The 53,596-nt window shown below is 72.5% G+C and carries 50 protein-coding genes and 1 pseudogene; 28 read left to right on the top strand and 23 right to left on the bottom strand.

Translation table 11 applies throughout. The annotated features are described in order from the left end of the window. Both V2S66_RS30710 and V2S66_RS30715 read left to right on the top strand, forming a co-directional pair. On the top strand, positions 1-361 hold a 361-nt coding region (locus V2S66_RS30710; RefSeq protein ID WP_330800022.1), incomplete at its 5' end, for a hypothetical protein. Positions 362-501: 140 nt separating this feature from the next. After that, entirely contained in the window at positions 502-1,386 is an 885-nt protein-coding gene (locus V2S66_RS30715) for an RNA polymerase sigma factor SigF (protein WP_330800023.1), read from the top strand. Positions 1,387-1,474: 88 nt separating this feature from the next. On the opposite strand, the gene V2S66_RS30720 is transcribed toward V2S66_RS30715, so the two are convergent. Both V2S66_RS30720 and V2S66_RS30725 read right to left on the bottom strand, forming a co-directional pair. Next, complete coding sequence (locus V2S66_RS30720) at positions 1,475-1,837, bottom strand: chaplin (protein WP_330800024.1); 363 nt, start codon at positions 1,835-1,837, stop codon at positions 1,475-1,477. Positions 1,838-2,039: 202 nt separating this feature from the next. Next, positions 2,040-2,822: a response regulator gene (locus V2S66_RS30725; RefSeq protein ID WP_330800025.1), complete on the bottom strand. Its 783-nt coding sequence runs from the start codon at positions 2,820-2,822 to the stop codon at positions 2,040-2,042. Between the two features lie 256 nt (positions 2,823-3,078). On the opposite strand from V2S66_RS30725, the gene V2S66_RS30730 reads away from it, so the two are divergent. Beyond that, positions 3,079-4,620: a sensor histidine kinase gene (locus tag V2S66_RS30730; RefSeq protein ID WP_330800026.1), complete on the top strand. Its 1,542-nt coding sequence runs from the start codon at positions 3,079-3,081 to the stop codon at positions 4,618-4,620. Between the two features lie 573 nt (positions 4,621-5,193). Here the strand turns inward: V2S66_RS30730 and V2S66_RS30735 are convergent. Genes V2S66_RS30735 through V2S66_RS30745 form a run of 3 tightly spaced genes read right to left on the bottom strand, consistent with a single transcriptional unit; the run spans position 5,194 to position 6,802 of the window. Next, positions 5,194-5,556: an Asp23/Gls24 family envelope stress response protein gene (locus V2S66_RS30735; RefSeq protein ID WP_330800027.1), complete on the bottom strand. Its 363-nt coding sequence runs from the start codon at positions 5,554-5,556 to the stop codon at positions 5,194-5,196. After that, the gene (locus V2S66_RS30740; protein WP_330800028.1) at positions 5,553-6,239 is read right to left on the bottom strand and encodes a hypothetical protein; all 687 of its coding nucleotides are present in this window, start codon (positions 6,237-6,239) and stop codon (positions 5,553-5,555) included. Before V2S66_RS30740 ends, V2S66_RS30735 begins: the two co-directional genes overlap by 4 nt. Beyond that, a complete protein-coding gene (locus V2S66_RS30745) occupies positions 6,230-6,802 on the bottom strand; it encodes an RNA polymerase sigma factor (RefSeq protein WP_330800029.1) in 573 nt (190 codons plus the stop codon). The genes V2S66_RS30740 and V2S66_RS30745 overlap by 10 nt, the downstream gene beginning before the upstream one ends. Positions 6,803-7,046: 244 nt before the next feature. Between V2S66_RS30745 and V2S66_RS30750 the strand changes: the two genes are divergently transcribed. From V2S66_RS30750 to V2S66_RS30805, 12 genes are all read left to right on the top strand, one after another. After that, positions 7,047-7,532 carry an Asp23/Gls24 family envelope stress response protein gene (locus V2S66_RS30750; protein WP_330800030.1) on the top strand — a complete coding sequence of 162 codons (486 nt, stop codon included), beginning with the start codon at positions 7,047-7,049 and terminating at the stop codon, positions 7,530-7,532. Between the two features lie 100 nt (positions 7,533-7,632). Further along, positions 7,633-8,010: a hypothetical protein gene (locus tag V2S66_RS30755; protein ID WP_330800031.1), complete on the top strand. Its 378-nt coding sequence runs from the start codon at positions 7,633-7,635 to the stop codon at positions 8,008-8,010. Continuing rightward, complete coding sequence (locus V2S66_RS30760; protein ID WP_330800032.1) at positions 8,007-8,420, top strand: Asp23/Gls24 family envelope stress response protein; 414 nt, start codon at positions 8,007-8,009, stop codon at positions 8,418-8,420. The genes V2S66_RS30755 and V2S66_RS30760 overlap by 4 nt, the downstream gene beginning before the upstream one ends. Before the next feature lie 268 nt (positions 8,421-8,688). Continuing rightward, positions 8,689-9,195 carry a DUF6286 domain-containing protein gene (locus V2S66_RS30765; RefSeq protein WP_330800033.1) on the top strand — a complete coding sequence of 169 codons (507 nt, stop codon included), beginning with the start codon at positions 8,689-8,691 and terminating at the stop codon, positions 9,193-9,195. A 65-nt stretch (positions 9,196-9,260) separates the two neighbouring features. Then, positions 9,261-9,860, top strand: a complete 600-nt coding sequence (locus tag V2S66_RS30770; RefSeq protein WP_330800034.1) for an alkaline shock response membrane anchor protein AmaP — start codon at positions 9,261-9,263, stop codon at positions 9,858-9,860. A gap of 279 nt (positions 9,861-10,139) precedes the next feature. Then, positions 10,140-10,640 (top strand): SRPBCC family protein, encoded by a 501-nt coding sequence (locus V2S66_RS30775; protein ID WP_330800035.1) that lies wholly within the window; start codon positions 10,140-10,142, stop codon positions 10,638-10,640. A gap of 656 nt (positions 10,641-11,296) precedes the next feature. Next, complete coding sequence (locus V2S66_RS30780) at positions 11,297-11,668, top strand: hypothetical protein (RefSeq protein ID WP_330800069.1); 372 nt, start codon at positions 11,297-11,299, stop codon at positions 11,666-11,668. 9 nt (positions 11,669-11,677) lie between these two features. Beyond that, positions 11,678-12,682: an MDR family NADP-dependent oxidoreductase gene (locus V2S66_RS30785; protein WP_330800036.1), complete on the top strand. Its 1,005-nt coding sequence runs from the start codon at positions 11,678-11,680 to the stop codon at positions 12,680-12,682. A gap of 17 nt (positions 12,683-12,699) precedes the next feature. Further along, positions 12,700-13,131, top strand: coding sequence for a MerR family transcriptional regulator (locus tag V2S66_RS30790; protein ID WP_330800037.1), 432 nt, complete (start codon positions 12,700-12,702; stop codon positions 13,129-13,131). 239 nt (positions 13,132-13,370) lie between these two features. Then, the gene (locus V2S66_RS30795; protein WP_330800038.1) at positions 13,371-14,366 is read left to right on the top strand and encodes an aldo/keto reductase; all 996 of its coding nucleotides are present in this window, start codon (positions 13,371-13,373) and stop codon (positions 14,364-14,366) included. Positions 14,367-14,559: 193 nt separating this feature from the next. Beyond that, complete coding sequence (locus V2S66_RS30800) at positions 14,560-15,528, top strand: sigma-70 family RNA polymerase sigma factor (RefSeq protein ID WP_330800039.1); 969 nt, start codon at positions 14,560-14,562, stop codon at positions 15,526-15,528. Positions 15,529-15,621: 93 nt separating this feature from the next. Beyond that, positions 15,622-16,032, top strand: a complete 411-nt coding sequence (locus V2S66_RS30805) for an SgcJ/EcaC family oxidoreductase (RefSeq protein WP_330800040.1) — start codon at positions 15,622-15,624, stop codon at positions 16,030-16,032. Between the two features lie 100 nt (positions 16,033-16,132). Here V2S66_RS30805 and V2S66_RS30810 read toward each other — a convergent pair whose 3' ends face one another. From V2S66_RS30810 to V2S66_RS30845, 8 genes are all read right to left on the bottom strand, one after another. Continuing rightward, on the bottom strand, positions 16,133-18,247 hold the full coding sequence (locus tag V2S66_RS30810) for a xanthine dehydrogenase family protein molybdopterin-binding subunit (protein WP_330800041.1): 2,115 nt from the start codon (positions 18,245-18,247) through the stop codon (positions 16,133-16,135). Beyond that, positions 18,244-19,248, bottom strand: a complete 1,005-nt coding sequence (locus V2S66_RS30815; RefSeq protein ID WP_330800042.1) for an FAD binding domain-containing protein — start codon at positions 19,246-19,248, stop codon at positions 18,244-18,246. Before V2S66_RS30815 ends, V2S66_RS30810 begins: the two co-directional genes overlap by 4 nt. Next, entirely contained in the window at positions 19,245-19,829 is a 585-nt protein-coding gene (locus V2S66_RS30820; RefSeq protein WP_330800043.1) for a (2Fe-2S)-binding protein, read from the bottom strand. The genes V2S66_RS30815 and V2S66_RS30820 overlap by 4 nt, the downstream gene beginning before the upstream one ends. A gap of 184 nt (positions 19,830-20,013) precedes the next feature. Beyond that, positions 20,014-21,609, bottom strand: a complete 1,596-nt coding sequence (locus tag V2S66_RS30825; protein WP_330800044.1) for a phospholipase D family protein — start codon at positions 21,607-21,609, stop codon at positions 20,014-20,016. Between the two features lie 214 nt (positions 21,610-21,823). Beyond that, positions 21,824-22,201: a fic family toxin-antitoxin system, toxin component gene (locus V2S66_RS30830; protein ID WP_330800070.1), complete on the bottom strand. Its 378-nt coding sequence runs from the start codon at positions 22,199-22,201 to the stop codon at positions 21,824-21,826. Then, complete coding sequence (locus V2S66_RS30835) at positions 22,201-22,440, bottom strand: hypothetical protein (RefSeq protein WP_330800045.1); 240 nt, start codon at positions 22,438-22,440, stop codon at positions 22,201-22,203. Before V2S66_RS30835 ends, V2S66_RS30830 begins: the two co-directional genes overlap by 1 nt. A 193-nt stretch (positions 22,441-22,633) precedes the next feature. Continuing rightward, a complete protein-coding gene (locus V2S66_RS30840; RefSeq protein WP_330800046.1) occupies positions 22,634-24,910 on the bottom strand; it encodes a tetratricopeptide repeat protein in 2,277 nt (758 codons plus the stop codon). Then, a complete protein-coding gene (locus tag V2S66_RS30845) occupies positions 24,907-25,365 on the bottom strand; it encodes a hypothetical protein (protein ID WP_330800047.1) in 459 nt (152 codons plus the stop codon). Before V2S66_RS30845 ends, V2S66_RS30840 begins: the two co-directional genes overlap by 4 nt. 376 nt (positions 25,366-25,741) lie before the next feature. On the opposite strand from V2S66_RS30845, the gene V2S66_RS30850 reads away from it, so the two are divergent. Next, on the top strand, positions 25,742-26,317 hold the full coding sequence (locus V2S66_RS30850) for a hypothetical protein (RefSeq protein WP_330800048.1): 576 nt from the start codon (positions 25,742-25,744) through the stop codon (positions 26,315-26,317). Between the two features lie 481 nt (positions 26,318-26,798). Here V2S66_RS30850 and fxsT read toward each other — a convergent pair whose 3' ends face one another. Beyond that, positions 26,799-29,399, bottom strand: a complete 2,601-nt coding sequence (gene fxsT / locus V2S66_RS30855) for an FxSxx-COOH system tetratricopeptide repeat protein (RefSeq protein ID WP_330800049.1) — start codon at positions 29,397-29,399, stop codon at positions 26,799-26,801. Positions 29,400-29,537: 138 nt separating this feature from the next. On the opposite strand from fxsT, the gene V2S66_RS30860 reads away from it, so the two are divergent. Continuing rightward, entirely contained in the window at positions 29,538-29,705 is a 168-nt protein-coding gene (locus V2S66_RS30860; RefSeq protein ID WP_330800050.1) for a hypothetical protein, read from the top strand. A gap of 240 nt (positions 29,706-29,945) precedes the next feature. Here V2S66_RS30860 and V2S66_RS30865 read toward each other — a convergent pair whose 3' ends face one another. From V2S66_RS30865 to V2S66_RS30875, 3 genes and pseudogenes are all read right to left on the bottom strand, one after another. After that, a complete protein-coding gene (locus V2S66_RS30865) occupies positions 29,946-32,231 on the bottom strand; it encodes an RICIN domain-containing protein (RefSeq protein ID WP_330800051.1) in 2,286 nt (761 codons plus the stop codon). A 335-nt stretch (positions 32,232-32,566) separates the two neighbouring features. After that, positions 32,567-33,261, bottom strand: a pseudogene (locus V2S66_RS34670) (substrate-binding domain-containing protein). Then, a complete protein-coding gene (locus V2S66_RS30875) occupies positions 33,258-33,467 on the bottom strand; it encodes a LacI family DNA-binding transcriptional regulator (protein ID WP_330800072.1) in 210 nt (69 codons plus the stop codon). Before V2S66_RS30875 ends, V2S66_RS34670 begins: the two are co-directional and overlap by 4 nt. A gap of 237 nt (positions 33,468-33,704) precedes the next feature. Between V2S66_RS30875 and V2S66_RS30880 the strand changes: the two genes are divergently transcribed. After that, positions 33,705-35,654: a discoidin domain-containing protein gene (locus V2S66_RS30880; RefSeq protein WP_330800052.1), complete on the top strand. Its 1,950-nt coding sequence runs from the start codon at positions 33,705-33,707 to the stop codon at positions 35,652-35,654. 105 nt (positions 35,655-35,759) lie between these two features. Here V2S66_RS30880 and V2S66_RS30885 read toward each other — a convergent pair whose 3' ends face one another. Both V2S66_RS30885 and V2S66_RS30890 read right to left on the bottom strand, forming a co-directional pair. Then, positions 35,760-36,260 (bottom strand): hypothetical protein, encoded by a 501-nt coding sequence (locus tag V2S66_RS30885; protein ID WP_330800053.1) that lies wholly within the window; start codon positions 36,258-36,260, stop codon positions 35,760-35,762. Between the two features lie 110 nt (positions 36,261-36,370). Further along, positions 36,371-36,700, bottom strand: a complete 330-nt coding sequence (locus tag V2S66_RS30890) for a PadR family transcriptional regulator (protein ID WP_330800054.1) — start codon at positions 36,698-36,700, stop codon at positions 36,371-36,373. A 361-nt stretch (positions 36,701-37,061) separates the two neighbouring features. On the opposite strand from V2S66_RS30890, the gene V2S66_RS30895 reads away from it, so the two are divergent. The 6 genes from V2S66_RS30895 to V2S66_RS30920 all read left to right on the top strand — a co-directional run bounded on the left by V2S66_RS30895 (position 37,062) and on the right by V2S66_RS30920 (position 43,690). After that, a complete protein-coding gene (locus V2S66_RS30895) occupies positions 37,062-37,277 on the top strand; it encodes a hypothetical protein (RefSeq protein WP_330800055.1) in 216 nt (71 codons plus the stop codon). Between the two features lie 165 nt (positions 37,278-37,442). Next, a complete protein-coding gene (locus tag V2S66_RS30900; RefSeq protein WP_330800056.1) occupies positions 37,443-38,360 on the top strand; it encodes a TIGR03619 family F420-dependent LLM class oxidoreductase in 918 nt (305 codons plus the stop codon). A 458-nt stretch (positions 38,361-38,818) separates the two neighbouring features. After that, complete coding sequence (locus tag V2S66_RS30905) at positions 38,819-40,402, top strand: FMN-binding glutamate synthase family protein (protein ID WP_330800057.1); 1,584 nt, start codon at positions 38,819-38,821, stop codon at positions 40,400-40,402. A gap of 76 nt (positions 40,403-40,478) precedes the next feature. Further along, positions 40,479-42,236 (top strand): thiamine pyrophosphate-dependent enzyme, encoded by a 1,758-nt coding sequence (locus V2S66_RS30910; RefSeq protein ID WP_330800058.1) that lies wholly within the window; start codon positions 40,479-40,481, stop codon positions 42,234-42,236. 138 nt (positions 42,237-42,374) lie between these two features. Continuing rightward, positions 42,375-43,136, top strand: a complete 762-nt coding sequence (locus V2S66_RS30915; RefSeq protein WP_330800059.1) for a YqjF family protein — start codon at positions 42,375-42,377, stop codon at positions 43,134-43,136. Positions 43,137-43,300: 164 nt separating this feature from the next. Then, entirely contained in the window at positions 43,301-43,690 is a 390-nt protein-coding gene (locus tag V2S66_RS30920) for a PPOX class F420-dependent oxidoreductase (RefSeq protein ID WP_330800060.1), read from the top strand. Positions 43,691-43,863: 173 nt separating this feature from the next. On the opposite strand, the gene V2S66_RS30925 is transcribed toward V2S66_RS30920, so the two are convergent. Then, the gene (locus tag V2S66_RS30925) at positions 43,864-44,490 is read right to left on the bottom strand and encodes a hypothetical protein (protein WP_330800061.1); all 627 of its coding nucleotides are present in this window, start codon (positions 44,488-44,490) and stop codon (positions 43,864-43,866) included. 121 nt (positions 44,491-44,611) lie between these two features. On the opposite strand from V2S66_RS30925, the gene V2S66_RS30930 reads away from it, so the two are divergent. From V2S66_RS30930 to V2S66_RS30940, 3 genes are all read left to right on the top strand, one after another. Beyond that, positions 44,612-44,893 (top strand): hypothetical protein, encoded by a 282-nt coding sequence (locus V2S66_RS30930; protein ID WP_330800062.1) that lies wholly within the window; start codon positions 44,612-44,614, stop codon positions 44,891-44,893. Between the two features lie 248 nt (positions 44,894-45,141). After that, positions 45,142-47,259 (top strand): MFS transporter, encoded by a 2,118-nt coding sequence (locus tag V2S66_RS30935; protein WP_330800063.1) that lies wholly within the window; start codon positions 45,142-45,144, stop codon positions 47,257-47,259. Between the two features lie 88 nt (positions 47,260-47,347). After that, the gene (locus V2S66_RS30940; protein ID WP_330800064.1) at positions 47,348-47,953 is read left to right on the top strand and encodes a carboxymuconolactone decarboxylase family protein; all 606 of its coding nucleotides are present in this window, start codon (positions 47,348-47,350) and stop codon (positions 47,951-47,953) included. A gap of 292 nt (positions 47,954-48,245) precedes the next feature. On the opposite strand, the gene V2S66_RS30945 is transcribed toward V2S66_RS30940, so the two are convergent. The 3 genes from V2S66_RS30945 to V2S66_RS30955 are packed head-to-tail and all read right to left on the bottom strand — an operon-like array spanning position 48,246 to position 52,591. Continuing rightward, positions 48,246-49,415 carry a zinc-binding dehydrogenase gene (locus V2S66_RS30945; protein ID WP_330800065.1) on the bottom strand — a complete coding sequence of 390 codons (1,170 nt, stop codon included), beginning with the start codon at positions 49,413-49,415 and terminating at the stop codon, positions 48,246-48,248. Further along, the gene (locus V2S66_RS30950) at positions 49,412-50,917 is read right to left on the bottom strand and encodes a flavin-containing monooxygenase (RefSeq protein ID WP_330800066.1); all 1,506 of its coding nucleotides are present in this window, start codon (positions 50,915-50,917) and stop codon (positions 49,412-49,414) included. Before V2S66_RS30950 ends, V2S66_RS30945 begins: the two co-directional genes overlap by 4 nt. Before the next feature lie 3 nt (positions 50,918-50,920). Beyond that, the gene (locus V2S66_RS30955; protein WP_330800067.1) at positions 50,921-52,591 is read right to left on the bottom strand and encodes an MFS transporter; all 1,671 of its coding nucleotides are present in this window, start codon (positions 52,589-52,591) and stop codon (positions 50,921-50,923) included. A 303-nt stretch (positions 52,592-52,894) separates the two neighbouring features. Between V2S66_RS30955 and V2S66_RS30960 the strand changes: the two genes are divergently transcribed. After that, positions 52,895-53,530 carry a TetR/AcrR family transcriptional regulator gene (locus V2S66_RS30960; RefSeq protein ID WP_330800068.1) on the top strand — a complete coding sequence of 212 codons (636 nt, stop codon included), beginning with the start codon at positions 52,895-52,897 and terminating at the stop codon, positions 53,528-53,530. Positions 53,531-53,596 lie beyond the last annotated feature (66 nt).

Genomic DNA, 53,596 nt, shown 5'->3' on the forward strand with positions numbered 1-53,596 from the left:
CCCCGCGGCCCCCGACGCCCCCGTCCCGACCAGCCCCGAGGAGGGCTCCATGCCTTCGCCGACTCGCCTGGCCCGCACCGTGATCCTGACTCTCGCCGTGGCCGCCCTCACCGGCTGCGGCGCCCCCCGCACCGGCGCGCTCGACCGCGGCTCCCCTGACACCCACCCCACCTGCCGGGTGCACCAGCACGCCATGCCGGGACCCGCCTACGCCGGCGGCAAGGACAGCGCCCCCCTGGCCGTGCTCGACATGCTCCGCTACTACACGTCCCAGCGCGCGCTGCCCTTCTGCGACCACAAGCCGCCCACCGCCCAGGACACCGCCTGGACCACGCTCTACACCCGCCTCACACGACGCTGACCCCGGATCAGCCGTTGCGGCGGGAGTCCTCGCAGGAGGGGGCTGAGCGGCCGTTGCGAGAATGCCGCAGGCTTTCGGGTGTGCGCCGGGAGATGGCGGGTACACGACCATCGACTCACCCGGCAACGTTGGGCACTCACATGACGGTCAGCACGCACGGTACGGGAACCAGCACGAGGCTGACGCGGGCCGGTGAGGGTGTTCCCACGGTGGGTGGTCTGCCCTTCATCGAGGATCCGGGGAAGACGGCCCCCAAGGACGCCCGGCAGCTGACGCGGCTGTTCGTCGAGCGACTGCAGGAGCTGGAGGAGGGCACGCCCGAGTACAGCTACGCGCGCAGCACGCTGATCGAGATGAACATGTCCCTCGTGCAGTTCTGTGCGCGCCGGTTCCGCGGGCGCGGTCCCCAGGAGATGGAGGACATCCTCCAGGTCGGCACGATCGGGCTGATCAAGGCGATCGACCGGTTCGACCTGTCCCGTGAGACGGAGTTCACCACCTTCGCCGTCCCGTACATCGTCGGCGAGATGAAGCGGTTCTTCCGGGACACGTCGTGGGCGGTGCACGTGCCGCGCCGGCTGCAGGAGCTGCGGGTGGAACTGGCCAAGGCCCGCGACCACCTCACCACCGTGCTGGACGCGCCGCCGACCGTGGCGGAGCTGGCCGCCTGCCTGGAGATCACCGAGGACGAGGTCGTCGAGGGCATGGTGGCCGCCAACGGCTACACCGCGGGCTCGATCGACCTGCCCGTCGGCGGCGATGACGGCAGCGAGGCGGGCCGCACCTACGCCGACACCGTCGGCGGCATCGACCCGGCGCTGGAGCTCTTCGAGGACTTCCACGTACTGGCCCCGCTCCTGGGCAAGCTGGACGAACGCGAACGCCTGCTCATGCAGCTGCGGTTCGGCCAGGAGCTGACCCAGGCGGAGATCGGCGCGAAGCTCGGCTACTCCCAGATGCACGTCTCCCGGCTGCTGTCGCGGACCCTGGCCAAGCTGCGCACCGGGATGCTCGCCGAGTCGTAGGAGGGATCCTCCCCCCTGTCGCCGGCCCGCCGGGGCCGGGTGCGGGTGCGGCCGGCGGGTCCACGGGGGCCCCGCCGGCCGCGCCGGCTCACGGGCAGTCGTCGCCCTTGGCGCCGTGCTCCTCGTGGTCGCGGCCGTTCCGGGGGCCGTCCCCTCGGTGCTCGGAGTGCTTGGCACCGGCGCCGGCCGCCGTGCCGCCCTGGTGGCCGCCGCTCGCGTTGACGCAGGTGTTGCCGAACGCGGGGTTGAGGATGCCCAGGATGTTCACCGAGTTGCCGCAGAGGTTGACGGGGACGTCGATGGGGATCTGGACGACGTTGCCCGACAGGACGCCGGGGGACCCGATCGCCGCACCGTTGGCGTCCGAGTCCGCGAAGGCCGCTCCGCTGCCTCCGAGTACGAGTCCTCCGGCCAACGCGGCGAGCACCGCCGCCGTACGCATCGACTTCATGACTGCTCCTTACTCTCACTCTCATGGACGCGGTGATCAGCCGGGAGCCGTGCACCGCTCGGTCGGTACACATTCGGTTCCCGTCGGCCCGGGTATGGGTCGCCACGCCGGACATCACCCGTACAGCGGCAGGGTGGAATCGTGAGAGGAGCCTCCGCACGCCGCGGGCGGCCCACCGGGGTCGCGGCCGCGGCCCGCGGGGTCAGGCGTTGCCGGGGTGGACCACCGTGTCGAGGAAGAAGTCGTCGATCCCCTGGACCGCGCGGTTGAAGTCGTCGAGGTTGACGGGCTTGGTGACGTAGGCGTTGGCGTGCTCGCGGTAGGCGCCGCTGATGTCGTCGGGCGCCGACGAGGTGGTGAGCACCACCACCGGGACGCTGACGAGCAGCGGATCGCTCTTGAGCACGGCCAGCAGTTCGCGTCCGTTCATCCGCGGCATGTTCAGGTCCAGCACGAGCAGGTCGGGACGGGGATTGGACGGGTCGCGCAGGTGGGCGAGCGCGGTGATCCCGTCGGTCGCGCGGTGCACGGCGCGTGCCATCCCGCGTTCGAGCAGCGCCTCCTCGATCAGCAGTGCGTCGGCGTCGTCGTCCTCCACCAGCAGCACGGTGTAGGAGCGGGTGGCGGCGTTGGCAGACATGGGGCGTCCTCGCGTCGGGTGGTGCACAGGGGCACGGGAGAAGACTAGGCCCGGCCAGCGTTTGCGCGCGCCCTGCCGGGTGATGTTCCACGCGGCGCCGAGCTGGGCGTAGTTGGCGCCGAGAGCGGCCGCGTCCCTGGCGGCCTGCAGCACCTGCAGTTGCAGCGCCTCGTGCAGGACGGCGAGCGCGGCCAGCCGCTCCAGGGCGGGTGCCGACGCGCCGGCAGGCACCTGGCCGCCGAGATGGTCGGCCTCCCGCGCCAGTTCGTCGGCCAGACCTTCCAAGGCCTCGCGCGCCCGTAGCAGCGAGTCCTCGCGCGTCCGGTCTCGCTCTTCGATGGCCATGGTGCCCACTCTACGCACCAGCCGGGCCTCCGATGACAACTAGGGTTGTCGCGGGGGGTAGGCTTTCGCCGCCGTGCACCGGATGCGGCATCTACCGCTCGGTAATCGGCCACGGAAGCCCGCCGCTTCCCACGACTTGGAGGCAGTGGTGTCCGCTCAGCCGTACGTGAAGGCCGAAGCTCCCGCAGCGGCACGGGAGCGCGGGCCCCTTGGCCCCGGCGACCGGAGACGTCCTGACGGGCCGGCCCCGAGGACCGTGGGCGGACGGTGGACCACGGCGCGCTGGCTGACGGTCGGCGTGTCGGGCGCCCTGGCGGTGCTGTTCGTCCTCGCGGCGCTGACCACGGTGTTCTTCCGGCACTCGGCCGCGGTGACCGACCGGCTGGTCTACCAGAGCAGTCCGGCGCTGACCGAGGCGGTGCGCCTGGAGGCGGCCCTCGTCGACCAGGAGACCGGCACCCGCGGCTACGCCCTCTCCGGGCAGGCGCAGTTCCTCCAGCCCTACACCCAGGGGCTGGCGCAACAGCAGGACGCGGTGACCCAGCTCAGGAACCTCACCGCGGGTGACCGCGCCCTGACAGCCGATCTGGACCTGGTGCTCAGCCGGGCCGCACGCTGGCGGGCCGACGTCGGCGCTCCCATCGCGGCCGCCCCACCGGGGCGGCCCGCCCCGGTCTCGGCGTCGCGCACGAACCAGGGGAAGGCGGAGTTCGACTCCCTGCGCGCGGCCCTGCGGAAACAGCAGGCGCACCTGGAGGAGCGCCGTGACGCGGCCCGCGCGGAGCTCCAGCACACCCGCCGGGTGCGCAACGGGATCTTCTCCTCCGTCGGCCTGGTCGTGGTGATCCTGGCCCTGCTGGCCTTCGCCGCGCTCCGCCGCGGGGTCAACGCGCCCCTCGGCCGCCTGGCGCGGCAGGCGAGATCCGTGGCGGAGGGCGACTTCGAGCAGCCCATCGAGACCGGCGGCCCGGCCGACATCCGTGCGCTGGCCCGCGACGTGGAGGCCATGCGCGGACGGCTGGCCAGAGAACTGGCCGCCAGCCGGGCGGCCCGCGAGACGATCGACGCCCACGCCGCCGACCTCGCCCGCTCCAACGCCGAGTTGGAGCAGTTCGCCTACGTCGCCTCGCACGACCTCCAGGAACCGCTCCGCAAGGTCGCCAGCTTCTGCCAGCTCCTCCAGCGCCGCTACGCCGACAAGCTCGACGAACGCGCCGGCCAGTACATCGAGTACGCGGTCGACGGGTCGCTGCGCATGCAGACGCTCATCAGCGACCTCCTGGCCTTCTCCCGGGTGGGCCGCATACACGCGGACTACGCACCCGTCGACCTGGGCCACATATGGGACGCGACCACATCCGCGCTGAGCGTCTCCCTCAGTGAGACGGGCGCGGTCCTCACCCACGACCCGCTCCCCACGGTGGTCGGCGACGCGACCCAACTCGGCATGCTCCTGCAGAACCTGATCACCAACGCCGTCAAGTTCCGCTCCGACGAACGCACCGCGCACATCACCCTGTCCTGCGAGCGCCACGACGACCTGTGGCACTTCGCCTTCACGGACAACGGCATCGGCATCGAGCCGGAGTTCGCCGAGCGCGTCTTCGTGATCTTCCAGCGCCTGCACGCCCGCGACGCCTACCCCGGCAACGGCATCGGGCTGGCGATGTGCAAGAAGGTGATCGAGTTCCACGGCGGCACCATCGCCGTCGACCCCGGCTACAGCGGCGGCACCCGGATCGTCTTCACGCTCCCCGTCGATGCCGCCCCCGTTCCTCCCGACGGCCGGCCCGCCTGACCTGTGGCGCCGGACGGCGCATCCGCCCCGGCGCCCCCGCCGGCTTTCTCCGGCTGAATGAATCGCATATGCGTGCGGAGCCGTTCACGGGGCAGGAAGTCGGCACTGGAGCAGGAGTTCCACGGTCCACCGGGTCACGATGCGGAGGATCTCGTTTCATCGGGAGGAAACACCATTTACATCGGCCTCGGAACCGTCGTAGTCATTGTCGTCATCGTTCTCGTGGTCATGATGCTCCGGCGTCGCTGATCACTTCTCCGGCATCGCCCGCGCCATGCTGATGTGCCGTCCACGGACATGCGCCGGCCTTGCCGAGATTCCGCTTGAACCTCTTTCATCAGGGCCGCGAAAGCAGGTCCCCCGAAAGACGGGATTCACAGTCCCCTCAGTGGGCGTACACCGTCCTCGCGGGTCGTGACGCCCTGCCCGCCGAGTTGTCCGCAACCGTGCGCGGCAGGGCACCACCCCACCGGGACGGCTATCGGCATGTTCGCCCGCGAGCAGAGACGGGATGTCCCGCGGGGCGTCCTCCTCGGGCACTTCCCACGTGCCGGACACGCGCGCACCACACGGCTAGCGTCCGGTGATCCGGGTGACCGTGACCAGGACGGTGACCGGACCGGCCGCGCCGTGGCGGGCCGTGTGCGAGACGACCGCCGAGCGGACGCTCTCCCTTACGCGGCGTGCGGTGTCCAGGGCGCGATGCTCCCCGTCGAGTACGCAGCGCACTTCCACCCGCCAGGCGCCGCTTCCCGGCGTGCGTTCGGCGTGGACACCTTTCGCGGGCGCGGCCGGGCGGGAGCCGCGGGAGTGCCCGACCCGGCCGGCGGCGGCGGCCAGGGACTGGCCGAGGCTCGGCTGCAGGCCGACCACCCCGGGGACGGCCAGGGTCGCGGAGGCCGCGGCCCGCGCGACGCCGGCGGCGTCGGCGGTCACGGCCGGCCACCTCCGCCCGGCGTGATCTCGGGGACGGCCGGGGACCTGATCCCCTCCAGCACGGAGACCACGGTCAGATCGATGCGGATCACGGCCAACCCCAGTTCCTGCCAAGCGGCGTAGGCCACGGCGCGGCGGACCCGTACGGCCCGCGGCGGCAGCGGCTCGTCGACGGTGGCGGCGAGGGTCATCGCCAAGGTCACATGCGTACTGCCGTCGTCGAGGCAGGTCAGACGGCAACTGGCGGCGCGCACCCCGGGAACGCGGTCGGCGGCCCGCCGCAGCACCTTCGCCGCGGAGGTCTCCGAGATCCGCAGATCGCCGCCGGGATCGTCCAGCGGCACGAGACGGCCGAGGCGGGTTTCGGCGCGTACGGCGTCGATCACCCGGTCGGCGACCGTGCGGGCGCTGGGCTCGTCCCTGCGCAGGGTGTGCGTGGCGATGTCAAGGACCGCCAGCCCCGCCACGGCCTGCCGGCAGTACGGGCAGCCGGCCGCGTGCGAGGCGTCCGCGGCGAGGAGCCCGCGGGCCTGGTCCCAGACGCCGCTCACCAGCCGCCCGCAGGGGAGCCGTTCGTCGCCGACGAGGCGTGCCGCGTCCGGCGCAGGAGCGGAGGCGGCCGGCTGGCCGGAGGCGGCCGCCTCCGGGCGCCCGGACACCGCGGTGGTGCCGTCTACCGCCATGAGGCCATCTCCTTCATCAGGGTGCGCCGGGCTCTGAACAGGTCTCCCCGCACGGTCTGTTCGCTCATCCCCGCCACGTGGGCGATCTCCTGGTACGACAGCCCGTGCAGCTCCCGCAGGATCCAGCAGGCACGCTGCGCCGGCGGCAGGTCACGCAGCGCCTCGTCCAGCGCCCGCGTGGCGGCCGCGCTCTCGGCGGCGCGGGCCGGCTGGCCGCGCGGGCCGGAAGAGGTCGGCTCCACCACCGCGTCCAGCGGCACGACCGGCCTGCGGCCCCGCAGCACGTCCAGGCAGCGGTTGGTGACGATGCGGTACATCCACGTGCGGAACGCCGCGTCCTGCCGGAACTCTGGAAGCCGCCGCCACGCGCTGGTGAACGCCTCCTGGACGATCTCCTCGGCGTCCTGAAGCACGCCGAGCATCCGGTACGCCAGCGCGAGCAGCGGCCCGCTGTGGCGCTGGACGAGCACGGCGAAGGCGTCGTCGTCGCCCTCGGCCGCCCTGGTCACCAGCAGGTCGTCGCTCAGGTGACCCGGTACGCCCCGGCCTCTCTCGTCGTTCATCCGGTCCGCGGGCGGCCGCTGCGAAGCGGGGCAGCGGAGGCGCCGCGAGGTGGCCGATCTCCATGCGTCCGCATGCGCTGCCCGCTTCCGGCTCTGACGGAACCCGGAGTGTCCAGCTCCCGTGGTCCGGATTCCAGCCTAAGCGATCCCGAGGGCGGATCAGCATGACGAATTCGTCTTTTATGCGTCTAAAGGAGTGACGGGCGCTGATCCGACGCCCGCACGACCGTCTGAGGAGTACGACATGACCGCCACCGCCACCCGCGCGGACACCGACCAGCACACGGCCGGCGCCCAGCGGACAGCCGAGCACGACCGGAAAAGCAGCCTGCCCTCGCCCGAGGACCGCGGGCGCACCACGATCGCGGACAGCGTCGTGGAGAAGATGGCCGGCATCGCCACCCGCGAGGTCCCGGGCATCCACAACATCGGCACCGGCATGGCGCGGACCATCGGCGGCGTACGCGAGCGGATGCCCGGAGGGCAGCCCAGCGTCACCCGCGGGGTGAGCGTCGAGGTGGGCGAGCACCAGGCGGCCGTGGACCTCGACGTCGTCATCGACTACGGCTACCCCATCGCCGACGTCGCCGCCGACGTGCGCGTCAGCGTCATCTCGGCCCTGGAGCGGATGACCGGCCTCGACGTCGTCGAGGTGAACGTCGCCGTCGACGACATCGACGTACCCGGCGAGGACGACGCCCAGGACGACGGCGAGCAGCGGGTGGACTAGGGCTGGTGCCCGGCCCGCGAGCGGCCCGGGCTGGTGCCCGGCCCGCGAGCGGCCCTGGGGCCGCGCGGCAGGGGAAGACGACATGAGAGCGGTGAAGGACATGAACACAACCGTGGCAGGACTCCTGACCGGACTGGCACTGGGGTTCGCCGGGTACTTCGGCGGCTTCGGGGCGCTCCTGGTGGTCGCGGTGGTGGGGCTCGCGGGCCTGATCGTGGGCTACCTGGCCCGCGGCGACGTGCACCCCCTCGACTACCTCCGCAGCCGGGAGGACGACTGGCGCCGGGGCGCCTCCGAGCGGCCCGGCCGGCGGTCCGCCGAAGGCGACCGGCACCGGGACAGCGCCATCGTGCGGCGGAGCGGCACGGTGCGGGGGAGCAGCGCGGTGCGGGGGAGCAGCGCCGGGTCCGCGCCCCGCACCACCGGCGCGGCGCGCGTCCAGCGACCGCGCACCGACGGCAGGGCGCGAGTGCAGTGAGCGCCTCTCTTGCGGCACGCCCCGAGCAGAGCACCCGGGAAGGCGGCGCGGTCGCCGGCGGACGGCGACCGCCGCCCGAGGAGCGCGGCGCGACGCTGATCCCCGCGAGCGTGGTGGCCCGCCTCACCGCCCAGGCCGCGCGGGAGGCCCTCCGCGAACAGACGGACGCCTCCTCCGCCCGCCCCGGCCTGGGCGTCTCGCGCCCGGAGGCCACCGTGCACCAGGGCTCTGCCCGCATCGCCGTCAGCCTGGACCTGCCCTACCCCGTCGACATCGCCCGTGCATGCGACGAGATCGAGCACTACATCACCGAGCGCGTCTCCCACCTGACCGGACTGCGCGTCGGCGACACCACGGTGTCCGTCCAACGGCTCGTCCCCGACCGGAGCGGTCAGGGACGAGTCAGCTGACGCGGGCGGCACCCCACCCCACCCCACCCCACCCCACCACGACAGGACGACCATGAAAACGCGAAACGCCAGCGCCCCGGGCGGCCCCGTCGGTGAGCCCGCACACGAGAAGCAGGACGCCACGGCGCCGACACCCGGCAGGCCGCTTCCCGCGCCCGGCAGGCCGCCGCCGGCATCGGGCGCCTCCCGCGCCGAACCGCCGCCGCAGGATCCTCCCGCGCCGAAGCCGGCGCGACGACCCTGGAGTGCGCGGCGGGTCGCGGCGGCGGTGACCGCCTCACTGATCCTGCTCGCGGCCGGCGTCCTGCTCTTCGAAGCCGTCTGGACGCAGACGGGACACCCCGCGAACAGCTGGTGGAAGACGCTGAGCGGTGAACTCGCCTCTCGCCCCGTCGACGACGTGTGGGTGCTCACCGGCGCCGCCGTCGCGGCCGCCCTGGGCCTGCTGCTGATCGTCCTGGCGCTCACTCCGGGGCTGCGGCGAGTGCTGCCCCTGCGGGTCCCCGCCGACAGCGGCGGACCGATCGACGCCGAACTGGACCGCAAGGGCGCCGCGCTGCTCCTGCGCGACGCGGCGATGCGCGTGCCGGGTGTCAGCGCCGCACGGGTGACGTTGCGCAGACGCCGCGTCAAGGTCCGCGCCGATGTGCGCTTCCGCGACACGTCCGACGTCAAGGCCGACCTCACGGAGGCCGTCGACCGCGAAGCGCACGACAGCCTCGGCCTGGCCCGCCCGCCGAAGCCGGTGATCCGCGTCCACCGCACACCTGCCTGACGACCCGGCGTGGCGACGGCGTCGGCACAGCCGCCACGCGACCGCGACCACCATCGGAGAAGACCATGAGGGAACACCGCAGGACCAACCGCACGCTGCTGGCGCTCGTCGGACTGACACTGCTGGGCGGCGGGCTGCTGGTGCTCGCCGGAGGCGCCGACATCTACCGCCGCTGGAACCTCTCACCACCCGGCGGCTGGCCCCTGACCACCCGCCACGACGTCCTGGTCCCCGGCGCCGACCAGACCCGGTGGGTCGCTCAGGACTGGTGGTGGCCCGCCACCTTCGCCTCCCTGGCCGCGCTCATGGTGCTCGCCCTGGTGTGGCTGCTGGCCCAGTCCCGACGCCGACGCCCGCGCCGGCTGCCGGTCGCGGAGAACACCCGGCACCACGTGACGATCAGCGACGGCGTACTGGGCGAGGCGCTCACCGACGACCTCGACACCGTGACGGGCGTGCGACGCGCACGAGCCCGCCTGCGCGGACCGCGCAGCCACCCGCAGGCACAGATCGACCTCACGCTCGACCCCGCGGGCGTTCCCGTGCGCGTCCTGGAAGGCGTGCCCTCCGCCACCGAACGCGCCCGCCGCTCCGTCCGATGGGACGAACTCCCCGCGCACGTCCACCTGGCGGTCGCACGACACGGCTCCCACAGGGTCGAATGACCAGGACGGATGACCAGGCCGAATGCCCGGGCCGGATGACCGCGAACGGCCGCGCCGGACGAAAGCACCGGGCGGGGTCGCCGGGCGGGACCGATCGTGACGACGAAGCGTGTCAGGTCCCGCGTCAGCGGGGGAAGGCTGACGGCATGGCACGCTGTGTGCTGCCGGACGGCGATCGGCGGCGCCCACCGCAGGGCGCCCGCATCACCGTCGGCCGAACGAACCCACCGACTGTCACGCCCTCGGGCAGTGGTGGCGGACAACTGCTGGGAGAAGACCTTGGTCCATGTGAGCCGCTCCTTCACCGTCAACCGTCCCCTTCCCGATGTCGTCGCGTACCTGGCGGACTTCGGCCATGCCGTCGACTGGGACCCCGGAACCCAGGAATGCGTGCGCACCGCGGGTCAGGGGGCGCCGGTCGAGGGCGCCCGGTGGCGGAACGTCTCGGTGTTCCGGGGCCGCCGCACCGAACTCGACTACACCCTGGACCGCCGCGAGGAACGCCGGGTGACGTTCACCGGCGTCAACAAGACCGCGCACTCCACCGACGACTTCGTCTTCGAGACGTCCGGCGGGGGAACACGCGTCACCTACTCGGCGACCGTGCGCTTCCAGGGACTGGCCCGGCTGGCCGATCCGTTCCTGCGCAAGGAGTTCGAACGCCTCGGCGACGAGGTCACCCGCACCCTCCCGCAAGCCGCCCACACGGCGATCCCCGCCGGGCAAGGAGACGGTGTCGGCGAGAGCGGGCAGGGCGGCGCGGCCCCGTTCGACGCGTAGGCGCACGGCGGACGGGAGAGCGCTCTCTCGGGAAGTTAGCGAGCGCAGGGGAACGCCGTCAATGGTCTGGACTTATGGTCGGACCACTTGTCGTCCTCGCCCGCTGCCGGTGCCGACGGCCGGAGCGGGTGACATGCCTGGGGCGAGGCGAGTGGCCGCGGCGCGCCGGTCCGCGCTGCCGCCACCCCTCCTCGGCGTTCGTTCGCTGGTGGGGGCAAGCGCGGCCGGACCGCGGCGGGCTCGCCCGAGGTGCGAGTCGGCGGACGGCCGCGTCCGTTGGCGCCGTCCGTTGCCGCCGACGGGTCGCCGGGGTGTCTCAACTGCGCTGCTCCGATATCTGTTTGCCTCTGTTCGCAACTTTGGTCGGTTGCGTTGACAGATGTTGGAGTGCTGCCCTTTGCTAGGCGTCACTTGACCCCCCCCCCCCCCCACCGGTCCAGTGGCAGTGCCGGCGACCCACATCTGGAGCCGCAAACGATGAAACGATGGCGTATTCCTCTGGCGACCTGCCTGTTGGTGTTGGGCTTGGCGGTGCCCGGCACGGTGGCGGGTGCCGCTTCGCCGGCGGCGGTGTCCGATCCGGCGTCCTTGGTCAATCCGTTGCTGGGCACGTCCAACGGGGGAACACCTTCCCGGGTGCGGACACGCCGTTCGGGATGGTGTCGTGGAGTCCTGACACGCCGTCCAGGCCGCCCGGTGGTGACTACGCCTACTCCGACAACGTTGTCACAGGGTTCAGTCTCAACCACATCTCCGGGCCCGGCTGCGGTGCGATGGGCGACATCCCGGTCCTGCCGACCACCGGCGGCATCGACGGCAACGCGACCGTGGGCTTCAGCCATGCCAACGAGACCGCGAGCGCCGGCGCGTACAGCGTGCCACCCCGGTCCGATGAGAATCGCGGGCCCCGCCGATGCCACGGCGGGGCCCGCAGTCGTCGATCCGCACTCCGGGAGGCCCCGGGGTGGCGCTCCTCGTCCCCTGGCCGGACGTCAACGCTTGCCCCTGCCCCACGGGTCAAGGCTTAGCGTCCGGCCATGAACCCGACCACGCATCGTCTCGTACGCCTGACCCGTCGCCCCGCCGGCTTGCCGACCCCGGACGACTTCACGCTGGCACAGGCCCCCTTCCCGCGTCCCGAACGCGGCCAGGTGCTCGTCCGCAACACCCATTTCCTCGTGTTCCCGGGCCTGCGCACCCTCATCGGCGGCGAGACCCGCGACGTCCCGCTGCCGCCGCTGCACCCCGGCGACGCCTTGTTCGGCCCCGCGATCGGCGAGGTGGTCGACGGGCCGCTGGAGAAGGGGCGCCTGGTGCTGCACCTCCAGGGCTGGCGGGACTACGCGGCGCCCGCCGTCGCCGAGTGCAGGCTGCTGGACGGCGCCCTGCCCGCCCCGGTGGCGCACCTCGCCCAGGGGGCGGCGGCGTACGGCGCGCTGACCCGGCTGGCCGAGGTCCGGCAGGGCGACACCGTGTTCGTGACCGGCGCCGCCGGAGCCGTGGGCACCATGGCGGGACAGATCGCCCGGCTGCTGGGCGCGGCGCGGGTGGTCGGCAGCACAGGGTCACCGGACAAGGCCAGGCGGCTGGAGCGCGAACTGGGCTACGACGCCACCGTGCTGCGCGCAGCGGCGTCGTTCGAGGAGCGGCTCGCCCGGGTTGCGCCCGACGGCATCGACGTGGTCCTGGACACCGTGGGCGGCGAGCAACTGACGGCCGCCGTCCACACCGCCAACCGAGGGGCCCGGATCGCCCTGGTGGGCGCGTTGGACGGTCAGCTGTCCCCGGAACGAGCGGGCGGGAGCGCGCCGGCCGTGCTCGACACGTACCGGCTGCTGACCAGGGGCATCACGATCGCCGGCTACAGCGGTGCGGACCACCCGGACGTCGAGGCGGAGTGGGAGGTCCGCTTCGGGGCCTGGCTGCGGGCGGGCGCCATCCGTTTCCCGTACACGCCGGTCCGCGGAATGGAGCGTGCCCCGGAGGCGTTGCCCGAGCTGATCGCCGGCCGCTCCTTCGGGGCGGCGATCGTGGAGCTGTAGGACGGAGGGGAGCACGGATGCGGATCGGCGAGGCCGCGGCGGCGGCCGGCACCACACCGCGCGCCCTGCGCCTGTACGAGGCGCGCGGGCTGCTTCCGCCCTCACCGCGTACCCCGTCCGGCCAACGGGAGTACAGCGCTGCCGCGGTGGCCCGCGTCCGCGTCATCCGCGACCTGCTGGCTCTGGGCCTCACCCTGGAGGACATCCGCCGCCGCGCCCACCGCCTGGACCTCCTCGTCCAGGACCCGCCGGCAGCCTGTGGCCGCCGCCCCGGCGGGTTCAGCGACGTGGTGGCCGATCGCCTGGCGACTCTGGACGCGGAGATCGCCCGCCTCACACGCCTGCGGCAGAGCCTTGCCGCCGCCGCTGAGACCCCGGACTCGCCGGCCGCCCGCAGGCGCGGCGCACCCGAACCGGCACCTGAGCGCGCGCCCGCGCCCGAGAGCTGATCTCCGACCTGCGGCGGGACCGGCCCTGCTGCTCAGCCGAACGCGCAGCCCTTCACGGGCCTGCGGGCCTACCCACGGCCGGGGCGCCGTACCGCCGCACCCCCGGCCGCCCCACCTCTCCGCTCCCGCGCGGCGTGCGAGCCATCCAGGGAGCGCCGCTCCCTGGATCGGCGCTCCGCTCCCGCTCCTCGCCGATCCGGGGCAGGGTGGGTGGTGGATCGACGACGAAGGAGAGCACGATGCAGATGCGAACCCTGGGCAGCACCGGCCCGGCCGTCTCCGCCCTGGGCCTGGGTGCGATGAGCATGTCGGGCGTGTACGGGCCGGCCGACCGCGCGGAGAGCGTGTCCACCGTGCACGCGGCGCTGGACGCCGGCGTCACCCTGATCGACACCGGCGACTTCTACGCCATGGGCCACAACGAACTGCTGCTCGCCGAGGCGCTGCGCGGCCGGGATCGGGACAGCTACCGGCTGAGCGTGAAGTTCGGCATGCTGCGCGGTCCGGGCCCCGGCCCCAGCGGGGTCGACGGTCGTCCCGAGGCGGTCAGGAACTTCCTCGCGTACTCGCTGACCCGGCTGGGCACCGACCACATCGACGTCTACCGCCCGGCCCGGCTGGACCCGGCGGTGCCGATCGAGGAGACGGTGGGTGCGATCAAGGAGATGATCGACGCCGGATACGTGCGGCACCTCGGGCTCTCGGAGGTCGACGCGGCGACGGTCCGCCGGGCGCACGCCGTGCATCCGGTCGCCGACCTGCAGATCGAGTACTCGCTGATCTCCCGCGCGGTGGAGCGGGACGTGCTGCCCGCGCTCCGCGAGCTGGGCATCGGGCTGACCGCGTACGGCGTCCTCGGCCGCGGCCTGATCTCCGGGCACTGGACCGCGGGGCGGGCCGCGGACACCGGCGACTTCCGCAACCACAATCCCCGGTTCTCCCGCGGGAACGTCGAACACAACCTCGCCCTCGTGGAGGCCCTGCGCCGGGTCGCGGAGGCGAAGGGGTGCACCGTCGCCCAACTGGCCATCGCGTGGGTCGCCGCCCAGGGCGAGGACATCGTGCCGCTGGTCGGCGCGCGCACCCGCGAACGGCTGGCCGAGGCGCTGCCCGCCGCGGAACTCGTCCTCACCGCGGACGACCTCGCCGAGATCGAGAGGGCGGTGCCGCCGGGCTCGGCACGCGGCGACCGCTACCCGTCCGCGTTCATGCCGGGCCTCGGCGTGGGGAACTGACCCGCGCCACCACGGGGTGGTGGCGCGGACCACGGATGGAGGGTGAGATGTTGCCGCCCGAAACCCCCCGCGGCGACGCTGAGCCCCCGACGACCTGAAGAAGGGCTTCGCCTCCCTCCACTAGGGTGGAGCCGTCGGGCCGTCGCCACCCGATACGACGAACGAGCGGCGACGCAGGAGCAGGAGCGTGGGCGTGACGGCAGGGGAGGACGGCTTCGACCGCCGGCTCGAACCGTTCCGTACGGAACTGCTGGCCTACTGCTACCGGATGCTCGGCTCCGCCCACGACGCCGAGGACCTGGTCCAGGACACGTACCTCAGGGCGTGGCGGGCACGGGAGCGGTACGACGACACCCGAAGCTCGCTGCGCACCTGGCTCTACCGGATCGCGACGAACGTCTGCCTGACCGCCCTGGAGGCCCGCGGCCGGCGCCCCCTGCCCTCCGGGCTGGTGGCCGCGTCGGACCCGCTCGGGCCACTCGTCCTGGGGGAGACCCCCTGGCTCCAGCCCCTGCCGGACCCGATGCCGGCGGCCGGCGATCCGGCCGGCGCCGCGATCGACCGCAGCAGCCTGCGGCTGGCCTTCGCCGCCGCCCTTCAGCACCTGTCGGCACGTCAGCGCGGCGCCCTGGTCCTGCGTGACGTCCTCGGATTCTCCGCGTCCGAGGCGGCGGAGATCCTCGGCACCACCGCCGTGTCGGTGAACAGCTCGCTGCAACGGGCACGCGCCCGCCTCAAGGAGGCCGGCGTCGGGCAGGAACGTCTCAGCGAGCCGACCGCGGCCGAGCAGCGCGCCTGGGTCGAGCGCTATATGAAGGCGTTCGAGCAGGCCGACGTCGAAGGGCTCAAGCGGCTGCTCACCGAGGACGTGCTCATGGAGATGCCGCCGATGCTCAACTGGTTCACCGGCCGCGGCAACTACGGGCTGTTCATGGAGTGGGTCTTCGCGGCGGCCGGAACGGACTGGCGGCTGCGGGCGGTCACGGCCAACGGCGGCCAGCCCGGGTTCGCCGCCTACCAACGAGTCGGCGACGGCTACCGGTTGCACACCCTCCAGGTCTTCACCGTCACCGACGAGGGCATCAGCCGGAACTCGGTCTTCCAGGACCCCGAGGTCTTCGCGGCCTTCGGCCTGCCGGACGGACTCGACGACATCTCCTGACCGCGGGCGCGATGAGTTTCGGCCCCGGCGCCGGTATGTACGGACGGCTTCACCCGGAACACCCCGGGCGAACCGTTCACCGAGGAGAATCCGATGTCAGAAAGTCGTGCGGAAGACGTGGCCGCGATCAAGGCCGTGCTGGTCGCCTCCTACCGGGCGTGGGACGACGGCGACGCCGACGGCATGGTCGCCGACTACACCGCGGACGCCACCGCTGTCATGACCGGCTCACTGCGCGACAGCCGTGACGTGATCCGGCAGAACATGGCGCTGGGCTTCGACGGGCCGCTCAAGGGCACTTCGACCTACAACAAGCAGCTCAGCCTCCGCTTCCTCGGCAACGACGGCGCGATCGTCGTCAGCGAGTCCGGCATCCTGTTCCCCGGCGAGACCGAGGTCCCGGACCCGCGCAAGGTCAACGCGACCTGGGTGCTGGAGAAGCGGGACGGGCGGTGGCTGATCGCCGCCTACCACAACAGTCCGGTGCTGGCACCGGCGAACTGACCCCTCCGGTCTGTCCGGCGGAGCCTCGCGGAGGCACGCGCGCGGTGATCCACGAGGATCGGCCGGACAGACCCTGGTGACCTGACCCCGAGACCGCGGATCACAGGGCGGACTGTTCCTCCAGCGCGTGCAGCACCTTGTCCAGCGTGATCGGCAGGTCGCGGACGCGTGCGCCGCAGGCGTGCCACACCGCGTTCGACACGGCGGCGGCCGTGCCGACGATGCCGATCTCCCCGATGCCCTTCGACCCCATGGCGTTGACGTACGGATCGTGCTCGGGCAGCCAGTGCGCCTCGATCTCGCCGACGTCCGCGTTGGCCGTGATGTGGTACTCGGCGAAGTCGTGGTTGACGACATGTCCGGTCCTGGGGTCGAGGACGCTGTTCTCGTGCAGCGCCATGGACAGCCCCATCGTCATCCCGCCGATGAACTGCGACCTGGCCGTACGCGGGTTGATGATGCGGCCGGCGGCGAACACGCCGAGCAGGCGCGGCACCCGCACCTCGCCCGTGTCGGCGTTGACGTGCGCCTCGGCGAACTGCGCGCCGAAGGCGTGCATCGCGTAACGGCCGTCGGGCTCGCCGACGGAACCGGACGCCTCGGCCCCGTCCGGCGGCTCGCTCCCGTACCTGTCGCGGAAGGCGAGCGCGGCCTCGATCACGGCCGATCCCCACGTCGTCATGCCCGAGGAGCCCCCGGCCACCGACGCCACCGGGTAGTCGGTGTCGCCGATCCGCACGTCCACCCGGTCCACCGGCACACCGAGCGCGTCCGCGGCGATCTGCGGCAGCGTCGTCCAGGTCCCGGTGCCCAGGTCGGCGGCGCCGATCTCGGCGACGTAGCGGTCCCTCTCCCGCCGGATCGTCGCCGTCGACTGCGGCATCCGGTTGACCGGGTAGGTGGAGGCCGCGACTCCCGTGCCGACCAGCCAGTCCCCGCGGCGCCGGAGGCCGGGCCGCGGGTCGCGCTCAGCCCAGCCGAACCGCTGCGCGCCCTCGCGCAGGCAGCCGACGAGGTTCCGGCTGGAGAAGGGCTTGCCCGAGTCCGGATCCACCTCGGGCTCGTTGCGCATCCGCAGTTCGACCGGATCCATGCCGAGGCGCTCGGCCAGCTCGTCCATCGCCACCTCGGGGCCGAACATGCCGGGGCACTCGCCGGGGGCGCGCATCCACGACGGCACGGGGACGTCGAGCGCCGCGAGCCGATGCGTGGTCCGGCGGTTCGGGGTGGCGTACATCATCCGGGAGGGGACACCCGTCTGCTCCGCGAACTCCTTGATGCGTGAGGTCTGCTCGACGACGTCGATCGCGAGGGCGGTGAGCGCGCCGCCGCGGTCGGCTCCGAGGGCGCACCGCTGGATCGTCGGGGTGCGGTAGCCGCACAGGGAGAACATCTGCTGACGGGTCAGGGCCAGCCGCACCGGCCGGCCGGGCACCGCCCGCGCGGCCATCGCGGCGAGTACCACGTTGACGTGCGGGTTCCCCTTGGAGCCGAAGCCGCCCCCGACGTACGGGCACACGACCCGGATCTGCGCCTCGTCGAGGCCGAACACCGTGGCCACGGTCTCACGCGTGGGATGGACGCCCTGGGTGGAGTCCCACAAGGTGAGGAAGCCGTCGCCCGCGGGGTCCCGGTCCCACAGGGCCGTCGTGGCGTGCGGCTCCATCGGGTTGTTGTGGTACATCGCGGTGGTGTACGTCTGCTCGACGGTCACCGCCGCGGCCGCCAGGCCGGCTTCGACATCACCCTCGGCCGTGTCGGTGGGAAAGCCGGCGTTCACCTGCTCGGGGGCGTAGAGGTCGTCGCGGTCGGCCCGCAGTTCGACGTCGTGCGCCTCCTGTGCGTAGGACACCCTGACCAGGGCGGCGGCGTGCCGCGCCACCTCGGAGCTGTCGGCGACGACCGCGGCGACGACCTGGCCCCGGAAGGCGACCCGCACGTCCTGCAGCGCCGCCAGTTCCCTGTCCTCGGTGGAGGCCAGGCGCTCCGCGGTGCCGGGGGTGAGCACCGCGACCACGCCGTCGAGCGACTCGGCGGCGGTGGCGTCCAGCTCCGTGACGCGCCCGCGGGCGATCGTGGCCTGGACGAGATGCAGGTACGCGACGTTCTCCAGCGGGGTCTCGCCGGCGTAGGCGGCGGTGCCCAGGACCTTGGCGGGCCCGTCCCGGCGCGGCAGGTCTCGGCCGACGGCCTCCGGTTCGCTCAGGAAGGTCATCGGGCGTCCTCCCGGGCCAGGTCGCGCAGGGTCGCGGTGAGAGTGCGGCGGAGCAGGGGGATCTTGAAGGCGTTGCCGCCCCCCAGCCCCTCGGCCGGTCGGGCGTCGGCGAGTTCGCGGTCCGCGGCGGAGCGGTAGCTCAGGTCCGACGCCACGGAGCCCCGCAGCGCCTCCTCGGCCCGGTACGCACGCCACGGCGCGTGCGCCACACCGCCGAAGGCGACGCGCGCGTCGGTGATCACGCCGTCCTCGACTTCGAGCGCCGCGGCGACGCTGACCAGGGCGAACGCGTACGAGGCGCGGTCGCGGACCTTGCGGTAGGTCGATCGGCGGGCGATGGGCTGCGCCGGCAGGTCGATGGCGGTGATCAGCTCACCGTGCCCGAGCACCGTGTCGCGCTCGGGGGCGTCGCCGGGCAGCCGGTGCAGGCCGACGAAGGGGATCGTGCGCTCGCCGTCCGGGCCGAGCACCCGCACCCGGGCGTCGAGCGCGGCCATCGCCACGGCCATGTCGGACGGGTGGACGGCGATGCAGTGCTCGGACGCGCCGAGGATCGCGTGGTTGCGGGTCCAGCCCCCGATGGCGGAGCAGCCCGAGCCCGGCTCCCGCTTGTTGCACGGCGTCGTGACGTCCTGGAAGTAGACGCAGCGGGTCCGCTGCAGCGGATTGCCCCCGGTGGTGGCCATGTTGCGCAGCTGTCCCGACGCACCCGACAGCAGCGCTCGGGACAGCACCGGGAACCGCTCGCGCACCCTCCGGTCCGCGGCGAGCGCGCTGTTGCTGACGCCCGCGCCGATCCTCAGGCCCCCCGCGTCCAACTCCTCGATCTCGGCGGACAGCAGGCCGCCCACACTGACGACCAGGTCGGGTGCGACGATGCCGAGCTTGAGGTGGTCCACCAGGTTCGTACCGCCCGCGAGGAACACCGCGGCCGGGTCCCCGGCGACGCTGCGCACGGCGTCCGCCACGTCAACGGGGTACCGGTAGCCGAACGGCTTCACCGGCCCGTCCCCGCACCGATCGCCTGCCGGTCGGTGGGCGCCGCCGCCTGCTGCACGGCGGGCACGATGTTGACGTAGGCCGCGCACCGGCACAGGTTGCCGCTCATCCGCTCGGCCACCTCGGCACGGTCGAGCCCCGCCGCCTCCGCGTCGCCGGTGACGGCGCTCGGCCAGCCCCGCGCGAACTCGTCGAGCACGCCGACCGCGGAGACGACCTGCCCGGGGGTGCAGTAGCCGCACTGGAAGGCGTCGCAGTCGATGAACGCCTGCTGCACCGGATGCAGGACGCCGTCGGCGTGCTGCCCGCCCGCGTGCCGGCCGTCGGCGGCGGACTCCCTGGCGGCGAGCCCTTCGGCGGTGACCACTTCGCCGCCGTCCTGGGTGACCGCGAGGGTGAGACAGCTCAGCACGCGCCGCCCTCCGGACAGCACCGTGCACGCGCCGCACTGCCCGTGGTCGCAGCCCTTCTTGGGGCTCGTCACCCCCAGCCGTTCACGCAGTGCGTCCAGCAGCGTCGTGCGCGTGTCGACGGTCAGCCGGCGCGGGGTCCCGTCGACCCGTAGGGTGATTTCGGTGTCCACCGGGTGAGGGTTCCCGCCCGCGGCCTGCCGTCACGCCGCGTCGCGCCAACTCACACAGGTGGCCGCAGGCGACCGGACCGGTGGCGACCGGACCTGCCGCGACCGGCGGGTCCGGGAGCCGGCGCTTCGGCCGCACGCGCGCCGGCCGCCCCGCCCGCTCACCCATGACGCGGGGCGCCGGGGGTCAGAACCGGGCGCTGCGCCGCAGCCGGCGGGGCCGCCCGTCGGGGTCGGCCACGATCCGCTGCAGCGGCCGGGCCGTCAGCGTCATCGCCCGGCCGAGCACGGGGGTGGGGTAGGCGCGCAGTCGGCCCGGCGGACGCGAGCCGCGGCGGCCGCCGCGGTGCCAGGCGTCCAATGCCGCCGCGGACTCGGCGAAGGCACGGAAGGCGGCCCGCGGATCGCACAGTGCGCCGGGCTCGGGAAGGTCCAGGTGCTCGGCGCCCAGTTCGAGCCGCAGGTCGCGGGCGAAGGCGCGAGCCCCGTCGCGCAGACCTCCGGGGTCACGGGGCTCACGCGGGTCGGCGGTCTCGTCCAGGACCGCCAGGCCCAGTTCCGAATCGTGCGTCCAGGAGCGGCGGTTCACGTTGTCGGAGCCCACCGTCGCCCACACGTCGTCGATGACGCACACCTTGGCGTGCACGTAGACGGGGGTGCCGGCGTGGTTCTCCACGCTGTACACGGCGAACCGCCGGCCTCCCGCACGGTGCAGCGCCCGCAGCGCCTCGATCCGGCCCAGCACGTTCATCGGTCCGGTGAGCCGCCCGTCCTGGTCGGGGTGGGCAGGCAGCACGGCGATCATGTGGAGTCCGGGGTTGTCGGTCAGCGCCTTCGCGAAGGAGGTGACGATGTCGGCGGACCACAGGTACTGGTCCTCCAGATAGATCAGCGACCTGGCCCGGGTCAGGGCTTTGCGGTAGCCGCGGGCGATGCTGCGCTCGCCGTCCGGTGCGAAGGGGTATCCGCGGCGGCGGGCCGGATACGTACGCAGCAGCTGGACGACCTGGGTGCCCCGCGGCTCGGGGTCGGGGGGCTGCGGCGGCAGCGGGTCGGCGATGGTGTCCTCGTGGTGGGCGAGCGCCCGCAGGCGGCTCAGCGGGCTGCGGCTCAGCGGGGAGGGGTCCTGCCAGCGTTCGCGGAAGGTCGCCTCGATGTCGCCGACGGCGGGCCCGCGGACCGCGAGCTGGACGTCGTGCCAGGGCGGCGTCGGACCGTACGCCGCCGCCATGGGCAGGGCGCGGGGGTCCCCGGTGTGCAGGGCGTCGTCGCGTCGGCTGTGGCACAGGTCGATGCCGCCGACGAAGGCCACGTCGTGCTCAGGGCGTCCCGGGTGCCGCAGGACGACGAACTTCTGGTGGTGCGCGCCGCCGGGCCGCACGCGCATGTCCAGCAGGCATTCGCCGCCGGCGGCCTCGATGTCCTCGCCGAGGTGCCGGTTCTCGCTCTCGCTGAACTGGAGCCGGTCCAGGTGGGAACGCCAGATCAGGCCCTTGACCACCACCCCGCGCCGGGCGGCGTCACACAGCACCTCGCCGATCTCGCTGCCGGCACCGTCCAGCAGCTCGTCGGGATCGCCGCGCCAGTCGGTGAAGAACAGCAGGTCGCCGGCGCGCTGGCGGCGGACGGCCTCCAGCAGCGCGGAGAAGTAGGCGGACCCGTGCACCAGGGCGTGAACCTCGTTGCCGCTGGACCACGCGTCCCCGCCGACGCGACGCGTGTCCAACCGGGTGGCCGGGTTGCCGCGCTCGTCTCGAGTGAGCAGCCAATCATCAGGTCGCATGTCCGTCTCGACTTCCGCTCGGTTCTGCCTTTCTGCTACCCGCGTCTGGCGAGACCATCGGACGGAGCGCTCCTCGACTCGCGGAGCACCCCTCGGTACTCCGCGAGTCGATGAGCCGGGTGGGGAGCGGGCGTCGGCATCGGGCATGGCCTGCCGCTTCGCGGCTTCCGCGTCCCGCGCCACCGGCGGTGGGAGGGCCGTGGGGCTGCTCGGCTCACGTCGTGGTGGGCCAGGTCCGCAGCAGGGCGGCGATCCTCGTGGCGGTGCAGGCCGGGTCGAGGAGGAGGTCCTTGAGGGCGATGGCGTCCTCGCGCGCGGGCTTGACGGTGAGGCCGGCGGCTTCGAGGTACATCACGCCGGACGCGGCGGCCACAGCCAGGTTGGAGCGCTCCAGCCAGCGGCACCGGCCGAGGGTGTGCACCAGGGCGGCGGCCTTGGCGTAGGGGCCGTCGTAGACGGGCTGCTCCAGGAGTTCGGCCCGGTGGCGGGCGATCGCGGCCACGGGCACGCCGTAGTCGTCGGGCGCCGGATCCCCGGCGCCGGCGGCCTCGGCGACCTGCAGGATCCAGGGGACGTCGATGTGCAGGTCCATCACGCCGCGCGCGCTCCCCGCCGGCCGCTCTGAGCGTCCTCGGCCTCATCGAAGACGGCCTGGTGCTCGGACAGGAAGTGGGCGGCCGCGTCCACCGCGCGGGCCCGCAGTCCGGTCGCGTCGTCCTGCACGAGCCGCGCGAGGTAGTCCCCGATGCTCAGCCCCAGATCTGCGGCGCGCCGCTTGGCCAGTTCCGCGACGTCCTCGTCCACCCGCGCGCCCAGTTGTGTCTTCGCCATGCCCGGATGGTAACAGGTGTTACCGCGCGATGTGGCCGCGATTCTTGGCACTCCTCGCCGGTGGGTGACCGCACGACGGACGCGGACCGTCGCTCCCTGAGCCGCGCAGCCGCGGCCCCGCGCCGTGTGCACCCGGCTGGGCAGGCGTGCACGGCAGGGGCTCCGACCTGCTGCCGACGCGCGGTGTGCGGCGTCAGGACACCGGGTACTGCCGGGCCCGATCGGAGTCGATCTTCACCCGGATCAGTTCCAGCCGCTGCCGGGACGCGGTCGTGTCCGGGTGCTGCGGGCCGAGGTGCTTCTTCTGGAGCCTGATGACCTGGACCAGTTCGCGTTCCGCCTGATGCAGGCGGCCGTCGAAGCCGTGGCACATGGCCAGGTTGCGGCGGGAGACCAGCGTTTCCGCGTGCTCGTGCCCGAGGAGTTCCGTGCGTCGCGCGACGATGTCGGTGAGTTCCTCGATCGCCTCCCCGATCCGGCCGCCCGTCGAGAGGACGACCGCGCGGTTGTTGCGCGCGGACAGCACCAGGGTCTGGGCGTTCCCCGTCGGCCGGGGGCAGGCGGCGATGACCTGCTCGGCCATCTCCAGCGCCCGGTCGGGCTGTTCGGCGATGTACAGGAAATGCCCCAGGGAGTTGACGGCGTTGAGGGTGAGGAGGTCGTCGGAGCCCAGCGCCCGGCGTGCGTCGGCCACGACCTCCGTCTGCAGCGTGATCGCCTCCGCCAAGCGGCCGGCGTGCTGGAGGAGAGCGGCCAAGCTGTGGCTGACGGCGAGGGACTCCTCGAGCCGGTCGCCGTCCGCAGCCCGGAGGGTCTCCAGCACCGACTGGGCCTCCTCGATGCCCTCGTCGAATCGGCCGGCGTTGATCAGAGCGGCAAGCAGGCTCGTCCGGGCGGAGACGACCGAGGCGTGGCCAGGACCCAGCCGGCGCGCGGACTGCTCGGCGGTGCGGCGCCAGAAGGCCAGCGCGTCCTCCGGTGTCCCGAGGCGCACCTGGCTCATGCCGGCGCGGTACAGCAGGGCGTACGCGCCGGACTGCCAGAGGGCGTCCCCGCTGTTCGCGGCGAGCGCCTCGGCGTTGTCGATGAGGGCGGAGGTCAACGCGCGCTGATCGTGCAGGTCGTCGGGCCACAGCTCCATCAGAGCGGCTCCCGCGGCAAGGGTGAGCAGCTCGCGGCCGTCGACCACGTTCTCCCGGGTCGCCCGCCCGGTCAGCGCGTGGACGCGTACGGCGCGCGGACCTGCCGAGGGGTCGTGGTCGATCAGGCTGTAGTTGTGCAGCACGCGCATCGCGGCCCAGGCCGTGTCCGCGTCGACCGGCTCGCCGGAGGATCCGGGGCGGTCCTTGCGCAGGCGCTCGTCGCGCCAGAGCCGCAGGTACTCCGCGCACATTCCCCCCCGCCAGACGCTGTCCGGGTGGCCCGCCGGGTCGAACATGGCGGCCAGCGTCATCGCGGGAATCGCCAGGCCCACCGGCGCGGTCATGGCTGCCGCCCGCACGGACAGCAGCAGCGCGGCGGCGACCTCCCGGCCGTATCGCTCGGTGTCCGCGGTGGGGGGCAGGACATCGGCCAGCGCCTTGCGTTCGTCGGTGAGGAGCTCCAGGTAGCGGGCGCAGGAGATGCCCTGGTTGATGACGTACGCGGCGGCGTGCGAGAGCGCGAGGGGCAAGCGGCCGAGCGCGGCGGCCAGTTCACCCAGGGGGGCGCCGGCCTCCGGTGCCGCATTCGCGTCGGTGAGCCGGCTCACGAGGTACTCCTCGGCCTCCTGGCCGGTGTACGTGTCCATGTCGACGGCGACCCGTCCAGCGCCGGTGACCGTGGCGCCGCGCTGCCGCGTGGTGGCCAGGCAGCGGCCGTTCCCCCCTCGTCCGGTCGGCGGCCACCACGGGCCGACGGCGTTCACGTCCTCGATGCCGTCGAGGACGATCAGCCAGCTCACGGGCGCGGACGCGAGCCAGCGGAGGAAGCGCCGGGCGTCCGCCTCGTTGTCTTCGCCGGTCACGCCCGGCAGGAGCAGCTGGGCGGCGCCCTCCGCGTAGGCGGCGGCGATCCGCGCGGGGTCCGAGGCGTTGATCCAGCCCACCAGCTCGATGCCGTCCACCAGGGCCTGTCGGGCGTACGCGGCGGCCAGCTGCGTCTTGCCCACGCCCCCGCCGCCGGAGAGCACCTGGGTGAGCGCGGCCGTGCCCTGCCGCTCCCGCGCCGCGTCGACCCGTGCGCGTACCGCCGTCCGCTGCTGGAAGGCGGAGGGCTCCGCCGGAACGGAGTCGCCCACCGCCACGGGCCAGCGGACCTGTACGGGCGCCGCGACGGTGATCGTGCCGTTGTTGTCGCCGCCGACGCCGACCGATCCGTGGCCCGGGACGGACACCGCGGCGATGCCGGGCGCGCGCTGGTCGGCGGGCTGGTCGGCGGACTCGCCGTCACGCGGAGCGCGGGCGCGGCTTCCGCCGCCGAACCACGTCACGCTCCTCCTCCCACCTGGTCACCGCCAGTGTCCAGGCTGCCGGAGTTCGAGCCGCCGACGGCGATCGCGCGGTTGCCGGACGCGGAGACCGATGCGGCGCCCGGAGCGCCGTCCGGGGGCAGGGGCGTGCGGGGTGCGCCGGCCGCTGGGGGCGCCGGGCGGTCGCGGCCGCCGGTGGAGATCGTGCCTGAGTTCGACCCGCCGACGGCGACGGAACGGGCTCCGACCGCCTCCACGGTCACGGCGACCGCGGGAGGCGGGGCCGCCGCGCCGCTCGCGTATCCCGTACCCCAGGCCGCGGCCACCCCGCCCACCAACGTCCCGGCGCCGAGGGCGATGCCCCACACGGTCGGCCCGTCCCCGGTCATCAGCGGAGCCAGCAACAGCCCGCAGACGAGCGTCACCACCGCGAGCACCCCCAGGGTCACCGCACCGGCCGTGAACCATCTGCCCAACGTCCCCACTGCGGCCTCCCGGTGACCGTCTCCTCATCCCAGTCTGCGCCCAACGCCCCCATCGCAAGGCCGATTCGGCCAACGGGACGGCCTGGTGACAGGTGTCGGCTCAGGCAGCGCCGGAGCTATCGCGGTGCCGGAGCACCGCATTCCCAGGCATGCTCGCCGAAAGCCAAGACGCCGAAGCCCCGGCGGCGGCAGCGCGCAGCGGGCGAACGCACCTGTCACGTGCGACTCGACCGCCGAGGACATATCGTGGCGCCACCGCGTCGACATCGCCGTCAACGGTGAAGGCGACACGTCCGACGGGCCGTACGACCGGGCCGAGGTCTTCTGCGTCGTCGGCCGGCTTTCCGGGGAGTTCCCATTGCAGCGCATGGAAGACCTGTCGGCGGCGGACTGGCTGGTCCGGGCCGGGACGGATTGGCGACGCCTCGTCACCTTCGGTCCTGACGGATTCGAGGCGTACGGAAGGCTGCGCTTCATTCCCGATCCGGACCGGCCGGGCCAGGCCGAGGCGGACGTGGAACTCCCCGACGACCACCCGCCGGACATCGAGCAGGCGCGGACGGCCCTGCGGGCGCTGTGCGGGGACGGCCCCGCGACGACACCGATCTTCTCCTGCGTGTGGGACGGCCACCCGTGGACGTTCCTCGACCCGGAGGCGGCGCGCGGGCCGCTGGTGGTGCTCCCGCACCGCTCGTACATGCTGTTCGCCGGGGACCTGGGCGACATCGGTCGGTGGGAGGAGGAGTTCGGCGGCGGCCACCCCTGCCCGCCGCCCGCCTTCGCCTGGCCCGCCGATCACAGCTGGTGCTTCACCAGCGACGTCGATCCGCACTGGGCGGGCATCGGGGCGAGTTCCGCCGCGATCGAGGCGCTGACCGCGAGGACCGAACTCGACATCGTCCGCGCCTGTCCCGACCGGGCCCCGCTGGGGTATTCCGGCTGACGAAGGGGGCGGCAGGGGGCTGCCCGCGGGGTCGCGGGGTTGTCATGGGCGGATGGGTGCCGCACCGGACGGCGGCCTGGTCACGTGGTGGGGACCGGCGGCCGGGCGGGATCAGCACGACCGGTCCGAAGCCGTGGCCGCGGACGGACGCTCCGGGAGCGTGTCCGGTAGCGGAGGAACAGCGGACCTGGATCGAGCGCCGGCTGCGGCGGTGCGTCGAGGAGTTCGGGCCCGCGAGGCCGCACCGCGACATCGCCCTCCCCGGGTTCGCCCCGGCGGCATTCACCGGCACGCAGGAGCAGGTCGAGTGACCCCGTTGCGTTCCGACCTGGCACCGGAAGGCGGTTGAGGCCGGCCGGCGAAGCGGTACCGCACTGTGCGGGCGGGGAGTTGAGGGCGGGACGTGGGCCCGGCCGGCGGGGCAGGGCGGGGCCGGGATTGGCTCCGGACACGTCAGGGCTTCTCGTGCTCGGCAGCCGGCTCAGGGTGGCGAGGCCTGCGAGGAGTCGTGGCTCCACACGGTGAGCGTGTCGGGATGGTCGGGGCCGAGTACCTGCACCATGTCGGTCATCAGGGCTCCGGTGGTGGGCTGGCAGCCCGGGTCGTTGCTCCAGTAGATGATCTGCTGGCGGTTGGTGCGGGTGTGCGGGTGCTCGGGGCCGAGCACCCGGAGCCGGTCGGTCAGTAGTGCCTCGAACGCCCTGACCGCACCGTCTGGATCACCCGCCATTGCTGTCCAGTAGGCGAGGCTTCCTCGGGTGATCATTGTGTGGGGGTGGTCGGGGCCGAGCACCCGCAGTCGGTCGGCGTAGACATCCCCCAGGGCGGCCAGTGCGCGGAGGGGATCGCCCGCGGCCCCCTGCCACCAGGCGAGGTTGTTCCGGGTGGTCAGGGTGCGTGGGTGGTCGGGGCCCAGCACCCGCACGAGGTCTGGGAGAAGGACGCTGAATGCGTTGACGGCGCCGCTGGGGTCACCAGCGAGCCCTCGCCACCAGGCCAGATCGTTCCTGGTGATCATCGAGTGCAGGTGGTCGGGCCCCAGCACCCGCTGCCGGTCACCGAGCAACGCTCGCAGCGCCTCCGCCGCCCCAGCCGGGTCACCCGCCTTTCCCCGCCACCAAGCCAGATCGTTGCGGGTGGTGAGCGTGTCGGGGTGATCGGGGCCCAACAGCCGCGCCATGTCGTGCAGCAGGTTGTCGAACGCGGTCGCCGCCCCGGCGGGATCCCCCGACTCGCCCTGCCAGTAAGCCAGGTTGTGCCGGGTGGTGAGCGTGTCGAGGTGGTCCGGCCCCAGCACCCGCAGCCGGTCCGCCAGCAGGGCCTCGGTGGCGACGAAAGCGCCGAAGGTGTCCCCGGCCTCGCCTCGCCAGCGTGCATGGCCGGCGCGGACGGCGAGGGTGTGGGGGTGCTCGGCGCCCAGCCGCTGCACTGCTGTGGAGCCCAGGTCGCCGTAGTAGGCGGCGGCCGCCGAGACCAGACCAGCCTCGCCCAGACTGATACCAGCGGCGAACAGGACGCGGTGGGCACCTGTTTCGGTGTTCCACAGGGCTGTGCCCGCAGCGGCGCGCAGGGCCGCTGTGTTGGCCCGCAGCGCCTGCCCGTGGGAGGGGTCGTTCTCGATGTCCGGCCAGATCGACAGCAGGGCGTCGGCCACGGTCATCGCCAGCGCGTCGGCGTGTTCCGGGTGCGCAGACTCGCGGACCGCACGCTGGACCAGGGCGTGCACCCGGATGGTCGGATCGACCGGATCGAGCGTGAGCAGGCTGAGACGATGCAGGCAGTGCAGGACGTCGCGCACATCGTCGGCTTCGACGGGCTCCTCGTGATCGCGGCGGCCGCTGAGGTATGCGGTGACCACGCTCGTGGTGAGCAGCTCGGCGGGGATCGCGTTGGGGTCGAGCAGCGCTGCCAGCTCCAGGACGGGGCGGCTCAACCCTCGCGGGGTCAAGGAGTCGGCAAGGTCGATGGACAGCGACCACGTGGCAGCGACGGTGGCTCGCTGCTCGTCCGGCAGAGCTCCAGGCTCAGGGGTGAGGTCCGCCAGGCGCCTACGGGCGTCGTTCAGGCGGTGCCGATACTCGGCGCAGGACAAGCCCCGATCGACGATGTAGGCACCTGCCTGGGCCAATGCCAGCGGCAGATGTCCAAGATCCTCGGCGAGTCGCTCGTCATCGGCGAGCAGATCGCCGTCGCCGCCCAGTCGGGCGCTCAGGTAGGCCGTCGACTGCTTGGGCGTGAAGAGGCCGACCTCCACGAGGTACCGCCCACTCGACAAGGCGGCATCACGGCGGCGGGTGGTGACGATCGCCCGGCCGCAGGGGACAGAGGGAGGCCAAAGCCCGTTGAGGTCCGCGGGGTTCTGCAGGTCGTCCAGCACGATCAGCCACCGGCGGCGGTGGGGTTCGGACAGCCAGGCCAGGAAGCGCGATGCGCCCTGCTCAGGGTCGTCGTCCTGCAGTCCCGTGATGTCGGCAGCGGCCTGTGCGTAGGCGATGACCACAGCGTCACGGGATGCAGCGGCCACCCAGATCAGCAGGTCGATCTGCCCCGCCCGCCACGTGCGATGAGCGAGGGCTGCGGCGAGCTGTGTCTTGCCGACGCCTCCCATGCCCGACAACACCTGCCACACCACGGCGGTGCCGCTGCCGGTAGCCATGAACGCGTCGAGGTCGCGGTCGGCAGGGCGCTCTTGGCGGCAGTCGGCCAGCAAAGGCAGCACTCCCACCTGATGGGGCCACGGCTGCGGCCGGCGCGGTGCGTCGGCGATGAGCTCGACCCAGCGCGGTGCGGCCGAGGTGGGGCGTGTGCCCCCGGAGCGGTGGCTGTCCGCGTAGCGGTCGCGCCAGGTGTCGAGGTGGACTTCCTGGGGGTCGAGGGTGATGGATGGACGGCGGGTGCGGGCGTGCCGAGCGCAGGCCCGGACGAACGCCTCCACTGTTTCGAGTCGTGTGGATCTGCCGTTCAGCAGATTGCCGAAGGTGGACCTCGACGTCGCTGATCCTTCGGCCTGAGCGTGCCGGGCGAGGGTCTCCAGTGATGGGGATCCGACCAGAGCGTGCAGGTGCTTGAGCTCGTCGAGCATCCGTCTTCCCCCCTGGAGGCGGTCGCGCGATGGAGAGGCGTCGTTGAGTGTCCAGCGTCCAGATTTCCACGTTAGTCGAAAGTGACCGCACCGACGCTCACCGTAAGGACATCGGCACCCTGAGCGAAGGAGTTCGCGATGTCGTACACGACGATCACTGCTTGGACAGAGTCCATCTGGATGGCGCTTCCGCAGGTCACGACGCTACTGGAATTCGTGACCGCGGCCGCGGGCTCTTACGTGTCGTGCTCGCTCGCGTACCGGCGGCTGCGGCAGCGGCCGCGCCGCGACAGGCCGTCGAGGTGATGTCAGGAAGCGTCCGAGGCCGGGTAGGTGGCGGTGGAGTCGTCGCGCCACCACCCGCGAGTGACGCCGTCCAGGCACCGAACCGCGTCGTCGTGGCGGCCTGGGCCAAGGTGCCGGCGAGTGCGCTGGTCGTGATGGCGGAGGCGGCCCACCGGGTGGCGCTGCTGGTTCCGGGTGGGCCGCCTGTTGCAAGGTGGCCCACCCGGAACGGTTGCTACGCGGCGCCGCCGGAGCTTTCGCTCACTGCGGGGTGAGGGTGAAGGACTGGGCGGGGCCGCCGGTGCAGGTCCACTGCTGGAGGCGGGCGCCGTCGGAGGTCGAGACGTCGGTGACGTCCAGGCACTCACCGGTGTTGCTGCGCGGGGTGAGCGTGTAGGTGCCGTTCGCGCCCGCGACGGGCTTCCACTGCTGGTTGGTCCCCGACCCGTAGGCCCACAGCTGGATCTTCGCGCCGTCGCCCGCGCCCGGACCGCCGGTGACGTCCCAGGCGGCGGAGGTCGAGTTGCGGCCGACCACCTTGTAGAAACCGCTGTCGGTGGGCTGGAACTGCCACTGCTGGTTGGCGTTGCCGGCCTGGCAGGCCCACTGCTGGACAGCAGCACCGTTGCCGGTGGAGCCGTCCGCGTCGTCCACGCACTTGCCGCTGTTGGTGTTCTTGACCGTGTACCACTTCGACGAGTCGACCGGCCCGGTCGATCCGCCACCGCCGGACCCGGTCGTGACGGTCGCGGTGTTCGACGCCCCGGACACGTTCCCCGCCGCGTCAACCGCCTTGACCGTGTACGCGTACGACGTCGACGCGCTCAGGCCCGAGTCCGTGTACGAGGTGCCGGTCGCGGTGCCGACCTGCGTCGAGCCACGGAAGACCTGGTAGCCGGTCACCCCGACGTTGTCCGTCGACGCGCTCCAGTTCAGCGCCACCGACGTACTCGACGCGGTCGCCGTGAGGTTCGACGGCGCCGACGGCGCGGTCGTGTCGGCGCCACCGCCACCTCCCGGGGTCCAGGTGAAGGTGGCCAGCGCGTGCGGCGGCAGCGTGTAGTCGGCGTGCTGGCCGCCGGAGGCGATGCCGAAGGTCTGGGTGCCGCCGCCGATGTTGTCGACCACCAGGGCGATGGTGCCGTCGGGGTTCTTGAAGGCGACGTTGTGCAGGTCACCGGCGTTGTTCGAGCCGATGTGGACGGCGCCGGGCTGGATGAACCTGCTCAGGTGGCCGGTGAGGTAGTACTCGGCGTTGTAGGTGACGGTGGTGCCGTCGACCGCGACGGTGCCGGTGCAGGTGCCGCAACCCTGGTTGTGGGGGCTGCCGTTGGAGTCGAGCGCCAGGTTCCACAGCAGCACGGACCTGGCCCAGTTCTGCAGGGCCGGAATCGTGACGTTGGCGGCCTGCCAGTTCAGGGTGTCGGAGAAGTACTGCGACAGCGGCTGACCGGCGTCGTGGCTGCCGGAGCACTCGGTGAACCAGATGTCCTTGTTCGGGAACTGGTCGTGGATTGCGGTCTGCGCCCCGGCATCACCGTAGTAGCAGTGGAACGCGTCGCCCGCGATGTACTGGGCGGCGGAGCTGTTCAGGATGTCGCCGGCGTAGTTCGGCTCAGGCGCCTCCCCCAACTGGCCGGCGGCCGCCGTGTCGTTGGGGTGCTCGGCCCAGTTGTGGTCGTACGCCATGATCTTGACGGCGCCCAGTCCGCCCGCCTGGAGCTGCGGGCCGAGGCTGTTGATGATGGCGGTCTCGGCCGCGACGGGGACGTCGGTCGCGGGGTAGCCGAGCGGGATGCGGTTCTGCGGTTCGTTCTCCACGCTCATCGCGTAGACCGGCACACCGGCTGCCGCGTAGGCCTGCACGCTCTTGAACAGGTAGGTGGCATAGGCCTGGTAGTACTGCGGCAGGATGTGGCCGCCCACGATGGAGTTGCTGTCCTTCATCCAGGCCGGCGCGCCCCAGGGCGCCACCACGACCTTCAGTTTGGGGTTGAGGCTGATGGCCTGCTTGATCAGCGGGATGATCCGGGCCTGGTCGTGGGCGATGGAGAAGTGCGCGAGGGTGGGATCGCTCTGCCCGGACGGCAGGTCGTCGTAGGTGTAGAAGGGGCCGTTGACGAAGTCGGAGGAGCCCAGCGGCTGGCGCAGCATGCTCATGCCGATGCCGGAGGTGGGGCTGAAGATCGATGCCATCACCGAGTCGCGCTGCGCCGAGGGCAGCCCGGCCAGCAGCGAGGCCGAGGAGTCGGTGATGGACGCGCCGAAGCCGTCGACGCTCTGGTAGGTCTGGGACGGGTCCACGGTGATCGTGTGGGACTGCGAGGTGCCGGTGCCCAGGGTCGTGGTCTGTCCGGGCGTGAGCAGCTGGGCGCGGTCCGGTGTGGTGATCCACGCCGAGATCGTCGGGCCGTTTGCCGCCTGGGCGCTGGACGCGAACGCGCCGGACAGTCCGAGCGCCGCGAGCGAGGCGGTGCCGGCCGCTAGAGCGATGAGCTTTCGGCGCCAGGTGAAGGCATGGCGGTGCCGTTGATGCTGAGGGTGCATCGTTTCTCCTGTGTGAGAGTGGCTGAGGGTAGCTGCGCTGCACGGTCGAAGGCACGGCGAGGGCACGGCGAGGCCGCCGCCCCTGGCGGTCCGGCTCGTGGGGGGAAGGGGCGGACCAGCGAGTGGCCACGGGCAAGGAAAGAAGGACAGCGGGAACCGGCAGGCACGAACAGCGCGACGAGCCGGAGCGACCGGCCGCCCGCAAGGGCGCCGTCGTGCGGCGGAGTCACCAGGGCGGTGCGACAACCACCTTGTGTTCAAAGGTTGTTGTCAAGGATTGATCTGATGCCGTGTTGCCTTCAGTCCCCAGACTGTGGAGCAGCCGATGGTCCGGGTCAAGAGGCGAGCAGCCAAAAACTTTCGGGGCGGCGCGGGTGTTCGGGCATGTGAGTCTTCACTTCATCAAAAGAAGTCCGCTGTTGTCGGTGGTCAGCGCACGGGTCCGGCCACCGGTCGGCGCACCGGTCCTGTCGGCTCCCGCCCAGCAGTTCGGTGGCCGACTCCGCCGGTGTGGTTCCGCCGTCGTGCCGGTCCAGCAGCCGCATCAGCGGTGGGACGGCGACCCGGCCCCTCTCCTCCAGCGGCTGGCGCACCGTCGTCAGCCGCGGAACGGTGGACCGGCTGGAATCGGTGTCGTCGAGGCCGGTGACCGACGCGTCCCGCGGTACGCGCAGCCCCGTTCGTACGCCGCCCGCAGCGCGCCGACAGCCGCCCTGTCGTGGAAGGCCACCGGGGCCGTGGGCCGTTGCGGCAGGTCGAGCGGTTCGTGGGCCGTGTCGTAGCCCCAGTCGGCGTTCGGGTCGATGCTGCGCGGCAGTTCGGGGCAGTGCGGAACTCCGACCTCGACCGGCGCCGCGGCGTGCCCGGCGACGCGTGCCTGGCTGGTCGGCCAGTCCTGCGGGCCGCCGATCGCGCCGATCCTGCGGTGCCCCGGGGCCACCAGGTGCTGCGTCACGCCGCGAGCCGCGATCAGGTGCGCCGCGGAGAACGAGGCGATGTCCGGGGGGAGGGTGGTGCGCGGGTCGATCACGACGAAAGGGAAGCCCTGTGCCCGCAGGGCCGCCGCCGCTTCGCTCGGGCGGCGCCGCGCCGCCCGGCCGCGGCAAGCACCCGCCGCCGGGTGCCCGGCGTCACGTCGGGGCCGCCGTTCATCACCCGCGGCACCCTCGCACTGGACACACCAGCGGCGGCGGCGATCGTACGCACCGGGACGTGGGACTTCGCCGGCCAGCCCATTTGTTACATCAATGCGTTTCACTCGGGCGACGCAGAACCCGCATTCGCGAGCCTTGACAGCGCGACTCTGCGGGTCTTTGCTGTGACACGCCGCGTTGTTTCTGTTGTGTTACATGTCGTTTCAGGATTGCTCTGCTGTCGTGGGATACGGAGCCTCGGACGGTGTTCACCGAGCGCCGATCCCTCGACCTGCTTCGCTCTCACTCCGCACCGTCTCGCCATCGAGGAGAACCACCCATGAGACGCGCCCTGGGTGCGGCGGCCTTCACCGCCGCTGCTCTCTGCCTGACCTGTCTGCCGGGCACCGCCACCGCGTCGGCGACGCATTCACCGCACCACCCGGCGGCGGCGCCGCAGGCACAGGTGTGGCTGACCACCGCCGACGACTCCGCGCAGCTGCAGCAGCAGGCGCCGGTCGCCTTCCACCCGGGCGACTCGGACCTGACGACGATCACCGTCGACCCGGCGCAGCGCTTCCAGCGGATGGACGGCTTCGGCGGCGCGCTGACCGACTCCTCGGCCTCGGTGCTGAGTTCGCTGCCCGTGGCGACCCGTGAGGCGGCGATGCGCGAACTGTTCGACGCGCGGCAGGGAATCGGCGTGAGCTTCCTGCGCCAGCCGATCGGCTCCTCGGACTTCACCGCCTCGGCCACCCACTACACGTACGACGACATGCCCGCCGGGCAGACCGACTTCGCCCTCACCCACTTCAGCATCGCCCACGACCAGCGGCAGATCCTCCCCCTGCTGCGGCAGGCCGAGCAACTCGATCCGCAGCTCACCGTGCTGGCCACTCCCTGGTCGCCGCCCGCGTGGATGAAGGACTCCGACTCCCTCGTCGGCGGCCACCTCAAGGACGACCCGGCCGTCTACCGGGCCTACGCCCGCTACCTGGTGAAGTTCGTCCAGGCGTACGCGGCGGCCGGCGTGCGGGTGGACTACCTGACCGTGCAGAACGAGCCGCAGAACCGCGCACCCAAGGCGTACCCCGGCACCGACCTGCCCGTCGAGCAGGAGGCCAAGGTCATCGAGGCGCTCGGCCCGCTGCTGCACACCGCCGGCCTGCACACCAAGATCCTGGCGTACGACCACAACTGGACCACCCACCCCGACGACATCGCCACCGCCCAGCGGCTCGGCGAGGACCCGCAGACCGACTACCCCTACGAGATCCTCGACAGCCCCGCCGCCAGGTACGTCACCGGCACCGCCTACCACTGCTACTCCGGCGACCCCAGCGCCCAGAGCGCCCTGCACGACGCCCACCCCGACAAGGGCATCTGGTTCACCGAGTGCTCCGGCTCGCACGGCGCGACCGACACCCCCGCCCAGTACTTCCGCGGCACGCTGACCTGGCACGCCCGCACCATCACCATCGGCACCACCCGCAACTGGGCCAGATCCGTGGCCGACTGGAACCTCGTCCTCGACGCCGACGGCGGCCCGCACAACGGCGGCTGCGACACCTGCACCGCACTGCTGACCGTCCAGCCGGACGGCACCGTGACGGCCAACGCCGAGTACAGCACCATCGGCCACCTGTCGAAGTTCGTGAAGCCGGGCGCCGTGCGCATCGCGAGCACCAACTACGGAACCACCGGCTGGAACGGCCAGCTCACCGACGTCGCCTTCACCAACCCGGACGGCTCCACCGCCCTGGTCGTCCACAACGAGAACGACGACCCGCGCTCCTTCACCGTCGCCGTCGGCGCGCAGTCCTTCGACTACACGCTGCCCGGCGGCGCGCTGGCCACCTTCACCTGGCCCGCCTCAGGGCAACTGCGCACCACCGCGCACCAGCTGGACCTGACCGGCGCCACGGCCACCGCCTCCCCCGCGGGCCAGGGCCCGGCCCAGGCCGTACTCGACGACGACGGCAGCACCCGCTGGACCAGCGGCGCCGCCCAGAGCCCCGGCCAGTACGTCCAGGTCGACCTCGGCCGGCGCACCGCCTTCCGGCAGGTCGCCATCGACACCGGTGACAACCTCGGCGACTACGCCCGCGGCTGGCAGCTGTCCACCAGCGACGACGGCGCCCACTGGTCCGACGTGGCCTCGGGCACCGGCACCGGCCAGCTCACCACCGCCGACCTGCACCGCCCCGCCACCGCCCGCTACCTGCGCGTCACCCAGACCGGCACCGCCGGCAACTGGTGGAGCCTGGCCGACCTCCGCCTCTACCGCTGACCGACCGGGAGACACCCGGCCGCACGGCGCGCACCGGACCGCAGCCGCCGGGGGATCGGCTGCGGTCCGGTCAGGTGCACTCCGTGCCTGAGACGTGCTCCGGCGCTACGTGTCGCGCGTGTGGCCCTGCCGCTCCGCCAGTTCGAGCGAGCGAACCCGCCGCAGTCCCGCGGCCGCTGCGACGAGGATGGCGGCGCAGCTACCGCAGCAAGCGAAGCCGACGGTCATCAGGGCGTCGAGGCCGTGCTCGACGTCGATGTACACGGCTTGGGCGCCCACCGCCGCAGCGATGATCGTCTGCGTGCGCGAGGAGGACACCAACACCCAGTCCACGGGCCGCCACAGGGACCTGGTGCCGTTGCGCAGCCTGGCCCGTACGGCGCTCCGGTAGTAGCCCCGAATCTGGCGTCGAGCGAAGGCGGACGACACCTCCCGTGCGCCGGCCACATCGTCCAGGTACTCATTGAGGCGGTCTTCTCCTTGGCCGGCTAAGGCAGATGCCAGACGAACGACAGCCCGATCTCGTTCGGCGGGCTCCCATTCCTGATAGATGGCCACCCACAGCATGCCGATCACGAGGAGGACAATGCAGAAGGTGACGATCACGCCTCCGGCGAACGGCAGTTGATGTGACGACAAGGAGCACGAGCTCTCGTGGCGACCGGGGGCGGCCGGGCCTGCGGGGTGCGGGAGGCACAAGGGGGCACTCTGCCACGTCATGTTCCCTCCACGGGCCGGCGGGCGAAGAAGGGACTGCGTCGCTCCGCGCGTGCTCGCGGTGCGGCCTGAGCCTGAGCGTGCGCTCGTCCGGTTCCGGTGAGCTCGTAGTACTGGCGTGCCGGTCGTCCCGGGTGAGGGGTCGTCTCACTACGACGGGTGACCCAGCCGCGTTCGATGAGCCGGTCGAGGACGGGGTAGACCGTGCCGGAACCGAGATCGGCGTCCATGCAGATGGACAGGCCCCAGGCGGGGTGGTCGCTGGTCACGGTGAGGAGGACCTGCAGGACCGCGATCATGGGTTTGGAGAGGCGGATTGTCGGTGGCATACGACGAGTAGAGCATATGTCGAGTACGATAGTCGCGGAATGGGTGACACTTCCTCACATCCGCACCAGGCATCCTCCATCCGCGCACGCCGTCGGCACATCCGCCTCCACGGTCCGCCGTGCGACGCGAGGTCGTGAGTGATGCGGGAGCGGAGGCTCCGATCGGGGGCGGCGTCGGGTCTGTCCGCCTCCTGGGGCCCGGCCTCACCGAAGGCCGACCTGCACGAGAGCGGCTCCTCGCCGACTCCGGCGTCGCCTGGACCGCGCTGCGCGACGGCTCGGTCGTCCTCGCAGGGGACCGCGCCGTCGACGGCCCGGTCACCCTCATCGCCCGCCCGCCCGCCCGCCCGCCCGCCAGGCCGTGGCGTTCGACGACGTCGCCGCCCCGGCCTCGAAGAAGACCGGCCGAGACATCGCGCGCGTCACGCCGGACGACGAGGCGTGGATCGCGGCCGAGATCGCCGCCGGCACCCCCGGAAGCGATGCATTTCGCCGCCCGCGCGCACGGACCGGATCGTCGGCCCGACACGTGTCGGGTGTGGGCTCCGTGTGTGACGAGGCGGCCGAGGACGGGTAATGTGCCGACCTGTCCGGCGGGCCGTGTCCGCAGCCCGCGGCTGGACCGGGTTGGCCACCGTTCACGCTGCTGAGCCCCGCCCGGGACGAGTCGCCGCCCCGGGGCCCGCTCGCTTGCGATCGGCAGGCCCGTGCCGGCAACGGAACACATCCTGAGGAGACACATATGCGATGGGGCCTGGCCCTTCCGACCTTCGGCCCTGACGCCGGACCGGAGGGCATCCTCCGCGTCTGCCGTAGCGCGGAGGACCTGGGATACGACTCCCTGTGGACCGGCGACCGCGTCCTCGCCCCCCTGGCGCCCGCCGCGCCCTACCCGAGCGGCGACGGCACGATGCCACGGGCCTACGAGAACCACATGGACCCGCTGGTGGCGCTGACGTTCGCCGCGTCCCACACCAGCCGCGTGCACCTGGGCACGAGCACCCTGAACGGCCTGTGGCAGCCACCGATCATGCTGGCCCGGTCGCTGACCACCCTGGACCTGCTCAGCCGGGGACGCCTGATCGTGGGTCTCGGACTGGGGTGGATGCCCGACGAGTACACCGCGGTCTCGGTGCCCTGGAAAGGGCGGGGTGCGCGGCTCGACGAGACGCTGGACGTCCTGGAGGAGTACTGGGCGGGCGACGTTCTCGCACACAAGGGGCCGCTGTTCACGATCCCGGAGACCGTCGTGGGACTCAGGCCGCAGCAGCCGTCAGGACCTCCTGTCCTGCTCGCGGCGTTCACCCCCGGCGGCCTGCGGAGGATCGGACGGCGGCTCGGCGGCTGGCTGCCCGTGGCGATGCCGCTCGCGCCCCTCATGGACATGTGGGACACCGTCATCCAGGAGGCGGTGAAGGCCGAGCGGGACCCGGCCGGCCTCCGGATGGCGCTGCGCGTTAACCCCCGGCTGACCGCCACCAGGACCGGCCCCGGGCAGGTGCCGCAGTCGGGCACGCTGGCGCAGTACGTCGACTACGCGCGAGCCGCGGCCGAGGCGGGGGTGCACGAACTGTTCATGGACTTCGGTCAGACACCCGCCACTCTCGACGAGCGTGTCGACCTGGCCGGCCGCTTCCTGGAGGGCGTCCGCGCGGGCTGACGGCGCGGGCCCGCGCGCTTGGCCGCCGGTGTCTGCGCGACGGAGGCCGCCTACGGACAATCACCGCCTTGACCAGTGACACGTATGTCTGCGACCATTGCGTCACGCCCTGAGTTGGTGACGCTCGTGTGTGTCGCGGTGGCGAGGTTGTCCGGGATCAGCCGACCCAGAGGGGGAGCAGCCGTGGCCGCCGGCTGCACCGCCGTCTGACCGTCCTCCGGACCGCGGACGATCCTCCGTCCGTCGCGCGGTCCTGGTCCCGGTCGCCTGACGGACGACCGGGACCAGGATGGTGCGGAACGCCATGACCTCCCCTCCCGCCCCTCCCGCGGGCAGTTGCGGCGAGTCGGGCTTCGGACAGGCCGAGTCCGATCACTGTGGCGCCCTCGGCGCCGAGCCCCGCAGAGGTCACAGCCGGGGCGGAGCATGGAAGGTCCGCGCCGGGTAAGGCGGCCGTCGTGACGAGAACCGGGTTGGTGGCTTTGGCGGTGCTGGTGGCCCTCTGGGCCGCCGTCGCCGCGCTGTTCGTGTCCCCGTGGTGGTGGCTGGCCGCGGTCCCGCTGCTGGCGTTGGCCGCGCTCGGGGTGTGGGACCTGGCGCAGCGCCGCCATTCGGTGCTGCGCAACTATCCGGTGCTCGGCCACGCCCGCTACCTGATGGAGAAGATCCGTCCCGAGCTCCAGCAGTACTTCATCGAGCGCAACTTCGACGGGCGCCCCTTCGACCGGGCCACCCGCAGCATCGTCTACGAGCGGGCCAAGGGCACCGACGCGGAGGAGCCGTACGGCACCGAACGCGACGTGTACCGCCCGGGGCACGAGTTCCTGGTGCCCTCGATGGCCCCCAAGCCGGCGCCCGAGCAGCCGCCGCGGGTGCGGATCGGCGGCCCGGACTGCACCCGGCCCTACGACATGGCGCTGCTGAACGTCTCCGCGATGAGCTTCGGCTCCCTCTCGTCGAACGCGATCCTGGCCCTCAACAAGGGCGCCGCCGCGGGCGGCTTCGCGCACGACACCGGCGAGGGCGGCATGTCGGAGTACCACCTGCGGCCCGGCGGCGACCTGGTGTGGGAGATCGGCACCGGCTACTTCGGCTGCCGTACCGAGGACGGTGGCTTCGACCCGGGGGAGTTCGCCGACAAGGCGGCGCACGAGCAGGTCAAATGCGTGTCGCTCAAGCTGTCGCAGGGTGCCAAGCCCGGCATCGGCGGGGTGCTGCCGGGCGCGAAGGTCAACGCGGAGATCGCCCGGGTGCGGGACGTCCCGCAGGGCAAGACGGTCATCTCACCGCCCTACCACCAAGTCTTCAGCACGCCCCGGGAGCTCGTCCGCTTCATCGCCCGGATGCGCGAGCTGTCCGGCGGGAAGCCGGCCGGCTTCAAGCTGTGCGTGGGGTCGCGCAGCCAGTTCCTCGCGGTGTGCAAGGCGATGGTCGAGGAGGGCACCACCCCCGACTTCATCATCGTGGACGGCGCGGAGGGCGGCACCGGTGCGGCGCCGCTGGAGTTCGCCGACCACGTCGGCACCCCCCTCACCGAGGGCCTGACCACGGTGCACAACGCCCTGGTCGGAGCGGGCCTGCGGGACCGGATACGGATCGGCGCCAGCGGCAAGATCACCACCGGCTCCGACCTGGTCAAGCGGCTGGTGCAGGGCGCGGACTACGGCAACGCGGCCCGCGCGATGATGTTCGCCGTCGGGTGCATCCAGGCGCAGCGCTGCCACACCAACACCTGCCCCACCGGCGTCACCACCCAGGACCCGCGGCGCGCCCGGGCGCTGGACGTCGGCGACAAGTCCGAACGGGTCCGGCGGCTCCAGGAGGCGACCGTGGCCAGTGCCCTGCAGATCATGGCGTCCATGGGTGTCACCGACCCCGCGCAGCTGCGCCCGCATATGCTGCGGGAGCGCGTCGACCCCTACACCGTGCGGTCCTACGCCGACCTGTACGAGTGGCTTGCCCCGGGCGAGCTGCTCGCGGAGCCGCCGGCCTCCTGGGCGGCCGACTGGGAAGCCGCCGACCCCGACCGTTTCAGCGTCTGACCCCCGGCCCCCGTATCCCGCGCCCCCACGAACCGTACGCCCGTTTCATGAGAGTCCGTCCGAGCTGGAGGAACCCGTGTCCCGAACCGTTGCCCGCGTCATCGTGGACGCCCTGGGCGAACTCGGCGTGCGCCAGGTGTTCGGCGTCGTCGGCGACGCACTGAACCCGTTGACGGACGCCATCCGCACCACCGAGGGACTGGAGTGGGTGGGCTGCCGGCACGAGGAGGCCGCGGCCTTCGCCGCGAGCGCGCAGTCGCAGCTCACCGGCACCCTCGGGGTGTGCATGGGCACCGTCGGCCCCGGCTCGGTCCACCTGCTCAACGGCCTGTACGACGCGGCGAAGAGCCGGACGCCGGTGCTCGCCATCGCCGGGCAGGTCCCGCTGCCGGAGCTGGGCAGCGACTACTTCCAGGAGGTCGACAACGACGCCCTCTTCACCGACGTGGCGGTCTTCCGGGCGACGATCACCTCGCCCGAGCAGCTGCCGCTGCTGCTGGAGACCGCGGTCCGCAACGCGCTCGGCCGCAAGGGCGTCGCGGTCCTGACGGTGCCCGGCGACATCGGCGGCCAGGAACTGGCGGCGGACCGGCCCGCCCGTTTCTCCCTCACCGCGCCGACCACCCGGCCCGCCGAGGACGCCGTGCGGGAGGCCGCCGGACTGCTGGACCGCGCGGAGAAGATCACCCTGCTGGTCGGCAAGGGCGCGCGCGAGGCCCGGGCCGACGTCCTGGCGCTGGCCGACCGGCTGGCCGCGCCGATGGTGGTCACCCTGAAGGCCAAGGAGGGCTTCGAGGGCGACAACCCCTTCCAGGTCGGCCAGACCGGCCTCATCGGCAACCCGGCGGCCGCCGGCGCGCTGGACGACGCCGACACCCTCCTGATGCTGGGCACCGACTTCCCCTACCGCGACTGGTACCCGCAGGGCCGTACCGTCATCCAGGTGGACACCGAGCCGGCCCACATCGGCCGCCGGGTCCCGGTCGAGGTCGGGCTGGTCGGCGACGTCGGCCCGACCGTCCGCGACCTGCTGACGCAGCTGGCCGCGGGACCGGCCGGGAGCGCGGACGCCCGCGACCGGGGGCACCTGGAGAAGGCGGTGAAGCACTTCGCGTCCTGGCGCGAGGGACAGGCCCGGTTGACCGCCCCGGACCACGACAAGAGCCTGGTCGGGAAGATCCGCTCGGCGCTGGACAACCGCGAGCACGGCATCCGCCCCGAGGCGCTCGCCGCCGCGGTGGACCGCATCGCCGCCGAGGACGCCGTCTTCACCTCCGACACCGGCATGGCCACGGTCTGGCTGTCCCGCTTCGTGGAGATGCGCGGCTCCCGCAGGCTGATCGGCTCCTACAACCTCGGCTCGATGGCCAACGCCATGCCGCACGCCCTGGGCGCGCAGGCGCTGGACCGGGACCGCCAGGTGGTGGCCTTCTGCGGCGACGGCGGGCTGAGCATGCTGCTCGGCGACCTGATGACCCTCAAGACCCACCAGCTGCCGGTGCGGCTGGTGGTCTTCGACAACCGGCGGCTCGGCATGGTCAAGCTGGAGCAGGAGCAGGCGGGCCTGCCGGAGTTCGGCACCGTCCTGGACAACCCCGACTTCGCCGCGGTCGCCACCGCGCTGGGCCTGACCGGCATCCGCGTCACCGACCCGGCCGAACTCGAGACCTCGCTGCGGACGGCCTTCGCCACCCCGGGCCCGGTGCTGATCGACGTCCTCACCAATCCCGACGAGGTGGCCGTGCCGGCCAAGCCCACCGTCGAGCAGGGCTGGGGCTTCGCGGTCGCCAAGATGAAGGAGATCGTCCGCAGCCACGGCGACGACTCCGCCTGACCGCCGGGACCCGCCGACCGCCGGGACCCGCCGACCGCCCCGGACAGCCATGCGCCCAGGTCCCGACCGGGTTCCGCCCGGCGGTTGCCCGCGCGGGCACGGCGGGCGGGCCGCGCGGAGGTCTGCGATGCTGACGGCGTGACGTCCACGGAGCCGGGTCCGGTGGCGGTCGACCCGCCCAGGGGGTTGGACCGGTCGCCGCTGCTGACCCAGTGGTGGCTGGACCTGTCCTTCGTGCACTGGCCCGTCGCGCCGGAGACGGTCGCACCGCTGCTGCCCGCGGGCATCCGCCCGGACACCCTGCACGGGGTGACGTACGTCGGGCTGGTCGCCTTCCGGATGTACCGCGTCGGCTGGTTCCGGCTGCCGGGCGTCCCGTACCTCGGCACCTTCCCCGAGACCAACGTGCGGCTGTACTCGGTGGACGAGGCCGGCCGGCGCGGGGTCGTCTTCCGCTCGCTGGACGCCTCGCGCCTGGTCCCGGTGCTCGCCGGGCGCGCGCTGTTCCGGCTGCCCTATGTCTGGGCCCGGATGGCGGTACGGCGCAAGGACCGGCTCATCGCCTACCGCAGCGTCCGCCGCTGGCCGGGGCCGCGCGGCGCCCGCGCGAGCCTGACGCTGCGGATCGGGGAGCCGATCGCCGAGCCGACCGAGCTGGAGCACTTCCTCACCGCCCGCTGGGGCATGCACAACACCCTCCTCGGCCACCCGCTCTACGTGCCCAACGCCCACCCGCGCTGGCCGCTGCACCGCTGCGAGCTGCTGTCCCTGGACGAGGACCTTTTGGCCGCGGCCGGCCTCACCGGGCCGCTCGGGCCGCCGGTCAGCGTGCTGTACTCCCCAGGGGTGCCGGTCAGCTTCGGCCTGCCGCACCGCCCCGGCGGCATCCCCACGCCCTGAGGGCACCCACCGCGTCTCCAGGCGCTCGAAAGCCGCCGGGGGATCGGCGGCTGTACCGGGCGACTGCCGACCGCAGCAGATCACTGGCGCGCCGGACGACCCCGGGGGAGAGGAGTGCCGAGCCCGGCGCCGGCGGTGGCCGGTCGGTGTCATAGCCTGTCGTCATGACAGACGGTCATGGCGATCTCACGCGTCTCGCATCGGGCAAGTACGCCCTCATCACCACCTTCCGTCGGGATGGCAGAGAAGTCCCCACCCCGGTATGGGTGATCCGCGACGGCGACGCCCTCGGCATTTGGACGGTTGCCACCTCCGGCAAGGTCAAGCGGATCCGCAACCGCGCCGACGTCCTGGTGTCCTCCTGCGACATCCGGGGCAACGCCTCAGGCGAACCGGTCCCGGGAACGGCAGAGATCCTCAGCGTCGCGCAGACCCGGCACTACCGCGGTCTCCTGGGGCGCAAATACGGGATGGTCGGAAGGCTCACCCTCCTGGGCAGCCGCCTGCGGCGCGGTGCGAACGGCACGGTCGGCATCCGGATCACCCTGCACTGATCGGGCAGCGGCTCCGGCGGCGGCGAATGCCGGGACCGGTCCGCGCCGGACCGGACACCGCCGTCACCGTGCCGACGGCCCGCTGACGAGGGGGCCGGGGCCACCTCGTCGGGGCGCCCTCGGGACGGCGGCAGTTCGTGCCGCACGAGCTCGCCCGAGGGGTTCCCGTACGGTCAGCTGCGGCGGAAGGCCACCGGGTACCCGTCGTTGTTGGTCAGGGGGATACTGACGATCAGGCCGTCGGGTCCGCGGACGACGTACTGTGCGTGGCCGGCGACGAGGGAGGCGGGGGCCTGGAAGCGGCCGACGTCCTTGCCGGTGTCGGGGTCCTGCGGCACGATCTCGGCCAGGGTCCGGTGGCCGGCGACGGGCCGCGGTGTTTGTGGATGGGGGACGTCGGGGTCCTGGAGGGCCGTGGCGCCGCCGTCCCGGCCGGGGAGCGCGTTCTTGCCGTGCAGCGCGTCGAAGCCGAGGTAGGACTTGGCGTCCGGGTCCTCCCCGGACAGCGTGCCGATACCGTCGGCGGAGAGCTTCCCGGACGCCGCGCTGAAGTACATCTCGGTGACGTTCCACGCCGCTTTCCCGTCGGACCAGTTGTAGGCGGTGGGTCCCATGTCCGTCACCCGGATCAGCCATCGGGGGGTCGACCAGACCGCGAGCACACGATCGTATTCGCCGTAGCTCTCGTGCACCGCCCACACCTGCGTGAGCAGGCCCGTCCGGGTGCCGGAGGCATCCGACCGCCGCCACGTCACCGCCCCGGCGGCTGCCGCGCACAGCAGCACCGCCATGGCGATCACGGCGCCACGCGTCCTCGCCCGGCGCGGCACGATCGCACCACCCCTTCCCATCCGAGCCCTTTCCGCCTCACGGACCCGAAGGCCCCTTTTCAGCCCAGACCGCCGACAGGGGGCCGGGGTTGTGCTCGCGGTGGTGGTCGGGGAGGACGAGCCTGACACCGGCGGCCTGTCCGCGGCCGATCCCGGCCGCCCGGCGACGGCAGGCACGCGCGGCCCGGCAATGGTGGAGAAGCTCTTCGGCGACCTCGTCGTCACGATGAGCGGCATGAAGAGACGACAGGCTCCGGGAGCCTTCGCCACCGCCGCGACCACCGCGCCCCTGTCAGCGCTCGGCCTGCCGGAAACCCGCAGGCCGGCGGGTACGGCCGGGGCATCGAGCGCGTCCCGCGAGAACACGGCGTGATGCGGGGCCGCGACGGCTGCGCACCGGGGCACGCCAGTTCCGCCTGGAAACGCCAGGACGAACGGACGTCTACCAGGCGGTAGGACCGAATAGGGCGTGGAGGGCTGATAGGCGTGCCGCCTCCCGCCGGGGCCGGGCGGCGCGCGACTCCTCCGGTCGGCTTGAAGGCGCCGGCCGGAGGCCGAAGAACCCGTCCGACGATCTGATAGCAGCGGACTCCCACCTGCTCCGACAGAAGAGGTACCGACATGTCAGCATCGACCATCCCGGCCGCGTCGCCGATCAGAGCCAGGCGCGGGCTGTGGGGACGCCAACTCGACCGGTACCCCGGAAACGGGGCCCGGGCGCTCTATCTGGGCATCGTCGTGGTCAGCACGGTGACCTTGTACTACGAGCTCTTCGTGCAGAACGCGGTGTCGACGCAGATCGCCACGAAGCTGCACATGTCCTTCGCGTACTTCATCGCCGTGATCGTGATCGGCTACGGGCTCGGCGCGGTGGGATCGGTCGTCGCCGGGCTCGCGGACCGCTGGGGTCGCGCGAACCTGGTGGTCTACGGGTTGGCGCTGACCGGAGGACTGGTGCTGTTCGCGCTGCCGCACGCGCACACCAAGCTGACGTACCTGGTGCTGTTCGGCCTGGTCAGCATCGTCGAGGGCGTCGTCCTGGTGGCCAGCCCGGCGCTGGTGCGGGACTTCTCGCCGCAGGTCGGCCGGGCCTCGGCGATGGGCATGTGGACGCTGGGCCCGGTGGTCGGCTCGCTGCTGGTGACCGAGGTCTCCAGCAACACCCTCACCTCGCACCCCGACTGGCAGTACCAGTTCCGGTTCTGCGGCGTCGTGGGTCTGGCGGTGTTCGTGATCGCGTTCCTGGGCCTGCGGGAACTGGCGCCGCAGCTGCGCGACCAGCTGATGGTCAACCTGCGGGACCAGGCCGTGGTCGAGGCGCGGGCCCGCGGCGTCGACCCGGACCGGGAGGCGGACGGCCGGTGGCGGCAGGCGCTGCGGACCGACGTGATCGGACCGGCGTTCGGGATCGGCGCCTTCCTGCTGTTCTTCTACATGGCCGTCGGCTTGTTCGTGGTCTTCTACACCACCACCTTCGGCTACAGTCTGGCCCGCGCCAACGCCCTGGGTAACTGGTACTGGGGCCTGCAGGCCGTCGCCCTGATCATCGCCGGCTTCCTGTCCGACCGGCTGCGCGTGCGCAAACCGTTCATGGTGGTCGGCGCAGCCGTCAGCGCCGTCGGCGTGGCGCTGTTCGCCCAGGCCACCACGCACGCCGACACCGGCTACTACCACTTCGCCTGGATCATCGCGGTCATCTCGATCGGCAGCGCGATCGCCCTCTCGGCGTGGATGGCCGCGTTCACCGAGACCGTGGAGCGGCACAGCCCGGCGGCCACCGCCGCCGGCCTGGCAGTCTGGGGCGCGATGCTGCGCGTCATCGTCGTGGCGACACTGGGCTCGGTGAGCCTCGCGATTCCGGCCGCCGCAACCCTGGTGGACCACGGACCGCAGATCAAAGCCGCGGTGGCGGGCCAGGACCCGAGCCTGAGCGCGTCGCAGAACGCGATCGTCAAAGCGGTGGCGGCGGACCCGGCCATCGCGGTCAGGGCGCAGACGCTCGCCGCCAAGGACGCCTCCGAGATCGCGACCGCCGCACGGCTCACGCCGGCCGTCTCCGCCGCCCTGATCGCGAACCCGAACGACCAGGTGGCGCGGGCCACGGCGCTGAGCCAGGTGTCAGGCAAACCGGTCCTCGAAATCGCTCGGGTGATGACGCTGAGCACGCGCTACAAGGCGCAGCTCGCCACCGCCGCCACCCTCGACCCGGCCACCCAGGCCGCGTTGGCCACCGGCGCCACCGACCCCGGCACCCTGGGCAAGGCCGTCGGCGAGATAGCGGCCGGGCTGCACGTACCGGTCGCCACCGCGACCGCGGACCTGCAAGCCCTCGCGCACGTGCCGCCGACCGACCTGGCCCTTCTGCGCACCGACGGTCCCGTGCTCCAGCAGGCGCTCGCGAAACTCACCGCGCTGGGCACCGTCCCGCCGGCCGATCTCACGTTCCTCAACACCTACGGTCGCGGCCTGAAGGACCCCGCGGTGGCCTCCGCACTGGCCTACCTGCAGAAGGAAGGACCGGTGGTGCAGAAAGCGACCAAGGACAGCCCGGCGCAATGGCGGCGCTGGTGGTGGCTCTGCTTCATCGGCCAACTGGTCTTCCTGCCGACCATCTGGCTGCTCGCCGGACGCTGGTCCCCGGCCAAGGCCCGCGCCGACGCCGTCGCGCACAACAGCGCGGTCGCCCGCGAACTCGCGGCCCTGGCGGCTGAACGAGCGGGCGACCAGCAGGCCCGCTGAGCCCCTCTGGGTGGACCTCCGCTGCTGTAAGAATATGGTTCTGTCTCTTCCTCACGGATGACGCCCCTATGCCCGGAGGTTCACCGCCATGCCGCACATAGAGTTGGGCAACGACCAGCCCGGAATCCGCTCGCTGTTCTTCTTCCGCCCCGAGACCGCAGGGCCGCTGTGCGACCTGGTCGAGGTCCTCCTGCGCGCGCCGAGCACGTTGCAGCGCTGGGAGCGTGAGCTGATCGCGACCCGGGTCTCCGGACTCAACGAGTGCCGTTACTGCACGACCACCCACGCCGCCTTCGCCTGCGCGCAGCTCCCGGAGGACGTGAAGCTGGACCTGGTCCGCGCCGACGTCATCGCCGATCCCGGCATCGTCGGCGCGGACATCCTCGCGGCACCGATCAGCGACAAGCTGCGGGCGCTGCTGGCGATCGCCGAAGCCGTGCAGCGCAGCGGACGAGACGTGACCCCCGAACTCGTCGAGCAGGCACGCGCGCAGGGGGCGACGGACGTCGAGCTGCACGACACGGTGCTGATCGCAGCGGCGTTCTGCATGTACAACCGCTACGTCGACGGGCTGGACACCATCGCGCCGCAGGACCCGGAGAACTATACGAAGCGCGCCGAGGCGTTGGCCCAGGACGGCTACCTGCCGATCGTCGACGCGGCGTTGGCCCACCAGGCCGCCGCGCGAGGCTGACGCTCCACGGGGACCTTGCCCCGCTGCCCGGCAGCACGGCTGCCGCGTCGAGGTTCGGGCCGTCGAGAACAGCGTCGGCCCGAACCTCGGAACGCCCCCGCGAGGACTCCCCGCCCTCCTGGGTCAATGGCGGGGACTGCGGTCCCGGGCACGATCGAGCGTGATGCCCTCAGTCACACCCGCGCGACGTACGACGCTGCTGCCCCCTTCGTCTCGCCCGCAAGGCGCCGACGAAGGACACCAGTTCGCCCACCTGACCAACCGGCCGCGGAGAGCCGTCTCCGGGACCGGCTCACCGGATCAGGAGGTCGTCCGCTGCGAGGTGGGGATCGATGAGCACCTTGGCGTGGGCCTCGGGGTCGGCCAGGGCGGTGAACGCGCGCTCGACCCCGGCGAGCCCGACGTGGCCGGTGACGAGCGCAGAGGCGTCGAGAGTGCCGTCGGCGAGGGCGTGCAACGTGTCGCGGAACTCCAGAGGCGTGTACCCCACGACGAAGCGGAGGTCGAGTTCCTTGTTGACCGCGAGGGAGGGGCGGATCGTGTCGGCGCCCATGCAGACTCCGACGACGACGACGCGCGAGTGCAGGGGGGCCTCGGCGAGGATGCCGTCGAGCATGCCGGGCGTGCCGACGCACTCGAAGACGACAGGGCGCTTCGGACGGGTGGCGCCGACCGTGTCCAGTGTGCGCCAGGTGGTCCACCAGGGCAGCGGAAGCCGGTCCATGCCTTCCAGGGCGTCGATGCCGGCGTTGTACTCGTCGGGCATCGTGGTCATGAAGCCCCTCCCGGTGGACGCGTGCCAGGGGGAGTCGACGCCGGGGTCCACCACGACATCGGCGCCGCACCGCGTCGCGAGCGCGCGGCGGCCCGCGGAGTAGTCGCTGGCGATCACGGTGCCGATCCCGCGGCGTTTGAGCACGGCGATGACGGCGAGACCGACCGGCCCGCAGCCCAGGACGATCGCGACGTCCTTGCGGGTCACCTCGGCGCGGCCGACGGCATGCCAGGCCACCGCCATGGGCTCGGTGAGGGCAGCGGTGTCCGCGTCGAGGCCGCCCGGCACCGCGAGCGTCAAGGACTCCTGGACGACGACGTGTTCGGCGTACCCTCCCGGCGCGTGGGCCGACAGGCCGATGCCGTCGACCTGACGCCCGCGCCGCACCAGCGGCACGGTGACGACCGGGGTTCCGGGCGTGAACCGCTCGGCGCCCCACGGCCCGCGGTCGACGACCTCCCCGTATATCTCGTGGCCGAGCACCACGCTCTGGTCGGAGCGGAGGTAGCGCGGGTAGCCGCACAGCCGCAGGGCGTCGGCCAGTTCGTCGGCGTGGTGGCGGGCGTGCAGGTCCGAGCCGCAGATCCCGCACCTGCGGACCTCGACGAGCAGCTGGCCGGGGCCGGGGCGCGGGGTCGGCAGGTCGACGAGCTCCAGGTGCCCGCCGGTGAGCGCGACGGCCTTCACGAGGCGTCCGCGGTCGCGACGGGCCCCTGGTCCGCCGGAACCGGCCGGGTGGCCAGACGGTAGGAGCCGGGTTTCCACCGGACGGCCTGGCGGCGGTACCTGAACGTCCAGTCGGGGTAGAGCGTGGCGTTGCGCCCGTTCGCGTCCTGGTAGAAGGTGCGGCAGCCGCCGGTCTCCCACACGGTGGTCGCCAGCTTCTTGTCGAGCCGGGCGTTGTAGGCGTCGTGCACCTGCTGGTCCACCTCGATGGAGGTCGCGCCGGAGAGGTCCAGTGCGCGGACGGCGTTCTTCACGTGCTCCACCTGCGCTTCGATCATGAAGACCATCGAGCTGTGCCCGAGGCCGGAGTTGGGGCCGAGGAACATGAAGAAGTTCGGGAAGCCGGGCACGGACACGCCGAGGTAGGCGCGAGGCGAACCCGCCCACACCTCGCTCAGCAGCTCGCCGTCACGACCGCGCACCTTGTCCGCGAACGGGATGTCGGTGACGTGGAAGCCGGTGCCGAAGACGATGGTGTCGACCTCGCGTTCGACGCCGTCGGCGTCGATCACGCTGCGCTCGCGGATCTCGCGCAGCGCCTTGGGGACGAGTTCGACGTTCGGCTTCTGCAGCGCCGGATACCACCTGTTGGACGGCACGATGCGCTTGCAGCCGAGGGTGAAGTCCGGGGTGAGGGCCCGGCGTAGTGCGGGGTCCGCGACCTGGTGCTCCAGGTGTCTGCGTGCGACGGCCTCCAGCAGCCGCATCAGCCGCGGCTGCTTGGCGAAGCCGAGCACGAGCAGCTCCTTGGCCGCGTAGGCCTTCGCGCGCTCGATCCGCTGCCGTCCCGGCCGGGCGCGGAAGCGCGCCCGCTCGGCGTCGGTGATCGGCCGGTTGTCGTGCGGGGTGATCCAGGGGGCGCTGCGCTGGAAGACGTAGAGCCGTCCGGTGCGGTCGGCGATCTCCGGAACGTACTGGATGGCCGAGGCGCCCGTGCCGATCGACGCGACCCGCTCACCGGTCAGGTCGTGGTCGTGGTCCCACCGCGCCGAGTGCATGACCTTGCCCCGGAACCGGTCGATGCCGGGGACGTCGGGCAGCCTGGGTTCGGTGAGCGGGCCCACCGCGCTCACCAGGATCCGCGCCGTCCACGGCCCCTGGCTGGTCGCGACGTGCCAGAGCTGGTCCTCCTCGTCCCAGCGCGCCTCCTCGACCCCGATGCCGGTGCGCAGGTGCGGGGCCAGCTTGAAGCGGTCGACGCAGCGCCGCAGGTAGGCGTGGATCTCGGCCTGCGGCGAGTAGGTCGCGGACCAGTCCGGGTTCGGTGCGAAGGAGAAGGAGTACAGGTGTGACGGCACGTCGCACCTGCATCCGGGATACGTGTTCGCGTGCCACACGCCGCCGACGTCCGACGCGCGCTCGAGGATGACGAAGTCGGTGAATCGCGAGCTGAGGAGGGCGTGCCCCAGGCCGATGCCGGAGAAGCCGCCGCCGACGATGAGCACCTGTGCGTGGTGTGCCATGGGTCAGGCCTCCCGCGCGAGTCGGTCCAGCGCGCGTTCCACCGCCGCCTGGTGGGCCTCGGCGTCCTCACGTGCCCGGCGGGGGCTCCACCGGCCCCGCATGAGGAACACGAACCCCAGGAAGGCGACCTGTCCGCCCGTGCAGACCAGCCACCAGGCGCGCCACTGTCCAGGCCCGTCCTCGGCGGCCCGGGCCACCTGCCGGCCATGGTGCTGCAGGACGTCCAGTTCGGGCTGCGCCTTCTGGACCAGGGCGAGGTCGGCCGGACCGACCTCCCGTACGGCGCGGGCGGCGAGCGCGGCCGGCGTCCGGCCGGGCGGGTAGTGGGACAGTTCGGCGAACAGGGCCGGGTGCGCGTTGACGACGGCGAGCGCGGGTCCGGCCTTGACCTGAGCGGCCTGTACCTCCTGGCCGTGCTCGACGAGCGGGGTCACCGAGGTGACGGCCAGGGGCAGGAACGCCGCGGACACCGCGACCACCCCGCGCAGGATCCAGCCCCACACGGCCAGCCCGGTGGCGGTGGCGGCGGGATCGCGCCGCTCCACGGTCTCGGTGAAGGCCGCCATCCACGGCGCGTAGGCCAGGCCGCTGCACACGCCCAGGGCCACGAACAGCCAGGCGAAGGTGTAGTAGCCGGTATGGGGATGGGTGGCCAGCGAGGCGAAGACGGCGGTGCAGGCCACCGAGCCCACGCCGCCCAGCAGCATCAGCGGCTTGCGCACCCGCAGCCGGTCGGAGAGGACCCCGGCGGCGATCAGGGCCACGGCGCTGGCCGCCCAGTACCAGTTCCCGAGCGCGTTGGCGCGCTGCTCGCTGTAGCCGAAGACCGCGGAGTAGTACACCACCAGGTTGCCGACGGCCGCGTAGTACAGCAGCAGGTAGAGGCTGATGCCGACGGCGGGGCCGACGACGTCCAGGCGCAGCACGCGGCGCCAGTGGCCGCCCGGAGCCACCCCGGAGGGGATGTCGCGGGCGCGCGCCTCGACCAGGGCGCGGTCCCGCAGGCTCACCATCACCTGGTCGCGCAGCCGGGGCGAGAGCTCGCGCAGTCCGGCCAGGGCGACGACGCAGACGACGAGCGCGGTGACACCCGCGTAGCGCAGTTCGTCCTGCCAAGCGGCCGTGTCAAGGGTCGCGCTGGTGACGGTGGTGACGACCAGGCTCCCCACCACCGGGCCCATGGTCCACGAGCCCATGGCGGTGGCCCGGCCGACCTGCGGGGAGAAGTCCCGGATGAGCGCGGGAGTGGCGACCAGGACGATGCCCTCGACGAAGTACAGGGCGCAGAACAGCAGCAGGTAGCTGGTCTTGTCCGGGGCACTGGGCAGGAACAGCACCAGGACCGCGGCCGCCAGCAGGCCGTACACGACCATGTTGGCGCGGCCCCACCTGTCGGCCAGCCCCGCCACGAGCGAGGCGAAGGCTCCTACGGCGTTCCCGGCGACCGACAGCATGACGAAGTACCGGAACGACATGTCGTAGTGCGCCATGATCGACGTCGCGACGGCGTACTGGACGTAGAGCAGGTAGTACAGGACGACGGTCGTGAGGATCACGATGGCCAGGTACGTGTAGCGGCGGGCGGGGGCCGGATAGTCGGGTAGATCGCGGTGCCACATGCGGGCCAGCGGCCCGGGCGCGTCGCCGGCGGCGACGAGGGACTGGACGGACATCGAGGTGCTCCTGTCGGTGCGGGTGTCGCGGGCAGGCGACCGCCCGGTTCGGAAAGGGCAGGGCGCGGGTGTGTCGGGGCATGGCTGCCTGGCCGGTCCTCGAGGCGGGTGACATCGGCCGAGCAGCCAGGCACACCACGCTGACCAGGCGCGAAGTGTCTTGATGGCAAGCAGTATGTGACGCACGACCGGTCGGCACAAGATTCTGGAACGAACGCGTTCTTCTTTTTCGCCGACAGTGCGGCGCGAGACGGCTAGGGTCGGAGACGCACAGGCGCGAGTGGAGAGGCACAGGGAGCACAGGTGGTCGAGCAGACCCGGACCGGACCCCCGAGGGGCGCCGTGTACGGCGGCCAGTCACGTGAGGAGCGGGCCGCCGACCGGCGGGCCCGCATCAGTCAGGCGGCCCTCGAACTCTTCGCCGCCCGCGCCTACGAGGACGTGACGGTCGCGGAGGTCTGCGATCGTGCGAAGGTCTCCAAGCGCTACTTCTACGAGCACTTCAGCGACCGCGAGGACCTGCTGCTCGCCGTGCACCGGCAGCAGAACGACTGGTTGCTCGCCGGGGCGGCCGCCGCCGCGCCGCCGGACCCGGAGGACCTCGACGCACTGCTGCGGCCGATCATGACAACCGTGGTGACCATGCTCACGGAGCATCCCGACTCCGCCCACGTCATCTACATCAACGCCCCGCGCATGGAAGTACGCCGCCGTGGCGTCCAGCACAGGAACGCGGAGCTGCTGGGCCGGCTGGTCAGCCGGTCCGTACCGCTGCCCCGGGACCGGATGCGCCACGAGCGGATGCTGCTCGCCGTCGTCGCCGGCGTCACCGAAGTGATCATCGACTGGCTGGAGCGCGGCATGGAGGAGGAGTCCGCTGCGCTCGCCGACCATCTGACGGCCTTCGCCACCGCGACGCTCTCGGCGAGCACGCTGTAGGCGTGTCCTTCCCGCGACCAGGCCTCACGATGCCCGGTCCCGGGGGGGGGGCGGGGGGTGGCCCCC

It is taken from the genome of Actinacidiphila polyblastidii (assembly GCF_036353415.1).
Taxonomy (GTDB): Bacteria; Actinomycetota; Actinomycetes; order Streptomycetales; family Streptomycetaceae; genus Actinacidiphila; species Actinacidiphila polyblastidii.

Excerpts from the sequence above, each read along its gene's own strand:
- V2S66_RS30715 (WP_330800023.1), top strand. The coding sequence starts at position 502 with ATGACGGTCAGCACGCACGGTACGGGAACCAGCACGAGGCTGACGCGG.
- V2S66_RS30720 (WP_330800024.1), bottom strand. The coding sequence starts at position 1,837 with ATGAAGTCGATGCGTACGGCGGCGGTGCTCGCCGCGTTGGCCGGAGGA.
- V2S66_RS30725 (WP_330800025.1), bottom strand. The coding sequence starts at position 2,822 with ATGGCCATCGAAGAGCGAGACCGGACGCGCGAGGACTCGCTGCTACGG.
- V2S66_RS30740 (WP_330800028.1), bottom strand. The coding sequence starts at position 6,239 with ATGGCGGTAGACGGCACCACCGCGGTGTCCGGGCGCCCGGAGGCGGCC.
- V2S66_RS30745 (WP_330800029.1), bottom strand. The coding sequence starts at position 6,802 with ATGAACGACGAGAGAGGCCGGGGCGTACCGGGTCACCTGAGCGACGAC.
- V2S66_RS30750 (WP_330800030.1), top strand. The coding sequence starts at position 7,047 with ATGACCGCCACCGCCACCCGCGCGGACACCGACCAGCACACGGCCGGC.
- V2S66_RS30755 (WP_330800031.1), top strand. The coding sequence starts at position 7,633 with ATGAACACAACCGTGGCAGGACTCCTGACCGGACTGGCACTGGGGTTC.
- V2S66_RS30770 (WP_330800034.1), top strand. The coding sequence starts at position 9,261 with ATGAGGGAACACCGCAGGACCAACCGCACGCTGCTGGCGCTCGTCGGA.
- V2S66_RS30780 (WP_330800069.1), top strand. The coding sequence starts at position 11,297 with ATGGTGTCGTGGAGTCCTGACACGCCGTCCAGGCCGCCCGGTGGTGAC.
- V2S66_RS30785 (WP_330800036.1), top strand. The coding sequence starts at position 11,678 with ATGAACCCGACCACGCATCGTCTCGTACGCCTGACCCGTCGCCCCGCC.
- V2S66_RS30790 (WP_330800037.1), top strand. The coding sequence starts at position 12,700 with ATGCGGATCGGCGAGGCCGCGGCGGCGGCCGGCACCACACCGCGCGCC.
- V2S66_RS30795 (WP_330800038.1), top strand. The coding sequence starts at position 13,371 with ATGCAGATGCGAACCCTGGGCAGCACCGGCCCGGCCGTCTCCGCCCTG.
- V2S66_RS30805 (WP_330800040.1), top strand. The coding sequence starts at position 15,622 with ATGTCAGAAAGTCGTGCGGAAGACGTGGCCGCGATCAAGGCCGTGCTG.
- V2S66_RS30810 (WP_330800041.1), bottom strand. The coding sequence starts at position 18,247 with ATGACCTTCCTGAGCGAACCGGAGGCCGTCGGCCGAGACCTGCCGCGC.
- V2S66_RS30825 (WP_330800044.1), bottom strand. The coding sequence starts at position 21,609 with ATGCGACCTGATGATTGGCTGCTCACTCGAGACGAGCGCGGCAACCCG.
- V2S66_RS30830 (WP_330800070.1), bottom strand. The coding sequence starts at position 22,201 with ATGGACCTGCACATCGACGTCCCCTGGATCCTGCAGGTCGCCGAGGCC.
- V2S66_RS30835 (WP_330800045.1), bottom strand. The coding sequence starts at position 22,440 with ATGGCGAAGACACAACTGGGCGCGCGGGTGGACGAGGACGTCGCGGAA.
- V2S66_RS30850 (WP_330800048.1), top strand. The coding sequence starts at position 25,742 with ATGGAAGACCTGTCGGCGGCGGACTGGCTGGTCCGGGCCGGGACGGAT.
- fxsT (WP_330800049.1), bottom strand. The coding sequence starts at position 29,399 with ATGCTCGACGAGCTCAAGCACCTGCACGCTCTGGTCGGATCCCCATCA.
- V2S66_RS30860 (WP_330800050.1), top strand. The coding sequence starts at position 29,538 with ATGTCGTACACGACGATCACTGCTTGGACAGAGTCCATCTGGATGGCG.
- V2S66_RS30865 (WP_330800051.1), bottom strand. The coding sequence starts at position 32,231 with ATGCACCCTCAGCATCAACGGCACCGCCATGCCTTCACCTGGCGCCGA.
- V2S66_RS30875 (WP_330800072.1), bottom strand. The coding sequence starts at position 33,467 with ATGGGCTGGCCGGCGAAGTCCCACGTCCCGGTGCGTACGATCGCCGCC.
- V2S66_RS30880 (WP_330800052.1), top strand. The coding sequence starts at position 33,705 with ATGAGACGCGCCCTGGGTGCGGCGGCCTTCACCGCCGCTGCTCTCTGC.
- V2S66_RS30890 (WP_330800054.1), bottom strand. The coding sequence starts at position 36,700 with ATGCCACCGACAATCCGCCTCTCCAAACCCATGATCGCGGTCCTGCAG.
- V2S66_RS30900 (WP_330800056.1), top strand. The coding sequence starts at position 37,443 with ATGCGATGGGGCCTGGCCCTTCCGACCTTCGGCCCTGACGCCGGACCG.
- V2S66_RS30920 (WP_330800060.1), top strand. The coding sequence starts at position 43,301 with ATGACAGACGGTCATGGCGATCTCACGCGTCTCGCATCGGGCAAGTAC.
- V2S66_RS30935 (WP_330800063.1), top strand. The coding sequence starts at position 45,142 with ATGTCAGCATCGACCATCCCGGCCGCGTCGCCGATCAGAGCCAGGCGC.
- V2S66_RS30940 (WP_330800064.1), top strand. The coding sequence starts at position 47,348 with ATGCCGCACATAGAGTTGGGCAACGACCAGCCCGGAATCCGCTCGCTG.
- V2S66_RS30950 (WP_330800066.1), bottom strand. The coding sequence starts at position 50,917 with ATGGCACACCACGCACAGGTGCTCATCGTCGGCGGCGGCTTCTCCGGC.
- V2S66_RS30955 (WP_330800067.1), bottom strand. The coding sequence starts at position 52,591 with ATGTCCGTCCAGTCCCTCGTCGCCGCCGGCGACGCGCCCGGGCCGCTG.